Source organism: Brevibacillus sp. FW301-21C12A (genome assembly GCF_058788915.1).
The window spans coordinates 1-57064 of record NZ_JBYTBG010000024.1 but is presented as its reverse complement, the minus strand read 5'-3'; the positions used below and the strand labels follow the sequence as shown (position 1 = coordinate 57064).

General features: G+C 54.0%; 51 protein-coding genes, 2 pseudogenes and 2 riboswitches (1 of these 55 cut by a window edge). Of the genes and pseudogenes, 38 read left to right on the top strand and 15 right to left on the bottom strand.

What is annotated here, in order from left to right; all coding sequences use genetic code 11:
- The 3 genes from AC3WQH_RS15555 to AC3WQH_RS15545 form a co-directional block, all read right to left on the bottom strand.
- A protein-coding gene (locus AC3WQH_RS15555) for a glutamate-5-semialdehyde dehydrogenase (protein WP_005826665.1) crosses the window boundary here: on the bottom strand, positions 1-804 show its 5' portion. Its footprint begins 465 nt before the window's first position; only the first 804 of its 1269 coding nucleotides appear in the window; it begins with the start codon at positions 802-804; its stop codon lies off the left edge, out of view.
- Positions 805-836: 32 nt separating this feature from the next.
- Positions 837-1949 (bottom strand): glutamate 5-kinase, encoded by a 1113-nt coding sequence (gene proB, locus AC3WQH_RS15550; protein WP_005826664.1) that lies wholly within the window; start codon positions 1947-1949, stop codon positions 837-839.
- A 374-nt stretch (positions 1950-2323) separates the two neighbouring features.
- The gene (locus AC3WQH_RS15545; RefSeq protein ID WP_005826662.1) at positions 2324-2938 is read right to left on the bottom strand and encodes a hypothetical protein; all 615 of its coding nucleotides are present in this window, start codon (positions 2936-2938) and stop codon (positions 2324-2326) included.
- 196 nt (positions 2939-3134) lie between these two features.
- Here AC3WQH_RS15545 and AC3WQH_RS15540 point away from each other — a divergent pair, with 196 nt between their 5' ends.
- The 7 genes from AC3WQH_RS15540 (at position 3135) to AC3WQH_RS15510 (ending at position 13273) form a co-directional block, all read left to right on the top strand.
- Positions 3135-3551: a hypothetical protein gene (locus tag AC3WQH_RS15540; protein WP_005826661.1), complete on the top strand. Its 417-nt coding sequence runs from the start codon at positions 3135-3137 to the stop codon at positions 3549-3551.
- Between the two features lie 171 nt (positions 3552-3722).
- Positions 3723-4448 (top strand): ABC transporter ATP-binding protein, encoded by a 726-nt coding sequence (locus tag AC3WQH_RS15535; RefSeq protein ID WP_005826659.1) that lies wholly within the window; start codon positions 3723-3725, stop codon positions 4446-4448.
- Entirely contained in the window at positions 4441-6108 is a 1668-nt protein-coding gene (locus tag AC3WQH_RS15530) for a putative ABC transporter permease subunit (protein ID WP_007787397.1), read from the top strand. Before AC3WQH_RS15535 ends, AC3WQH_RS15530 begins: the two co-directional genes overlap by 8 nt.
- Positions 6109-6367: 259 nt before the next feature.
- Positions 6368-7483, top strand: coding sequence for an S-layer homology domain-containing protein (locus AC3WQH_RS15525; RefSeq protein WP_492332137.1), 1116 nt, complete (start codon positions 6368-6370; stop codon positions 7481-7483).
- A 368-nt stretch (positions 7484-7851) separates the two neighbouring features.
- Complete coding sequence (locus AC3WQH_RS15520) at positions 7852-10260, top strand: 3-hydroxyacyl-CoA dehydrogenase/enoyl-CoA hydratase family protein (RefSeq protein ID WP_005826655.1); 2409 nt, start codon at positions 7852-7854, stop codon at positions 10258-10260.
- Between the two features lie 19 nt (positions 10261-10279).
- A complete protein-coding gene (locus tag AC3WQH_RS15515) occupies positions 10280-11458 on the top strand; it encodes an acetyl-CoA C-acetyltransferase (RefSeq protein WP_327953775.1) in 1179 nt (392 codons plus the stop codon).
- 36 nt (positions 11459-11494) lie between these two features.
- Positions 11495-13273 carry an acyl-CoA dehydrogenase FadE gene (locus tag AC3WQH_RS15510; RefSeq protein ID WP_005826652.1) on the top strand — a complete coding sequence of 593 codons (1779 nt, stop codon included), beginning with the start codon at positions 11495-11497 and terminating at the stop codon, positions 13271-13273.
- Between the two features lie 84 nt (positions 13274-13357).
- Here the strand turns inward: AC3WQH_RS15510 and AC3WQH_RS15505 are convergent, their stop codons facing one another.
- Both AC3WQH_RS15505 and AC3WQH_RS15500 read right to left on the bottom strand, forming a co-directional pair.
- Positions 13358-14005 (bottom strand): Ger(x)C family spore germination C-terminal domain-containing protein, encoded by a 648-nt coding sequence (locus AC3WQH_RS15505; RefSeq protein ID WP_026558498.1) that lies wholly within the window; start codon positions 14003-14005, stop codon positions 13358-13360.
- A 49-nt stretch (positions 14006-14054) separates the two neighbouring features.
- Complete coding sequence (locus AC3WQH_RS15500) at positions 14055-14501, bottom strand: GerAB/ArcD/ProY family transporter (RefSeq protein WP_448792349.1); 447 nt, start codon at positions 14499-14501, stop codon at positions 14055-14057.
- 456 nt (positions 14502-14957) lie between these two features.
- Here AC3WQH_RS15500 and AC3WQH_RS15495 point away from each other — a divergent pair.
- From AC3WQH_RS15495 to AC3WQH_RS15485, 3 genes and pseudogenes are all read left to right on the top strand, one after another.
- Positions 14958-16491, top strand: a pseudogene (locus AC3WQH_RS15495) (spore germination protein).
- A complete protein-coding gene (locus AC3WQH_RS15490; protein WP_492332136.1) occupies positions 16488-17579 on the top strand; it encodes a GerAB/ArcD/ProY family transporter in 1092 nt (363 codons plus the stop codon). The pseudogene AC3WQH_RS15495 and the gene AC3WQH_RS15490 overlap by 4 nt, the downstream one beginning before the upstream one ends.
- Positions 17576-18700 carry a Ger(x)C family spore germination protein gene (locus tag AC3WQH_RS15485; RefSeq protein WP_005826641.1) on the top strand — a complete coding sequence of 375 codons (1125 nt, stop codon included), beginning with the start codon at positions 17576-17578 and terminating at the stop codon, positions 18698-18700. Before AC3WQH_RS15490 ends, AC3WQH_RS15485 begins: the two co-directional genes overlap by 4 nt.
- Positions 18701-18778: 78 nt before the next feature.
- On the opposite strand, the gene AC3WQH_RS15480 is transcribed toward AC3WQH_RS15485, so the two are convergent.
- From AC3WQH_RS15480 to AC3WQH_RS15465, 4 genes are read right to left on the bottom strand one after another with little or no spacing between them, the layout of a single operon-like run.
- Positions 18779-19291 (bottom strand): 1,2-dihydroxy-3-keto-5-methylthiopentene dioxygenase, encoded by a 513-nt coding sequence (locus AC3WQH_RS15480; RefSeq protein WP_005826638.1) that lies wholly within the window; start codon positions 19289-19291, stop codon positions 18779-18781.
- A 17-nt stretch (positions 19292-19308) separates the two neighbouring features.
- A complete protein-coding gene (locus AC3WQH_RS15475; RefSeq protein ID WP_005826636.1) occupies positions 19309-19962 on the bottom strand; it encodes a methylthioribulose 1-phosphate dehydratase in 654 nt (217 codons plus the stop codon).
- 3 nt (positions 19963-19965) lie between these two features.
- The gene (locus tag AC3WQH_RS15470) at positions 19966-20634 is read right to left on the bottom strand and encodes a 2-hydroxy-3-keto-5-methylthiopentenyl-1-phosphate phosphatase (RefSeq protein WP_025844045.1); all 669 of its coding nucleotides are present in this window, start codon (positions 20632-20634) and stop codon (positions 19966-19968) included.
- A complete protein-coding gene (locus AC3WQH_RS15465; protein ID WP_221842294.1) occupies positions 20631-21845 on the bottom strand; it encodes a 2,3-diketo-5-methylthiopentyl-1-phosphate enolase in 1215 nt (404 codons plus the stop codon). Before AC3WQH_RS15465 ends, AC3WQH_RS15470 begins: the two co-directional genes overlap by 4 nt.
- A gap of 119 nt (positions 21846-21964) precedes the next feature.
- A riboswitch (SAM riboswitch) is annotated at positions 21965-22115 on the bottom strand.
- A 157-nt stretch (positions 22116-22272) separates the two neighbouring features.
- Here AC3WQH_RS15465 and AC3WQH_RS15460 point away from each other — a divergent pair.
- The 9 genes from AC3WQH_RS15460 (at position 22273) to AC3WQH_RS15420 (ending at position 33008) form a co-directional block, all read left to right on the top strand.
- Positions 22273-22791: a sigma-70 family RNA polymerase sigma factor gene (locus tag AC3WQH_RS15460; RefSeq protein ID WP_026558502.1), complete on the top strand. Its 519-nt coding sequence runs from the start codon at positions 22273-22275 to the stop codon at positions 22789-22791.
- Positions 22788-23981: an anti-sigma factor gene (locus tag AC3WQH_RS15455; RefSeq protein ID WP_221842296.1), complete on the top strand. Its 1194-nt coding sequence runs from the start codon at positions 22788-22790 to the stop codon at positions 23979-23981. The genes AC3WQH_RS15460 and AC3WQH_RS15455 overlap by 4 nt, the downstream gene beginning before the upstream one ends.
- A 92-nt stretch (positions 23982-24073) precedes the next feature.
- Positions 24074-24219, top strand: a riboswitch (SAM riboswitch).
- A gap of 180 nt (positions 24220-24399) precedes the next feature.
- Complete coding sequence (gene mtnK, locus AC3WQH_RS15450) at positions 24400-25629, top strand: S-methyl-5-thioribose kinase (RefSeq protein ID WP_005826623.1); 1230 nt, start codon at positions 24400-24402, stop codon at positions 25627-25629.
- A complete protein-coding gene (mtnA, locus tag AC3WQH_RS15445; protein ID WP_005826621.1) occupies positions 25626-26666 on the top strand; it encodes an S-methyl-5-thioribose-1-phosphate isomerase in 1041 nt (346 codons plus the stop codon). The genes mtnK and mtnA overlap by 4 nt, the downstream gene beginning before the upstream one ends.
- Positions 26667-26826: 160 nt before the next feature.
- A complete protein-coding gene (locus AC3WQH_RS15440; RefSeq protein ID WP_007776467.1) occupies positions 26827-27381 on the top strand; it encodes a GNAT family N-acetyltransferase in 555 nt (184 codons plus the stop codon).
- A 227-nt stretch (positions 27382-27608) separates the two neighbouring features.
- Positions 27609-29351: an ABC transporter ATP-binding protein gene (locus AC3WQH_RS15435; RefSeq protein WP_025844048.1), complete on the top strand. Its 1743-nt coding sequence runs from the start codon at positions 27609-27611 to the stop codon at positions 29349-29351.
- 27 nt (positions 29352-29378) lie between these two features.
- Positions 29379-31466 carry an ABC transporter ATP-binding protein gene (locus AC3WQH_RS15430; RefSeq protein ID WP_327945003.1) on the top strand — a complete coding sequence of 696 codons (2088 nt, stop codon included), beginning with the start codon at positions 29379-29381 and terminating at the stop codon, positions 31464-31466.
- Positions 31467-31505: 39 nt separating this feature from the next.
- A complete protein-coding gene (locus AC3WQH_RS15425; RefSeq protein WP_005826616.1) occupies positions 31506-32690 on the top strand; it encodes an MFS transporter in 1185 nt (394 codons plus the stop codon).
- Positions 32691-32867: 177 nt separating this feature from the next.
- The gene (locus AC3WQH_RS15420; protein ID WP_167333240.1) at positions 32868-33008 is read left to right on the top strand and encodes a hypothetical protein; all 141 of its coding nucleotides are present in this window, start codon (positions 32868-32870) and stop codon (positions 33006-33008) included.
- Positions 33009-33103: 95 nt separating this feature from the next.
- Here the strand turns inward: AC3WQH_RS15420 and AC3WQH_RS15415 are convergent, their stop codons facing one another.
- The 3 genes from AC3WQH_RS15415 to sppA all read right to left on the bottom strand — a co-directional run bounded on the left by AC3WQH_RS15415 (position 33104) and on the right by sppA (position 35707).
- Positions 33104-34114, bottom strand: coding sequence for a CAP domain-containing protein (locus AC3WQH_RS15415; RefSeq protein ID WP_005826615.1), 1011 nt, complete (start codon positions 34112-34114; stop codon positions 33104-33106).
- A 132-nt stretch (positions 34115-34246) separates the two neighbouring features.
- Positions 34247-34720, bottom strand: a complete 474-nt coding sequence (locus AC3WQH_RS15410) for an RDD family protein (protein ID WP_007776457.1) — start codon at positions 34718-34720, stop codon at positions 34247-34249.
- Positions 34721-34735: 15 nt separating this feature from the next.
- Entirely contained in the window at positions 34736-35707 is a 972-nt protein-coding gene (sppA, locus tag AC3WQH_RS15405) for a signal peptide peptidase SppA (RefSeq protein WP_005826609.1), read from the bottom strand.
- Between the two features lie 184 nt (positions 35708-35891).
- On the opposite strand from sppA, the gene AC3WQH_RS15400 reads away from it, so the two are divergent.
- Positions 35892-36620, top strand: a complete 729-nt coding sequence (locus AC3WQH_RS15400) for an amino acid ABC transporter ATP-binding protein (RefSeq protein ID WP_492332135.1) — start codon at positions 35892-35894, stop codon at positions 36618-36620.
- 48 nt (positions 36621-36668) lie between these two features.
- Here AC3WQH_RS15400 and AC3WQH_RS15395 read toward each other — a convergent pair whose 3' ends face one another.
- A complete protein-coding gene (locus AC3WQH_RS15395; protein WP_005826604.1) occupies positions 36669-37370 on the bottom strand; it encodes a polysaccharide deacetylase family protein in 702 nt (233 codons plus the stop codon).
- A gap of 141 nt (positions 37371-37511) precedes the next feature.
- On the opposite strand from AC3WQH_RS15395, the gene AC3WQH_RS15390 reads away from it, so the two are divergent.
- From AC3WQH_RS15390 to gcvH, 6 genes are all read left to right on the top strand, one after another.
- The gene (locus tag AC3WQH_RS15390; protein WP_197187480.1) at positions 37512-38324 is read left to right on the top strand and encodes a DUF2797 domain-containing protein; all 813 of its coding nucleotides are present in this window, start codon (positions 37512-37514) and stop codon (positions 38322-38324) included.
- A gap of 58 nt (positions 38325-38382) precedes the next feature.
- Positions 38383-38571: a hypothetical protein gene (locus AC3WQH_RS15385; RefSeq protein ID WP_005826599.1), complete on the top strand. Its 189-nt coding sequence runs from the start codon at positions 38383-38385 to the stop codon at positions 38569-38571.
- 139 nt (positions 38572-38710) lie between these two features.
- Positions 38711-39073, top strand: coding sequence for an arsenate reductase family protein (locus tag AC3WQH_RS15380; protein ID WP_005826597.1), 363 nt, complete (start codon positions 38711-38713; stop codon positions 39071-39073).
- Between the two features lie 3 nt (positions 39074-39076).
- Positions 39077-40264, top strand: a complete 1188-nt coding sequence (locus AC3WQH_RS15375) for an aminotransferase class I/II-fold pyridoxal phosphate-dependent enzyme (protein ID WP_005826594.1) — start codon at positions 39077-39079, stop codon at positions 40262-40264.
- Between the two features lie 56 nt (positions 40265-40320).
- Positions 40321-40584 (top strand): hypothetical protein, encoded by a 264-nt coding sequence (locus tag AC3WQH_RS15370; protein WP_005826592.1) that lies wholly within the window; start codon positions 40321-40323, stop codon positions 40582-40584.
- Between the two features lie 59 nt (positions 40585-40643).
- Complete coding sequence (gcvH, locus tag AC3WQH_RS15365; RefSeq protein WP_005826591.1) at positions 40644-41024, top strand: glycine cleavage system protein GcvH; 381 nt, start codon at positions 40644-40646, stop codon at positions 41022-41024.
- 307 nt (positions 41025-41331) lie between these two features.
- On the opposite strand, the gene AC3WQH_RS15360 is transcribed toward gcvH, so the two are convergent.
- A complete protein-coding gene (locus tag AC3WQH_RS15360) occupies positions 41332-43386 on the bottom strand; it encodes a methyl-accepting chemotaxis protein (protein WP_007780223.1) in 2055 nt (684 codons plus the stop codon).
- A 304-nt stretch (positions 43387-43690) separates the two neighbouring features.
- On the opposite strand from AC3WQH_RS15360, the gene AC3WQH_RS15355 reads away from it, so the two are divergent.
- The 11 genes from AC3WQH_RS15355 to sufB all read left to right on the top strand — a co-directional run bounded on the left by AC3WQH_RS15355 (position 43691) and on the right by sufB (position 54979).
- Positions 43691-44125: a hypothetical protein gene (locus AC3WQH_RS15355; RefSeq protein WP_005826586.1), complete on the top strand. Its 435-nt coding sequence runs from the start codon at positions 43691-43693 to the stop codon at positions 44123-44125.
- Between the two features lie 28 nt (positions 44126-44153).
- Positions 44154-44546 (top strand): VOC family protein, encoded by a 393-nt coding sequence (locus AC3WQH_RS15350; protein ID WP_005826584.1) that lies wholly within the window; start codon positions 44154-44156, stop codon positions 44544-44546.
- Positions 44547-44731: 185 nt separating this feature from the next.
- On the top strand, positions 44732-45073 hold the full coding sequence (locus AC3WQH_RS15345) for a hypothetical protein (protein ID WP_005826582.1): 342 nt from the start codon (positions 44732-44734) through the stop codon (positions 45071-45073).
- 78 nt (positions 45074-45151) lie between these two features.
- Positions 45152-46312 (top strand): M20 peptidase aminoacylase family protein, encoded by a 1161-nt coding sequence (locus tag AC3WQH_RS15340; protein WP_005826580.1) that lies wholly within the window; start codon positions 45152-45154, stop codon positions 46310-46312.
- Between the two features lie 360 nt (positions 46313-46672).
- Positions 46673-48253: a phosphoenolpyruvate carboxykinase (ATP) gene (gene pckA / locus AC3WQH_RS15335; protein ID WP_005826578.1), complete on the top strand. Its 1581-nt coding sequence runs from the start codon at positions 46673-46675 to the stop codon at positions 48251-48253.
- A gap of 545 nt (positions 48254-48798) precedes the next feature.
- The gene (locus AC3WQH_RS15330; protein WP_492332140.1) at positions 48799-49335 is read left to right on the top strand and encodes a cupin domain-containing protein; all 537 of its coding nucleotides are present in this window, start codon (positions 48799-48801) and stop codon (positions 49333-49335) included.
- Between the two features lie 447 nt (positions 49336-49782).
- Complete coding sequence (gene sufC, locus AC3WQH_RS15325; protein WP_005832072.1) at positions 49783-50571, top strand: Fe-S cluster assembly ATPase SufC; 789 nt, start codon at positions 49783-49785, stop codon at positions 50569-50571.
- 21 nt (positions 50572-50592) lie between these two features.
- Positions 50593-51891, top strand: coding sequence for a Fe-S cluster assembly protein SufD (gene sufD, locus AC3WQH_RS15320; RefSeq protein ID WP_290426879.1), 1299 nt, complete (start codon positions 50593-50595; stop codon positions 51889-51891).
- Positions 51891-53117, top strand: coding sequence for a cysteine desulfurase (locus AC3WQH_RS15315; protein WP_007780199.1), 1227 nt, complete (start codon positions 51891-51893; stop codon positions 53115-53117). The genes sufD and AC3WQH_RS15315 overlap by 1 nt, the downstream gene beginning before the upstream one ends.
- Positions 53104-53541, top strand: a complete 438-nt coding sequence (gene sufU, locus AC3WQH_RS15310; protein ID WP_005832076.1) for a Fe-S cluster assembly sulfur transfer protein SufU — start codon at positions 53104-53106, stop codon at positions 53539-53541. The genes AC3WQH_RS15315 and sufU overlap by 14 nt, the downstream gene beginning before the upstream one ends.
- Before the next feature lie 40 nt (positions 53542-53581).
- Positions 53582-54979 carry a Fe-S cluster assembly protein SufB gene (sufB, locus tag AC3WQH_RS15305; protein ID WP_025844056.1) on the top strand — a complete coding sequence of 466 codons (1398 nt, stop codon included), beginning with the start codon at positions 53582-53584 and terminating at the stop codon, positions 54977-54979.
- 285 nt (positions 54980-55264) lie between these two features.
- Here the strand turns inward: sufB and AC3WQH_RS15300 are convergent.
- A pseudogene (locus AC3WQH_RS15300) lies at positions 55265-55426 on the bottom strand (AbrB/MazE/SpoVT family DNA-binding domain-containing protein); the annotation flags it as partial.
- A 392-nt stretch (positions 55427-55818) separates the two neighbouring features.
- Between AC3WQH_RS15300 and AC3WQH_RS15295 the strand changes: the two are divergent.
- Complete coding sequence (locus AC3WQH_RS15295; RefSeq protein WP_007780192.1) at positions 55819-56874, top strand: hypothetical protein; 1056 nt, start codon at positions 55819-55821, stop codon at positions 56872-56874.
- The last annotated feature ends 190 nt before the right edge of the window (positions 56875-57064 follow it).

Below are 57064 nucleotides of genomic sequence, written 5' to 3'. Positions count from 1 at the left end.
GTGGAGGAGCAGCGTTTCGGCTGCGTTGCAGACCGCGGGGCGGCTTGTTTTCGCGTTGACGGCGATTGCTTCTGCCATGTCGTAGCGGGCCGCCTGATCGATATAGATGTGGCAGTTGCCTACTCCCGTTTCCAGCACAGGCACGCTGGACAGTTGCAGCACGCGCTGGATCAGACCTGCTCCGCCGCGCGGGATGATGACGTCGACCAGTCCGTTTGCGGTACATAACAGGTCGACAGAAGCATGCTCGGCAAAAGGCAGGTATTGCACAGCGGCTTCGGGTAGTTCTGTCGCTGCCAGCGCCTCGCGAATCGAGCGGGCCAGCGCGACGTTGCTGTTGACGGCGCTGTGGCTGCCGCGCAGGACGATCGCATTGCCGGTTTTCAGCGCAATCGCCGCCGCATCGACGGTGACATTCGGCCGAGCTTCGTACACCATGCCGATGACGCCAAGCGGGACGCGAATCTGTTCGATGACGAGACCATTCGGCTGCGTCCAGGAATCCATTTTTTGTCCGACAGGATCATCGAGAGCGGCCAAGGAAGCCAGGCTTTCCACGAGATCGTGTACACGCGCAGGTGTCAGGCGCAGGCGGTCGAGGTAAGAGGCGGGCTGTCCGTCAACTTCCGCCTTGGCGATATCCAGCTCGTTTGCCGCCAGGATGGTTTTTTCGTCGGCCAGCAGCTTTTCGCCGATGGCAGCCAATGCCCTGTCTTTTTCTGTACGGGTCAAGAGCGCCATTTGCCGTGAAGCCTGTTTAGCCAGCGAGAGTTGTGCATACACTTTTTCTTTCAAGCTTTCCATTGTCTCCCCATCTCCTTTTCTCTCTTTCGGTTTCAAAACGTTTTCGAGCGTGCCGGGGTCCATTCATCGCGGTGGATTACGGTACCGCTGCGTCGCGTCAAGCCGGAAGGTGAGAGCGAATCCAGGAGCTGGGCAGCGCCGTACCTGCTGACGCCCCGGCCGATCAGAGCGCCTTCGCAATACACCTCGATAACCTCGCCTTCCTCGAACATCCCCGAGACATCGCGTACGCCCGCCAGAAGCAGGCTGCGGCTTTTTTCCAAAATCGCTTCCGCCGCCCCGCTGTCGACCGTGATCGTGCCGCGAACAGGGGAGTGGAGCGCGATCCATTGCTTGCGCGTGGAAACGCCGGCTGTTGCAGGGGATTCGGGACGGTAGCCGACGTAGGTGCCATCGCCGTTGCCCGCAAGCACCTTGATAAGATCAGCCGATTGCGCCAATTTTCCGATAAAGCTCGGGATTCCCAAGCCTTGCGCCGTTTTCGCGGCGATCAGCTTCGAGCGCATTCCGCCCGTGCCGAGCTGTGACGCGCCTCCTGCCAACGCCTCGATTTCCTCTGTCACCTGCTCAAGCGAGCCGATTCGCCGGGCGTCCGGATGGTGGCGCGGGTCTTTGTCGTACAGTCCGTTCGTATCGGTGAGAATCATGTACAAATCAGCGTGGACCAGTCCGGCCACCAGCGCGCCGAGCATGTCGTTGTCGCCAAAGGTCAGCTCCGCCACAGATACCGTGTCATTTTCGTTGATGATCGGCAAAATGTTTTTGTCCAAAAGCAGCGACAACGTTTGAAAAGCGTGCTGGTAGCGCTCGCGATCGGAGAAGTCTCCCCGCGTCAGCAAAATTTGCGCCACGCTGAAGTGATGGGCCGCGAACATTTGCGTGTACGTCTGCATCAGCAGGCTTTGCCCGATGGCTGCGGCGGCCTGCTTGGCAGCGAGAGAGCGGGGGCGCTGCTGGTAGCCAAGACGTTGATAACCGCTCGCGACCGCGCCCGAGGAAACGAGCACGACCTGGTGCCCTGCCTCGCGCAGCTTGCTGACAGCGGAGACGAGCAAGGACATTTTCGCCGGGTCCACGCCACCGCCTGCCGCGGCAATCGAACTGCTGCCCACTTTGACAACCAAACGCATTTTTCCCTTCTTCATACTTTGACCTCCTAGCACTTACTTGTATCCATGTGAAAAAGCAATAAAAAAAGCCCAATCGTCTCTTTGATAAGGACGAAAGGGCATGTTAGCCTTACGCGGTACCACCTTAATTGACGTCTGCCGACAGAAGATACCCGTCAAGTCGCAAACATCCAGCTCTCTTTCTTTGATAACAGGTGAAAGAAACCCGTCCAGGTCTTCCCTGGATGCTCTGGGGTGGGTTCAAACCGATTCATGGACGAAACCTCTCAGCCGTTGGATTTCGCTCTCTGGACCTGAAGGGCGGTTTTACTGTTCCCCGTCATTGCCGCTCGCTATGCGCTTGTTAATTCACTATTATTCGCCGGGCCTATAAGAAATGTCAAGAGGGTTTATTGAAATTGTTCGCTGCCGTACGTGCCCGATCTTGTTTTGATCTCGAACCGCTTCGTCTTCTGATCGCGAACGAGGCGGTAGTGCAGCGTGCGGTCGGAGGCAAAAGACGAGTCGGTCGCGTCCTGGACCGTTACGTTCAGCTCGCCGTTTGCTTTGGCGACCGTCGTATTGCGGACGGAGATCAGGACCGGATAGTCGACGCGCGGAATCGCAATGTACAGCTTTTCCTTGACCAGCTTCGTCGTCAGCTTGTCGTACATCGCCAGCGCGAGCGGCGTGCTCCAGAAACGGCCGAAGTACTTGACGATTTTGTCCTTGCTGTCAAATTGCTTCGGCAGCTCGCGGAACGCCAGCCCGTCCTCGTAGACGGTTTTGCCTTTGGCGTTGTCGAGCGCGGCGAAGTACACTTCCTCCAGCAGATGTTCGGCACGGTTGAGGAACAGGACGACATCCATTTTGTTGTCGCCGAGCTTCTGAATGGCAGACAGCTTCACGGGCTTGCTCTGGGCTTTCGTCTTGCTTTTGCTCTCTTCCTTGGCGGGAAGGGCACAGCCTGTAACGATCAGGGAGAGGGACAGAAAAATCATCCATTTTTTCCAGTTGGTTTTCATTGCGCACCTCACTTGAAAAGCCGTTGTTACCTGTTAGCGTGTGTGGCAAAAGAAATAAATAACCATGTGAAAAGATGCCAGTTGTAAAACAGGGCGGGATCACGGAAAAAGGAAACAGGATAGGGGTTGTCTGACAACGGGATTATGTCTATCATGGAGAGAGTTGTGCAGATCGAACGATTGAGGTGGAAAATACATGTTTGGATTTGGAAAAAAGGCAAAGAAGCTAGACGGCATTGATATTTTGATTATCAAGACCATTGAGGCGAAAAACCGCAACTTTTACCAGGTTGCTTTTCCCAGCGTGGTAGCAAACGATGTGATGTCCATGCTGCAAAAGCTGGAAAAATCGAAAATCAACCAGCAAGAATTTTTGGGCGAGATCGGCGGCTTTCGCATCGTGACTCACCTGGAAGCGCTGACCAGCTACAATGTGCTCGATGACGCGGATATGGAAGCGCAGCCTGTACAAATTGCCGATTTCGCAAACATCCTGCTCCGCCGCCTGGAAGCGCTGGCGGAGAGCGGCAAGCTGGGTGAATCCGAAGAGTTGGCGTTCATCATGGGCGAGCTGACGATGCTGCGCGATGGCAGCTTTGTACCGCAAGAGTAAAGAATACCCGGATGTTGAAGCCGGCCTTACGCTGGGCAGAATACATGATAAGCCGTTGGGAAACCGACGGCTTTTTTCGTATCCGCAACTTTCTCCGGCCATCGGGCGTATAGCATAAAGTGGAATCTGTTGGAAATGGGAAAAGTAAAACAGATAGAAGGAGGGACGGACATGATCGAGCTGGTGAATGTGACGAAAAGCTACAACGGGACAAACAAAGCGGTCGATCAGCTAAATCTGACAGTGCCGAAGGGGGAAATATTCGGCTTCCTCGGCCCCAATGGAGCAGGGAAGACGACGACGATCAAGATGGTGACCGGAGTGATCCGCCCGGACCAGGGCGAAATTACGATTAACGGAAAAAACATCGCTTCCCAGCCGCTTGAAGCCAAGCAGCAGTTTGGCTATGTACCGGACAGCCCGGACCAGTTTTTGCGGCTGAAAGGGCTGGAGTACGTCAGCTTCATGGCCGATATGTACGATGTGCCAAAAGACGTGCGCGGGAAGCGGATTCTGGAACTGGCGAACCGCTTTGAAATGACGAACGCGCTCGGCGACCCGATTCAGAGCTACTCGCACGGGATGCGGCAAAAAATCATGATTATGGGCGTGCTTGTGCACAACCCCGAGGTGTGGATTCTCGACGAGCCGTTGACCGGGCTGGACCCGAAGTCGTCGTTTACGCTGAAAGAGATGATGCGGGAGCATGCCGACAGCGGGCGCACCGTATTTTTTTCGACCCACGTGCTGGAAGTGGCGGAAAAGCTCTGTGACCGTGTCGCGATCATCAACAAAGGGAAAATTTTGTTTTGCGGTACCTTCAAAGAGATGCAGCAGCATTTTCAGTCAGATGTTTCGCTGGAGAGCCTGTTCCTGGAGCTGACGAAGCATGAATAAAGTCCTGCTGTTATCCAAAGTGCTGCTTAAAAATGCGGGCTCGACCTGGGGGGCGAAAAAAGGAAGCGGCTGGAAGAAACTGCTGCTTGTCTTGGCGATTTTGATCGGACTGATTCCGATGATGCTCGGGGCTGTCGTCTTTATTTCCGCGATGTACGACGGGCTGGCGCTGCTCGGACAGGAAGCGGCGTTGCTCGGACTGGGAGTGACGGTGGTTTCGGTGGCGATTTTCGTCTTCGGGATTTTGTACGTCCTGAGCGTGTTTTACTACTCGCAGGATGTCGAGCAACTGTTGCCGTTGCCGCTTCGGCCGATGCACATTCTTGGGGCCAAATTCATTGTCGCGCTCTGCTATGAGTATCTTACGGCACTGGTTTTGTTGGGACCGCTTCTGGTAACATACGGAGTGAAGAGCGGGGGAGGCTTTCTGTACTACCTGTTTGCCGTCCTCATTTTTTTGCTCGTGCCCATCGTTCCGCTTGTGATGGCGGCAGTTGTGGTCATGCTGTTCATGCGCTTTACGAACGTGGGCAAAAGCAAGGAGCGCTTCCGCTTAATCAGCGGCCTGTTTGCGATTTGTCTGGCAGTCGGGTTTCAAATGGTCGTGCAGCGCCAGACGAGCGGCGGGGTAGACAGCATAGAACAACTGCAGGAGCTGATTGCCAGCCAGGAGAACGCGTTGTTGAACCTGGTGACGCAGTTTTTCCCTGCGGGCAGGCTCGCGGCACTCGCCTTGCAAGACAGCGGCACGCTGGAATCGCTCGGCTATCTGGCAGTCTTTTTCCTGGTGGCGGTTGCCAGTCTGATCGTCTTTCTTGTGGTCGGAAACAGCTTGTACTTCGCTGGGGTCATGGGGATCAGCGACGCTGTGGCCAAACGAAAAACGGTCGGAGATGCGGCTTTTCAAAAGCTCGTGAAGCAGCGCTCAAGACTCTTGTCCTACTTCTGGAAGGAATGGAAAATGCTCTGGCGGACGCCTGCCTTTTTCCTGAACTGCACGCTCTCCGGCATTCTCGTGCCGATCCTGGCCTTGCTGCCTTTGCTCGCCCGCCGGGATAGCGGAGAGATGCTAGCGCGCCTGCAAGCGACGCTACAGGGCGAGCACGCCGGAGCCATCAGCCTGGCGATTGCCTTTGCCGCTTTTGTGATGCTGGGTGCTCTCAACAGCACTTCGGTTACGGCGATTTCCAGGGATGGACAAGGGTTCTTTTACAACAAGACATTGCCGATTTTGCCCCAGCACCTTTTGCTGGCAAAAGTCATGCCGGGCATCATCCTCAGCACGATCAGCATGCTGTTGCTGCTGGCCGAAGCTGTCTGGCTTCTGGCGCTGTCCGGGGAGTTCATCGTCTGGGCGATCCTGTGCGGGATTCCGGGCGTGATCTTCATCAACCTGGTCGGCATCATGGTCGACCTGCACCTGCCCAAGCTGGGATGGAGCTCAGAGCAGGAAGCGGTGAAGCAGAATCTCAATCCGCTGTTCTCGCTTCTCGTCGGCCTGGTGGCGGGAGGACTGGTTGTCGTGGCTATTAGTTTTGCGGGGACTTCTCTGTTTGCAACGGCTCTGGGACTTTTCGCTCTTTTTGCCCTTCTGGACTTCGGGATTTACCGATTGCTTGTTGCCAAAGGACCAGGGTGGCTGGAAAAGATCGAAGAGTGAGCATAACGTTTGGCTGCTGAAAAGCCGTTCTCCCCGTGCTGGAGTGCGGCTTTTTTCACATGGTCAACGCCAATTAGGAACATTTTGTGAAAAGAGGGTATAAAGAAGTGCGCGATCCATCCCGATACATGAAAGGGGGATCGTTGTTGTCCGGGACGCTCGTCGAGTCCTGGACCTTTCTGCCACAGAAACGGCAGGGAGAACTACATAGAAAAAGGGGTAAAGATTCTGGCAAAGGAGAAAGGAGTATGCGTATAACATGATGAAGCGTTTTGCTCTCTGTTTTCTCATGGCATTGCTGCTCGTGCAAACTGCATGGACGGGCGGAGCACATGCTGCAGGTGTTTTCGATGACACCGAAGGACACTGGGCAGAGCAACAAATTGAAGAACTGGCGAGCCTGGGGATTGTAAAGCGAAACAGCAGCCACGCGTTTTATCCGAACAAGCCGATTACGCGCGGCGAAGCGCTGGCTCTGCTCAACCGCGTATTTGAGACGGCCTACGGCTCGCTTGAGCTGCCGCAGCGAAAAAGCAACCTGGACTACCGCTTTCTGCTTCGGGGGGAAGTAGAACAACTGTTGGTCAACATGAAAGCGATCTGGCAAGTAGAAACGAATGCGCAGTCCAGCTACGATCCGGGCGACAGAATGCTCTATTACTTGTACCTGGCCGAAAGCGGGCAACTGCTCAAAAAACAGCAAAAAGAAAATCCTGACTGGTGGCTGTCCAGCGAAGCCATGCAGCGGCCGTTGACCCGAGAAGAGGCGAGCCTGCTGTTGTTCCACGTGCTGGCGCCGCAAAAATTCAGAACGGCCAATTTGAAGCCGCAGGACGCGGTGACGTACTTCAACAGCTTTTACGAGTGGAAGCAGGATCGGTTCTACCGCGATACATACTCTCCATACCCGCTGGCTATTCGCGAGTTTCAGTTGTTTTTGACCGAAAAGACGTTTTCACCCGAGAAAATCATGACCCGCGCGGAATATGCCGTCGTCATGAAGCGACTGCTCGATTATTACCGCACCGATATGGCAGCCCAGTTCCGCAGCACGGTGGCGCAGCAGCAAAAAATCGCCCAACTGTACTTGCGCTCCGCGACTCTCGCGCTGGAGAAAAAGCAGCAGGCCCGCTTGGCCGCCGTGTTCGCTCCCGAACCGTTAAAAGCGATGACAATGCTTCCGCAAGTGCCGAAGTACAACGGCCCGGTGACGATTACAAGCAAGACAGACATGAATGACCCGAAAATTCTTTGGCTGGTCGGCCACTATCGCGACCCGGTAAACGGAGACTTCCAGGTCGAATACAAGCTGGAGCAGGATGCGTCGAATGCTTATGGGCGCAAAATCACAGCCGTTCTTTATTCGGAAAAATAGGCAAGCACTATGGGGAGCATCTGTTGCAGGATGCTCCTCTTTGTTTTGAAATGGAAAAGAGGAAGAAACATCGACAAGTGACGATTGCAAATGACAGAATTTTCGATTACAATAAAACTGAACGGTGACTCAGTAGGGGGTCAGCCAAAACATCTCAGGGCGGGTAACATAGCCAACACGTGGGGTGTATTTTTTGGCCCACCAACTGAATGAGCATTCATTCAACAAGAGCATGAGCCTTGGCATACAGGAATATGGTTAAGAATAGTAGAACTTATGGAAATGATCTACTAATCTGAAAAGTTGAGCAAGGATGGCAGCCATTGTGATTATGCCTCGACAGAGGTTCTCTAAAGGAGGATTTGAAGATGGAACGCAAAATTCGCAAAGCGGCGGTTCTCGGCTCTGGCGTCATGGGCGCCGGGATTGCCGCACATCTCGCCAACGTCGGAATCCCTACTTATTTGCTGGACATCGTACCGCGCGAACTGACGGCGGACGAGAGTAAAAAAGGACTGACACTGGCTGATCCAGCAGTGAAAAACCGCATTGCACAGGCGGGCAAAGACAGGCTGCTCAAGGAAAAGCCAGCTCCGCTCTACGATAAAAAGAACATCGAGCTGATAACGGTAGGCAACTTCGAAGACCATTTGCCGCTGCTCGCCGAAGTCGACTGGATCATCGAGGTCGTCGTGGAGAACCTCGAAGTGAAGAAAAGTGTGTTCGCGCAAGTAGAAGCACACCGCAAGCCAGGGACGATCGTCTCTTCCAATACGTCCGGCGTTTCTATCAACGAGATGGCAGAAGGCCGCTCTGACGATTTCCGCAAACATTTTCTCGGCACGCACTTTTTCAACCCGCCGCGCTATTTGAAGCTGCTGGAGCTGATTCCCGGACGCGATACCGACCCGGCTATCGTCGCTTTCATGAAGCAGTTCGGGGAGCATGTGCTCGGAAAAGGAATGGTCGTCTGCAAGGACACGCCAAACTTCATCGCCAACCGCATCGGTACATACGGATTGCAGGTTTCGATCCACGAGATGGTGCGTCTTGGCCTCGGGGTAGATGAAGTCGATGCGCTGACAGGCCCGGTAATCGGCCGTCCGAAGAGCGCGACGTTCCGCACGCTCGATGTCGTCGGGCTGGACACGTATGTGCATGTCGCAGGAAACGTCCGCAACAAGAGCACGGACGAAGCGGAGCGCGCTGTCTTTGAGGTTCCGGATTTCGTTTTGCAAATGGTCGAGAAGCGCTGGATCGGACAAAAGGCAGGGCAAGGCTTTTTCAAACAGGTGAAGTCGGCGCAGGGCAAAGAAATTTTGGCGCTGGACATCAACACATTGGAATACCGCCCGAGCGTGAAGCCGAAGTTCCCGTCGCTGGACGCGGCCAAGACGGCGAAAACATTGCCGGAAAAGCTGCGGGCGCTCGCATACGGCAAGGACAAGGGCAGCGAGTTTGTCTGGAGCGTTTTCAAAAAAGTGCTGCTGTATTCCGCTGAAAAGGCTTACGAGATCGCCGACGACATCGTTGCAGTCGATCAGGCGATGAAGTGGGGCTTCGGCTGGGAGCTGGGGCCGTTCGAGACGTGGGATGCCATCGGCGTGGAAAAATCAGTGGCGCGGATGCGCGAGGAAAACGAGCGGATTCCCGCGCTGGTCGAGGAGCTGCTCGCGAGCGGCAAAACCTCCTTCTACCAAAAGGCAGAAGGCAAGCGCCAGGCGTTTGCGATCGGTGGCGTCTACAAAGGCATCGAGGAAAACAAGGAAAACATCAACCTCGCCGCGCTCAAGGAGCAAGGCAAGTTGATTAAGAAAAACGCGGGCGCTGCCCTGATCGACCTGGGCGATGGCGTCGCGTGTCTGGAGTTCACTTCGCCGCACAACGCGCTCGGACTGGATGTATTGCAGATGGCGAACCAGGCGGCAGAAGAAGTGCAGAAAAACTTCGCCGGACTGGTGATCGGCAACCAGGGCAAAAACTTCTGCGTCGGGATGAACCTTGCGATGGCGCTGATGGAAGCGCAAGATGAAAACTGGCTGGAGCTCGACATGCTCGTCAGCAATTTCCATAAAGCGGCCAGAGCGATTCGCTACATGCACCGCCCGGTCGTGGCGGCACCGTTCGGCATGACGCTGGGCGGCGGCGTCGAGGTCACGTACTTGGCTGACCGTGTACAGGTGGCAGCGGAAACGTACCTTGGACTCGTCGAGGTCGGCGTCGGGCTTTTGCCAGGCGGCGGCGGTACGAAGGAAATGCTGTTCCGCGCCATGGAAAACGTGCCGGAGGGCGGCAGCGTGCCAGTCGACCCGTTCCCGTTTGTCGCCAGAGCTTTTGAAACGATTGCGATGGCAAAAGTTTCGACTAGCGGACAGGAAGCGATCAACCTCGGCTATTTGCGGCCGACTGACCGGATCAGCATCAACTCTGACCATCTGTTGTACGATGCGAAGCAGCTCGTGCTCGCGATGGACAAAGAAGGCTATACGCCGCCCAAGCCGCGCAAAATCCGCGTGATCGGGGAGACGGGCTACGCCAACCTGCGCCAAAACATCTATGCGATGAAGAAGAGCGGGTACATTTCCGAGCACGACGAGCTGATCGCGTCCAAAATCGCCTATGTCATGTCTGGCGGCAACGTGCCGGCGGGTACGGAAGTGACCGAGAGCTACATTTTGGAGCTGGAAAAGCAAGCGTTCCTCTCGCTGATTAAGACGCCTAAGACTCAGCAGCGGATGCAGCACATGCTGACCAAAAACAAGCCTTTGCGCAACTAGGGAGAAGGAGGGTAAAACGATGAGAGAAGCAGTAATTGTCGCAGGGGCCCGGACTGCGGTCGGCCGAGCGAAAAAAGGAAGTCTCAAAGACGTACATCCCGTCGACATGGGGGCAGCCGTCGTAGCGGATTTGCTCCGCCGCGTTCCGCAACTGGACCCGGCGGATATCGAGGACGTCATCATGGGGACGGCGGTGCCGGAAGCAGAGCAGGGCATGAATATGGCGCGGCTGATCGGGCTGCGCGCCGGACTGCCGACAAATGTCGCGGGCATTACGATCAACCGTTTTTGCTCCTCCGGCTTGCAGACGATTGCCTATGCCGCGCAACAGATTATGGTCGGCAGCTCGGACGTGGTCGTGGCAGGCGGAGTGGAGAGCATGAGCCTCGTGCCGATGCTCGGCCACAAGGTCGCGCTCAATCCGACACTGGTGGAGACGAAGCCTGAGGCGTACATGAGCATGGGGCACACGGCAGAGGAAGTGGCGCGGCGCTACCATGTGACCCGCGAAGACCAGGACGCGTTTGCGCTCCGCAGCCATCAGCGCGCGGTTGCGGCGATCAGCTCGGGCAAGTTCCAGGACGAAATCGTTCCGCTGACGGTGAAGCAGTACACGGTAGACGAAGCCGGAAAGGTGCATATCCGCGAGCGCATTTTTGACAAGGACGAAGGCGCGCGCCCAGATACGACGCTGGAGGCGCTCGCCAAGCTGAAGCCGGTCTTCAACGTGCAGGGCAGCGTAACGGCCGGGAACTCCTCGCAAACGAGCGATGGCGCGGCAGCGGTGATCGTCATGTCAGCCGACAAAGCGGCAGAGCTGGGCGTTTCGCCTATCGCGAAGTTCCGCTCCTTTACCGTTGGCGGGGTGGACCCGGATGTCATGGGGATCGGTCCGGTCGTCGCGATCCCGAAAGCGTTGAAGCTGGCGGGGATCAGCCTGGACGACGTCGATTTGTTCGAGCTGAACGAAGCGTTCGCGTCCCAGTCGATTGCGGTCATTCGCGAGCTCGGCCTGGACCCGGAAAAAGTAAACGTCAACGGCGGCGCCATCGCCCTGGGCCATCCGCTCGGCTGCAGCGGCGCGAAGCTGACCGTCTCGCTGTTGAATGAAATGAAGCGCAGAGGCGGCAAGTACGGCGTCGTGACGATGTGTATCGGTGGAGGCATGGGAGCCGCAGGCGTTTTTGAAATGATCTAGCACGTACGTCCATTTTCATAAAAGGAGAGGGATAGCATGGCAGATACGAAAGAATTGATCCGTGGTGGAAGCTTTTTGATTGACGCAGGTTCGGCAGACGACGTGTTCGTGCCGGAGGAGTACAGCGAAGAGCAAAAAATGATCGCGAAAACGACGGAGGACTTTGTCGTCAACGAAGTTCGTCCGCATCTGGAAGAATTGGAGCAGCACAACTTCGACATTTCCGTCCGTCTGCTGAAGGAAGCAGGGGAGCTTGGCCTGTTGGCTGGCGATGTGCCGGAGAAGTACGAAGGACTTGGCCTGGATAAAGTCAGCACGGCTTTGGTCACGGAAAAGTTTTCGCTTGCGCGCGGCTTCGCGCTGAGCTATGGCGCACATGTGGGCATCGGCTCTCTGCCGATCGTGTACTTTGGAAACGAAGATCAGAAGCAGCGCTATCTGCCTGATCTGGCGTCCGGAAAACGGATCGCGGCCTATTGCCTGACAGAGCCAGGCTCCGGCTCCGACGCGCTGGGAGCCAAAACGACAGCGACTCTCTCTGCTGACGGCAAGCATTACATCCTCAACGGAGAGAAGCAATGGATCACCAACGCAGGCTTTGCTGACGTGTTTATCGTCTATGCGAAAATCGACGGGGAAAAATTCACGGCCTTCATCGTCGAGCGCACCTTCCCTGGCGTATCGTTTGGACCGGAAGAGAAGAAAATGGGCATCAAGTGCTCCTCGACTCGCACCGTCATTTTGCAGGATGTGCCCGTGCCTGTGGAAAACTTGTTGGGCGAGCCGGGCAGAGGCCACGTCATCGCCTTCAACATCCTGAACGTAGGCCGTTACAAGCTGGCAGTCGGCGCAGTCGGCTCCGCGAAAAAAGCGCTGGAGCTGGCGACGAACTACGCGAAGGAGCGGAAGCAGTTTAAAACGCCAATCGCCAATTTCACTTTGATTAAAAACAAACTGGCGAACATGGCGATCAAAGCGTACGCCGCAGAAAGCTCCGTCTACCGGACAGTCGGCCTGTTCGACACCGCGCTCGGCCGCCTGGGCGAAAAAGCGGATGACGGCGCAGAAGTCGCGAAGGCGATTGCCGACTACGCCATCGAATGCTCGATCAACAAAGTGTTTGCTACGGAAGTTTTGGACTACTGCGTGGACGAAGGCGTGCAAATCCACGGCGGATACGGCTTCATGTCCGAGTACGAGATCGAAAACATGTACCGCGACTCGCGGATCAACCGGATTTTTGAAGGCACGAACGAGATCAACCGACTGCTCATCCCGGACACGTTGGTGAAAAAGGCGATGAAGGGCGAGCTGCCGCTTCTGCAAGCAGCGACGAGCCTGCAAGCCGAGCTGATGAGCTATTACCCGGAGGAGATCGAGGAAGCGCCGCTTGCGGTGGAGAAGCACCTGCTCAGCATGACGCGCAAAATCATCCTGATGGTGGCAGGCTCCGCGCTGATGAAGTACCAGCAAGCGATTTCCAAGGAGCAGGAGCTGCTGGCGTTCGCTGCCGACATGCTGATCGAGCTGTACGCAATGGACAGCATCGTGAAGCGCACGGAAAAAGCGATTGCGGCCAACGGACTGGAAGCGGAGCAGCAAAAGCTGGAGTTGACAGCGGTCTATGTGCATGAAGCGTTTGATCGCATCGAAGCGTGGGCGAAGGAAGCGCTCGCTGCCATGGAAGAAGGAGATGAGCTGCGCCTGCGCCTCTCGATCCTGAAAAAGCTGACACGCCGTACGCCGATCAATACGGTTGCGCTGAAACGGTCGATTGCCGATCGCGTCATCGAAGCAGGCGGATACGTGGTGTAAACCGCACAGACACGCATACAGAAAAAAGGAGCGAAGAGTCATTCTTTGCTCCTTTTTCTTTTGCCCGCAGCCAAAAAGCTTGGCTCAAGGCTTTTGCTTCACTTTGGAAATACCGCCGTCGTTGATGTGCACCTGCACGTTTACCGACTCCAGCATGTCGGGGCGAAGCGGGAGCGCGCTATTTTTTTGCAGTCTGTGCCACTCATGCGGGTGCTTGCGATAGAGCGTGTGCCCGAGCTGGAGAGTGTCTGCGCCCAGCTTCAGCCCTTTTTCAAACAGTCCGCGAATCTCTTCCTCGATTTTTTTGGCTGCTTCCGTTTCGATTTCGATTTCCCGCACAGGGCCTTTGCGGAAAAGCTGGGTAATAAAGCCAGAGATGTCGACATCCACCTGAAAAACGACGTTCTCGCCGCGGAGCACCGGACGTATGGCTGCTTTTGGCTTTTCGAGCACGAGCATGGCGAGCGTCTGTTTGTCTTTTTTACCTCCAAAAGCGTACGGACTACATGCTTGTCCATCCAGCGCAAGCCGAGCAGCTCGGAGCGCGGCCAGCAAGCTGTAAAACTGGATGGCGCTGAGCGGCAGGAGCGAGAGCGTCGACGAAAGGAAAAAGAGTCCGGTCAGCCACCAGATCCGTTTTCGCCCGCCAGGTATCATCCAGATTTCCACGATCAGCAGATGGGCGAGCGCGATTCGGGTGAAAGCCCCGCTGAACCATTGGTAAATGCTCAAAAAATCGAGATGCTCGATATAAATGCCGATATTGGCGAGCCGCCACTCTTCATAGGCCGGGTAGCGCAGCTTGGCGGCTTCCGCCGGGCCAAATTCGACGATCGCGCCAATCGTTCGGCCCCAAGGTCAAGTCAATCAGCGACATCGCCAGCGAGAAAAACTGATAGTAAGGCACTTTGCTTTTCAGATGATGCTTCAGAAACAAAAACAGGAGCAGTTCCACAAAGCCGCTTCCCGCGTACATCATGCCTTTGAGCACCGGGGCCATCCCGTCTTCCATGATCGGCAGAAGCAGGCGGTAGTCTTTGTTCTGAAAATTCGTGGACATCACGAAAAACTCTACGACGACTGGCAACAACACCGTCGACGTCATTGCAATGGAGCGTATCCCGAACAGAGCGTTGACGAGACACAAAGCGGCGAAGAGGACAGTGTGAACCGTCAGCGGAGTCTGGGGAGCAAAAGACAGGTTGATCCAGGTGACCGTGTCTGTCATGGTCATCTTCCCGATAATAAAGCAATAGAGAGGTCAGTAGCGCCAACAGGCGGGAAACGAAGAAGCCGTATCGGTTCTGCAACCGAACAAAAAGGTGTTCGCGCCCGGTTCTCAGATAGATAAAGTAAAGAAAGCACGTCCAGATCAGGTAGAGAGCCCCGGCAAAAAGGACGGAAATCCACGAATCTCTCTTGGCGGAGTCGAGCATCATGGGGATGACGATGACATGGTTCATCAAGCCGTTGGCCAGCATCAGTATTGTTACGATTTGAGTAAAAGCTAGTCCGTTTTTCATGGTTCTCCCGCCAGACTGTTCCAGTTCTCTTGTCAGTATTTGCAGGTCGTCTCGATTTATGCGACAGGACAGGCGTGCCTTCGAAGGTTGCATGCATATTTTTGGAAGCTGCCACGAAAGCTAAGAGAACATACTGAGCAGAGGATGGGGAACGGTTCGAGATGACGATGAGAGGATGGCTGAGAAGGAAACGGGTGTCGGCAAAAGACAGAATTCAGCCGTCCCATGCCCACCCGATAAGCGACAGCCTGGGCGAAAATATTAGCGAACTGGAGCGCATATTCACGCTGACACCTGACCTGGTGATTCGCACGTTTGAAAGCAGTATGCTCGAAGGTTCGGCAGCGATCGTGTATTTAACTGGGCTTGTGGACAAAAACTCCATCAACAACAATGTGCTGCGGCCGATGCTGGCTCAGCGGGATCGGGGAAAAGCGGGAATTCTCGACCTGCTGTCGGTAGGAGATGTCTCGATTGCCCGCGATTTTCGCACCGTTGAAAAGGAGATTTTCGACGGCAGCTGTGTCATGTTTGTAGAAGGGCGCAACGAGGCGTTCGTTCTCGATACGCACGGCTGGCCGCAGCGGGCGATTGAGGACCCGCAACTGGAAGCGTCTTTGAAGGGCGCCCACCAGGGGTTTGTGGAGACAGGGATGCAAAATATCGCCCTGATTCGCCGCTACTTGCCTAATCGGGAGTTGAAAATCAAGGAATTTTGGATAGGGGACAGGGGAGCTACCCGGGTGTCGATCCTATTTTTGCAAGATGTCGCACATCCGGAGGTTTTGCAAGAAATGGAGGACCGGATCAAGCAGATCAAGATCGACTCGATTCTCAATACAGGCGAGCTGGCAGAGTTGATTGAGGACAATCCGTTTTCCCCTTTTCCGCAGTTGATGATGACGGAGCGGCCCGATTCGGTGGCCTCGCACATTTTGCAAGGCAAGATCGCCGTCGTGGTAGACCGTTCTCCCAGCGTCTTGATTGGCCCTGCCACCTTTTCCTCCTTTTTTCAAAACGGGGACGATTACAGCACGCGCTGGCTTGTTTCGTCGTTTATTCGTCTGTTGCGGGGGCTGGCTTTTATCATCGCGACCTTTCTTCCGGCTCTCTACATCGCCCTGATCTCGTTTAACTACGAGGTGATTCCGCTCGACTTGATTTTATCGGTCGGAGAGTCGAGAGAGAGTGCCTTTTCCGCCTTTACTCGAAGCGATGCTTATGGAGCTGACTATGGAAATGCTGCGGGAAGCAGGGGTCAGGCTGCCAACGCCCATCGGACAGACGGTAGGCATCGTGGGGGGGATCGTCATTGGACAGGCAGTAGTTCAGGCGGGGATTGTCAGCAACATCATGGTGATTGTGGTCGCGTTTACAGCGATCTCCTCCTTTATCATCCCGAATTACGATATGGGGTCTGCGGTTAGACTGCTCCGGTTTCTCATGATGGTGCTGGCTGCTTTGTTCGGTATCGTCGGGATTATCGTCGGGCTGATGGGCCTCATTGCCCATCTGATCCAGTTGGAATCGCTTGGCGTTCCCTACGGAAGTCCGCTCGCGCCCGCTCGTTTCAGCGACTGGAAAGATTTCTTTGTCCGCTTGCCGTTTTGGACGATGCGGGATCGGCCAGTCAGTACGAGGGCCATTCAAGCGAGAAGGCAGGGAGATAATCGTCCAAGGGGAGATGGCGAATGAAAAAATATGCCTTCAATGAACTGACGGTCTTCCAGTACATTTATTTGATTCACGGTGCGCAGGTAGGGATCGGGGTGTTGTCCATGCCGCGAGAGCTGGCCGAGGTGGCAGGGACGGACGGATGGCTCTCAATTTTGATTGGTTGGTTCGCGGCTATGGCGGTCAGCCTGGTCATCATCGGCATCATGAAGCGCTATCCCGGCAAAACGATTGTGGATCTGCAGCCGTTGTTTTTGGGTAAATGGCTGGGGAAAGTCTGTGTTGCAGGAATCGCCGTCTATTGCGGTTTTGCCTCTTTCACTGTCATGGCCAACACTGCGGCCATCGTCAATACGTGGATTCTTAGTCAGACACCGATTTACATGGTAGTTATTTTGCTGGCCATTCCGGCTTATATGGTTCTCCAAGGCGGCTTGCGGGTGCTTGGACGGTATGCCGAGCTGATCTTTTATCTGACGCTGTGGATGCCGATCGTCTTGGTCACTGTCTTGCCGAAAACGAACTGGCTTTATTTGCTCCCTATTTTCAAGGAAGGGTGGTGGCCGATTCTGGTGGCAACAAAATCAACGGTTCTGTCTTTTTTAGGATTTGAACTGGCTTTTTTTCTCTATCCTTTTTTGCAGAAAAAGCAGTATGCAGTCCTTGGTATCGTTGTGGCCAATACGTTGTCCATGCTGATTTTTATGAATATCACCTTGTTCAGTTTCGTGTTTTTCAACCCCGATGAAATTCTACAATATACGTGGCCAACATTGAATTTATGGAAGGTGATTGAGTATCGATTTTTGGAACGAATGGATATTATCTTTCTCGCTTTCTATTTATTTTACTTGTCTACAACCAGCTTCCCTTATCTGTATTTTTCAGTCTTCTCGTCAAGTCAATTGTTCGGTGCAGCAGATCATCGCAAGCATTTAGGCATCGCTTTGCTGTTGGTTATTTTACTGCTTTGGCTGTATACGCCTACGTTCATGGATTTACTCAAATGGAAGCAGTGGTGGAGCACTGGCGGTTTGCTATTCGGATACGCGCTGCCCGTTCTGGCTTTTGTGCCGATCTGGCTGCTGCGTAGGTCAGTGAAGGAGTGAAGGTTATAAAAAGATACGTACACGTTCTATTGATTTTGTGTGTAGTCTCCCTGCTGACGGGGTGTGTGGATCGGATTGATCTGGAAGACGCGACGATCACCCTGATGACAGGGATAGATCTGAATGAAAAAGATCAGCTTCTCGTCTATTTATCGAGTCCGGTGTTCAGCAAGGAAGCCAAGGATAAGGAAGAGGAGTACGGAGTCAAGATAGAATCGCTCCGTCAGGCAAGAGGACGGTTTGACGGGCTGGTGACGGGCCTTTCGTTATCAGGCAAAATACAGGTGTTCGTTATCGGGAAAAAACTGTTGGAACATCCCGATTGGTTTCCCATTATGGATGTGATGTTTCGCGATGCGCGATTTACGGTGAATGCGCGAGTGATCGTTTGCGACGGGCCGGTCAAGGAGCTGTTCAATTTTAATCCGACGGATAAGCCGCGGCTTCCGCTTCACCTAACCAGGCTGCTCGATAAGGCAAGCCAAAGGAATTTGACAGTAACAACAAGGTTACAGGAATTTCATCGACAAATGTTTGAAAAAGGAGGCACACCGTTACTCGCTGAAATCAACTCAGGACGCTCTGTTAAAGTATTGGGGACGGCACTGCTAAACAAGGGCGGCAAGTACGCTGCGCTGCTCGAGCCAAGAGATACGATGCTGTTGCAGATGCTCCGTAATCAAAAGCAGGGAGAGACATCCTTGACGCTTCCGCTTCCCGTAAACGGTGGCAGCAATCACATAGCGAGGGATCGGCTCAGTTTTTTGGTGAATGGCGTCAATCGCTCCGTGAAAACAAGCTACCGTAACAATCGGTTTCAATTCGACGTAAAAATGAAAATTCGCATTTCCATCACCGAAAGGCTGTTTTTGTTCGACATGGAACAAGACTACAGGAAAATGGAGCAAATGATTAGCGAGGAACTGCGCAAAGAGTTCGCAAATCTGGTCACAAAGTGCCAGGAGAGTGGAACAGACCCGTTTGGCTTTGGCGTGTACGCCCGTGCCTATGAGTACGAGGAGTGGAAAAAGGTACAGGAAGATTGGCCGGCGGCATTTGCCAGAGCCGATGTCCGTATTGTGCCGGAGGTGTCGATTATAGGCGATGGCGTCATTAAGTGAGTAAATAGCAGGAAAAAGGAAAAGCACCTTGTCGCCAAGGCTATGGTCCAAGGTGCTTGTTTGTTTTTGCGATACGTATCAGTAGATAGCCTCCCAGCCTGCAGGAGTGACGAACAGGCGGATTGCCTTGATTTTGCGGTCGTCCATCAAGGTGAAGTAGTGGCGGAAGTTCGGCGGTACGGAGATCAGGTCGCCTGGCTCAAGCTCGACGTCGAAGTAGCGCCCGTCTTTGCCCTTGATCGCGAAAATGCCGTGGCCGTCTACGCAGAAGCGGCACTCGTCGTCGGTGTGATGATGCTCGTTCTTGAATTTCACGAGCAGCTCATCGAGGTTAGGGGTTTTGTCAGAGAGGACGATGATGTCGGCAGTCAGGTAGCCGCGGCGCTCGCTGATCGCGTCGATCTCCGGCTTGAAGGCGGCGAGAATCTCCTGTTTTTCTTCCTCTGTCGGGCTGTAGTTGTCGCGGTGCTTGGGATCGAGGCGGTCTACGCCCCATTTTTCGTAAATGATCTCTTGGCTGTCCAGGAAGGAAATGACTTCCTCCGGTGCGGAAATGTACTCGTTAGTGTCGTGGAAACGAATTTGTGCCATCTTGTTTGCCTCCTTGGTTAATTGGTTGTAGTGGACACGACGGCTTGGCGCAGTTGCAGCCAGCGGGCGTGGTACTCGAACAGAAATTCAAATGCTTCCAGGTGGCGCTTCGCTTCAAAGTCGTTGCCGCCCCAGGCGTAAATGCCGTGGTTGCGGATGAGCACGCCCGGAATTTCCGGGGTGATGACTTTTTCAATCGCGGCGGCCAGGGTCGGAATATCGGCAAAGTTCTCAACAATCGGAACAGTGATACGCGCGTTTTCCTCCCAAATGCCCAAGCCTTTAATCAGCTCTTGCCCCTGGATGGAGAAGGCGCGCTGGCCGAAGTACAGCTCGGAGATGAGGTTGTTCCAAACGGTATGGACGTGGAAGCAGGCACCTGCCTGCGGGAACTTTTGATAGACGACGGCGTGGATCAACGTCTCTGCGGACGGCTTGAGCGAAGTCGCGTCTACAGGGCGGGAATCTCGATCGACTACGAGGTAGTCTTCCGGCGACAGCTTGGTCTTGTCTTTGCCGCTTGCGGTTACGGCAAATTGCAGCGGCTCGTTCTGGATTTTGATCGAGAGATTGCCGCTGGTACCGGGAAACCAGTCCCGGCGGGCAAATGTCAGCTTGGCGTCGTCCAGACGGCGAAAAGCGTCCAGACGTTGTTCGAGTGTTGCGGTCATGGATTAGACAACCTCCTGTTTCAGTTCGGTCAGCGTGCCAATCACGTCGTGGAAGGTCGCGAATGTGCTGTGCGGCAGCGCAAGCTCCTGTGCCTTCTCGGCGAGGAAGGAGCGGGCGATGACGTAGTCGGCGATCTTTGCGCCAGCCAGGTCCGTGATCGAATCGCCAATGACGACGCGATAGTGAGTGGCAGGGTCGTAGCGGCGAATGATGGTCGTCTTGCACATGCCGCAGCCGTTTGTGCAGTGCTCGTCGCAGGAGTGCGGCCACGTGATCGTGATGTTCTCGCCGGAGAAGTCGCTGCCGTTGCAGTAGATCGGGACACCGCTAAGGTCAAACGGAGCGAGAATCGGCTGGACGAAAAAGTCGATGCCGCCGCTCGTAATCAAAAGCTCGATGCCTTCCTCGCGGCAAAAGCGGACGAAGTCAGCGAAGCCGGGGCGAATCGTAGCCTCCTGGACGATGTAGTCTACAATATCCTGGCGCAAGGAAGAAGGGAGCAACTGAAACAGCTTGCCGACGCCTTCCTGTACGCTTATTTGTTGCGAAAGAATTTGTTTGGTGAGTGCTTCCCATTCGGGGGGAGCGAACTTTTTCACAATCGCGACGATGTTGTCTTTTTCCGTAATCGTTCCGTCGAAATCGCAGAACAGCACGAGCTTTTTGCTCATCGTGCGCCACCCCACTTTTCCAGGGCGATGGCAAGCTCAGGCGATCCGGCAGCGGCTTCTTCCAGGCTGCGCCCGGCAGTGACGGCAGCGATTGCGTCGACAAAAGCTTTCGCTCCGGCCGTCGCGCCGCCGGGGTGGCCGTGAATGCCGCCGCCCGCGTTGACGATTTGGTCGAGACCGAAGTCCTGATACAACTGCGGCACGAGTCCGGGATGAATGCCTGCGGACGGAACCGGGAACGAGCGGCGCACGCCCTCCAGCGGCGTCGTCAAGTTGTGGGCGAGTTGCAGCGCTTCTGTCTTGTCCAGCGCCACGTTGCCGTACGGAGACGGGAACAGCACCAGGTCTGCTCCGGCGATCCGCATCAAGGTGCCGAGCAGAAGCGGCGTGGCGATGCCGTAGTCAGGCGACGGATAGTACGCGCCTGCGAGCGCCGGGTGCGCCATGATCGGGACGTTGACATCCGGATCGGCTGCCAGGCGGTGCAGGGCATCGAAGCCGAAGGCCAGCACGTTGAACAGCAGGCAGTCGGCGCCCGCTTCGACCGCGCGTTTTGCCTTTTCGTTCAGCTCGTTGATCGGCCCGGTCAGGTTGGCGGCGTAGAGGACAGGCTTGCCTGTCTCGGCTTCGGTCTCCAGGGCGATCTGTTTGAACGCCTGGATGCGCTCAAAAAACGGTGCGCGGTCGTCCGCGAAGAAAATTTCGTCATCTTTGACCAAATCGACGCCGCCCTGCGCCTGTGCTTTAAATTGCGTTTTCAGATCGTCGAACGGCAGGCCGAGGCAAGATTTGAAAATGCTCATCAGGAGCGGACGGTTTTGGGCGTCCAGTCGTCCGCGCAGTCCGTCTATGCCGAACTTCGGTCCGGGAAAAGCCTGGAGGAACGAGTCGGGAAAAGCGATGTCGACCAGCTTGATTTTTCCGTCCATCGAGAGCTTTCCGAAAATTCCGGTCAAGAGCGAAGGAATGTCGCTGGTGAAGTTGCGGGTCGGGTAGCTGACGGTAATCAGCCCGCGCACATCCCCGTTTTCCAATGTTTCCAGCGGAGTGGCGCTGACGGCTTCGCCTAGGTACGGCGCCAGCTCCGCTTGCTTGGCAGCGGGCAAGTCCGTCCAGGAGCCGACCGTCATGCCGACTGCGATGGCAGCGGCTTTTTTGTTCAAGTCTTTGGCTTGTGTCAAATAGGTGACGAGGATGCGTTGCTCACTCATGCTAGTCCTCCTTGGCAGCTTGAAAAGCTGTCGTGGTCGTTTCGAAACATGTAATCATGCAAAAAAGCCTCCCCACTTGAGCGGGGAGGCGGTTGTCGACTATGAAAACGTCTCGTCTCCTCTCATCTCTCGGGTCAGTAGCCGGAACAAACAGCTCCGACTCTTATCCGTTGGAATTAGCACCGTTTCGCTATTTTTGTCGAACGCAAAAAAATAGCGCCGGTTGCCGGGCATCATAGGGCCAGTCCCTCAGCCAGCTCGCGATAAGAGTTTATGTGGTTCACACGCCATCTATCCGTGTGCGATACACCCATGATATGCCTTCTCGTTCCGCTAGTCAATCTTTGTTTTTCCGAGAATGTGCATCTGCTCACAGGGAAAAGGAGGCAGCAAGTGAAACTTTTTTACTCAGCGTGCGTGGTATCGGATGAAAGGGTGTGGAGGCATTGGGAAAGTAGGCTTGGAGGACGTGTACCAGTTGCACGTAAACGATATATACCGCTATCTTTTCCGGCTCACACGCGATCGGAGGCAGGCGGAAGACTTGACGCAGGAGACTTTTTTTCGCGCGTATGCCTCCCTGGATGACTATCGCGGGGAAAAAGTGCGGCCGTGGCTGTTCAAGGTGGCCTACCACGCCTTCGTGGACTGGCATCGCAAACAGAAGCGGCGGCCAGTCGATTACGTCGGGAGCGTGCCGGAACGACTGGATGCTTCCGCCGTCGATCCCGCTGACCAGCTCGTGAACCAGGAGTTGTGGGAGGCTGCATCCGCCTGTTTGGAGCGGCTGCCGGAAAAGCAGCGACAGGTGATTTTGCTGTCGGCGATGCAGTTTTCCTACGCGGAAATGGCGGAGGTGCTGGGAATCGAACTGGCGGATGTCAAGCGCTCCCTGTTTCGGGGACGGCAAAAGATGCGGCAACTGTGGAAGGAGGAAGGGCTATGACGAACCAAAACGGGGATGACCGCGAGCAAAAACTGCTTGCTTACCTGAGAGGGGATTTGACGGGAGAGGAAGCGAAACGGCTGGGCGAGGAACTGGCAGACGACGAAGAGTACGGGAAGCGGCTGGAACGGCTATTGCTCGGGGAAGAACAAGGGACAGACGGCAAGCAGGAGGCTGCGCCAGGGCTTTCGGAAGCAAGACAACGGGCGATCGTCCGCCGGGGAAAGTGGAAAAACAGGCTGACGACCTCCTTCTATGCCTTCGCGATTCCTTGCCTCGCGGGTGTGCTCTTGCTGTTCGTAAACGGCTGGGTGGGGACGCTGATGCATGACGATTTGTTCCGGGTGGCACGGGACATGGTCAATTTTACCCAGCCTGGCGTGAGCGTGGGCAGCAGCGGCTCGCAGGTGGGGCTGTTGTACGGCAGCATCGACATGGAGCTGCGAGAGCAGGTTGGCAACGAGGCCAAAAGCGCTGGCCGCTTTCGGAGCACGAATGTGCTGTGGAACGTGAGCGCCAGACCGGAGTGGACAGGGGGCGTCAGGGAGCAAAAGCTGTTTTTCCGCTATCCGCTATCGGCCGGAGAACCGGAAGAAGACACGTCCTTTTTGCGCACGCCTGCCTGGACGACGCTGGAAAAGCTGCCGGAAGGAACGGTTTCCCAACTGGCGATCTCGTTTGACAGCTTCCTGACGTATGAGCAGTATGTCGAGCTGGTTTCCCGCCATGTCAGCAGCTACAACCAGGAGACGGTCTGGTTTGCCGTCGACACTGGCGTGGAGGTGAAACAAGTTGACGGGGAAGCCGGCAATCTGCTACTCGGCCCGGGGGAGGTCTGGGGCTTTGCCGAGCGGGAGCTGGATTACGGAACCGCGCCGATTCAGGTGAACGGAGAAGGCGAGCGGCGAATGGCCGCCTTCATGGGCGAGATGAAGTATTTGACCGAGCAAAAAAGCTTGGCGCGCGATATGGGCTACGCGCTGCTTTCGGGCGGCAATCCGCAACTCGAGGAGCGCTATCGCTATTTGCAGGAAAAAGGCGTGCGCATCTACGGCGCCGTCCTGACCGGGCCGACGAAGGAGCTGCTCAGGCTCAAGGAGGAAAAGTCGATTACCGCCGCGTTTGTCGGCAAAATCGACTGGTGGAACTGGGAGCGCCCCGCCGCCTCGGGGACGCAGAATAGCTGGTAGAAGGCGAGCCGTTTTTGCAAAAAAAGAGTGTTGACATCGTGGAACCGCAGGTTGTATGATTCAAACTAAATCAAAACCGCATACGTTTGGATACCTTATCCAGAGAAGGTGGAGGGACTGGCCCGATGATACCCGGCAACCGACACGACGCGATTTCAACGCGAGCAGCGATTGAAGCAAAAAGCGACGTGCACGGTGCTAATTCCTGCAGAAACAAAAGTGGTCTGGAAGATAAGGGGGACATGACACGTTATTTGTACGTGACGACAGCGACCTCTTTTCTTCGGAAAAGAGGTCTTTTTGTATGTCACAGCACGAACGCCGATGGCCGCATGACACCGTTTGACCGCAAGGCTGGGGGATATGACCAGTCCGCTACAGATAGAGAGAAACTACTTAACGAGGGGAGTAATCAATCATGGCATACCGCGCATTGACTGAACAGGAAGCAGTAGAGTACGTAAAAGGCTTGCCGGGTCTGTTTACAGAGGGGGCCGAGTTGACCAGCCGAGAAATCGGGGACGGGAACCTGAATCTGGTGTTCGATATTCAGGAGTCGGCTACCGGAAAAAAAGTGATCGTGAAGCAGGCGCTGCCGTTTGCGAGAGTCGTGGGCGAGTCGTGGCCGCTGACCATCGACCGCGCCCGGATCGAGAGCGAAGCGCTTCGCATCCAGCACAAATACGTACCGGACCTGGTGCCGGAAGTGTACCACTTCGATCAGGAGCTGGCCCTGACGGTGATGGAAAACGTAGGCGACCACATCATCATGCGCAAAGGCTTGATTGAGGGCAAGCGCTATCCGCTTTTTCCGAAGCAGATCGGCCGTTTTCTCGCGCACACCTTGTTCTACACATCGGATTTGGGCGCGCATCCGTACGACAAAAAAGCGCTCGTCGGAACATTCATAAATCCGGAATTGTGCAAAATCACAGAAGATCTCGTCTTTACCGATCCGTACGAAAATGCGCCGACCAACGACTTCAACCCGCTGATTCGCCGGGAAGTGGAAGCGATCTGGAACAACAAGCCGCTCAAGCTGGAGATCGCCAAGCTGAAATACGACTTCCTCACGCGCGCAGAAGCGCTGCTGCACGGCGACTTGCACACGGGCAGCATTTTCATCACCGAGACGAGCCTGAAAGCGATCGACCCGGAATTTGCCTACTACGGGCCAATCGGCTTTGACATCGGCGCGGTCATCGCCAACCTGCTGCTCAACTACGCAGGTCAACACGGATTGCAAGAAGACCCAGGAGAACGCGACTCGTATCGCGAATACTTACTGGAAACGGTGGAAGATGTCTGGAACGAATTCGTTTCCCAGTTCGTTCAGCTCTGGCACAAACAGGCAAAAGAGCGCAGCGCTCACGTCGAAGGCTTGTGGCAAAGCTACGTGAAGCGACTGATTCAGGACACGGCGGGCTATGCCGGCTGCAAAATTTTGCGCCGCGTGATCGGGCTTGCGGGAGTGGCTGATCTGAACACCATCGCAGACGATGAAAAACGGGCAGAAGCCGAGCGACTGGCGCTGGCGATCGGAGAAGCGCTGATTCTCGGCCGCAGCAACGTCGACGAATCGACAGACATCACGGACATCGTCCGCCAGGTAACCGCACGCTACTATCAGGAGGCAACGACAGTATGACAACCAGTACACAAACAACGCCAGTCAAGTGGGAAGACGACGCGCTCGTCTTGCTTGACCAGACGCGTTTGCCAGTAGAGACGATTTACTTGCGGCTGACGACCGCAGAAGAAGTATGGGGCTCCATTCGCCGCCTGGAAGTGCGCGGCGCGCCGGCAATCGGCATGGCCGCAGCATATGGATTGTACCTGGGGATTCGCGGCAGCGAGGCACAGACGTACGAAGCGTTTTGGCAGGAGTTGAACCGCCAGGCAGACTACCTGGGCACATCCCGCCCTACCGCTGTCAACCTGTTCTGGGCGCTCGACCGGATCAAGGCGCGCGTGAAAAAAGACGCTGCCCTGCCAATCGCAGAGCTGAAAGCCGCTGTGCTTGACGAAGCGCTGGCGATTCAAAAGGAAGACGCCGAGGTGTGCCGGACGATCGGAGAGCATCTGCTCACGCTGCTGCAAGACGGCATGGGCGTTCTCACGCACTGTAATCCGGGGGCGCTGGCGACGGCAGCGTACGGAACGGCTACGGCTCCCTTTTATTTGGCCAAGGAACGCGGCTGGAATCTGAAAGTATATGCAGACGAGACGCGTCCCGTCTTGCAAGGCGCTCGCCTGACCGCGTATGAATTGCAGCAGGCGGGCATCGACGTCACGCTGATCTGCGACAACATGGCGGCGATGGTGATGTCGCAGGGCAAAGTGCAGGCGGTCGTCGTCGGAACGGACCGCGTGGCGGCCAACGGCGATGTCGCCAACAAGATCGGCACCTACGGGGTAGCGGTTTTGGCAAAGGCGCACGGCATTCCTTTTTACGTGGCAGCTCCCCTGTCCTCAGTCGACCTGGCAACACCGACAGGCGCGGACATTCCGATTGAGGAGCGTCCGGCCGAGGAGATCACGCACGGCCTGGGCAAACAGGTAGCACCTGACGACATCAAAGTGTACAATCCGGCGTTCGATGTGACGCCTGCCCAATACATTACGGCGATTGTCACCGAGACGGGCATTTTCAAACCGGAAGAGATTGCGAAAAGCAAACAATAATCACGCTCATGAGCGTCTGCCAGTTCGCTGGCGGGCGCTTTTTGCGCAAGAAGCGTCCCTGCCGCTTGCCAAACAATGGCTCCGGTCGCATAATCGAGCGTAAGCAGTCGTTTGCCAGTCTTTAGTCGCTGCATCTACATAATATAAGGAGGGCTTTTGCATGAGAAGGATACCGATTAATGAGGAGACGTTTCTCAAACAGCTTGAGCTGTCCGATGCCGCCGAAATGTTCTGGCTCACGGACACCAACAGACCCTACCTGAAGGAATGGCTGCCTTGGCTGAATTTTACGAAGCGTGTCGAGGATACGAGCCATTTTATCCAGCGAACGATCCAGCAGCATAACGACAATCAGGGCATTCACTACGGAATCTGGCACAACGGACGGCTGGCCGGAACGCTGGGCGTGCACAATATTGACTGGATCAACAAGAAAACGGCGATCGGCTATTGGCTCGGCGCCCAGTTCCAGGGCAAGGGACTGATGACCGGGGCAGTGGCGGCGTACATGGACCAGCTTATTTTCGGCTCGTGGGGGCTGGAAAAGGTCACGATTCAGGCGGCGACGGAAAATTACAGGAGCAGAGCGATCCCGGAGCGGCTGGGCTTTCAACTGGAAGGAATCCTGCGCCGCAACGAGTTTCTGTACGACCATTTTGTCGACCATGCCGTGTACAGCATGTTGAAGGAAGAATGGCTGGCAAGACGTAGCTGAAAAAGTTGGATTGACAAAGAAAATTCAGTAAATTACGATGAAGGAAGCAAGAAGGGGTGCGTGATGCGCGCGCCTTTTTTATATATTAGTACAATTACGGTTTCGCCCATGGTTTGGTTTGGCGCAGCCGGGTTTGTCCATTCGCTGGAAAGGTGCAGTTGCCCAGGAGAAAAGCGCTGGCTGCAATTGAGTTCCATACAAGGCTACATCATGGGAGGGGGATCTGCTTGCATACACTCAAGGAGCTATCGTGGTTTTTTCGCGCGTACTGGAAACGGTACACAATCGGTATCTTGTTTTTATTTCTCATCGACGTCCTGATGCTTTGGCCGCCTCGTCTGATCGGAGAGACGGTCGATGCGATGCGCAACAGCTCTTTGACGACGCAGGATTTGACCAGGACGGTTGCGATCCTGCTCTCGCTTGGTGTCGGGCTGTACGCGATGCGTTTTGCCTGGCGACACTTGCTCAACGGCGGTGCGCTGATTTTGGAGCGGACTTTGCGCGAGCGTCTGTTTGCGCACCTGACGCGGATGACGCCGTCGTTTTACCATCGCAAGCGCAGCGGCGATCTGATGGCTGTCGCGACCAACGACATTCCGGCGATCGAGCAAACGGCGAGTACAGGCGTGCTCACGCTGGTCGATTCGCTGTTCATGACGCTGTTGACGCTCGGGGTCATGGTGACGGTCATCGATTGGAAGCTGACGTTGGCGGCGCTGATCCCGATGCCTTTTTTGGCCTGGTCGACCGCCTACTACGGCAGACTGCTGCACGAGCGCTTTTATCTCGCCCAGGAAGCGTTTGGCGAGATGAACGACCACGTGCAGCAATCGGTTTCCGGCGTGCGTGTGCTGCGTGCGTTTGTGCAGGAAAAGGAAGACATTGAAGCCTATCGCCGGGTCAGTGAAAAAACGCTGGAGCGCAACGTGAGCGTATCGCGGATCGACGCGCTGTTCGAGCCGACGATTGCGATCATTATCGGCTTCAGCTTCCTGATCGGGCTTGGCTATGGAACATACCTCGTCTTTACGAGCGCGATTTCTTTGGGCGATCTGGTCGCTTTTAACCTGTACCTCGGGCTTTTGATCTGGCCGATGTTCGCCTTTGGCTGGCTGGTCAACGTGCTGCAGCGCGGCGGAGCGTCCCACAAGCGCCTCTCCGAGCTTTTGGTGGAACAGCCGGATGTGAAGGAAGTCGCCCACCCGGTGACGGCCGAGACGCCGAATACGGTAGAAGCTCGCCAGTTTTCTTTTGCCTACCCGGGCAGTGAAAAGCCTGCGCTCACTGACATCACCTTTTCGCTCGGGGCAGGCGAGACGCTGGGCATTGTCGGGCGGACGGGGAGCGGGAAGTCGACGCTGTGCCGCGCCCTGTTGCATCAATACGAGTTGAAGGAGCAGTCGCTGTTTGTCGGCGGAGTGCCGATTGAAAAACTGTCATTTGCAGCGCTGCGGGAAAAAATCGCCTATGTGCCGCAGGAGCATTTGCTGTTCTCGCGGACGATTGCGGAAAATGTAGCGTTTGGCCGGCCGCAAGCGACAGAGGCGGAGGTACTGCACGCGCTCAAGCTGGCGGAAATGGGCAATGATCTGGCCCAGTTCCGCGATGGCCTGCAAACGATGGTGGGCGAAAAGGGCGTGACCCTCTCCGGCGGGCAAAAGCAGCGGATTTCGATTGCCAGGGCTTTGCTGCTCGATGCAGGCATCCTCATTCTCGACGATTCGTTGTCGGCGGTCGACGCCCGGACGGAAGAGGCGATTTTGCGTCATTTGCGCGAGGAGCGCGCCGCCAAAACGACGATTATTACCGCTCACCGCCTGTCTGCCGTGCAACACGCCGAGCTGATTCTCGTGCTGGACGAAGGCCGGATTGTCGAGCGGGGAACACATGATGAGCTGATGCAGCAAAACGGCTGGTATGCGGAGCAGTATCGCAGACAGCAAATGGAGCGGGATGTTGCCGGCTAAGCCGTGAAGAGGGAGGGAGAGCGTTTCGTGGGGAAAGAACACGTATGGAAGCGGCTGGCCGCATTTGCGCGGCCGTTTCAAAAGCAAATAGGGGGAGCGCTGATCCTGCTTCTGCTCGGGACGAGTGCGGAGCTGGCGGGACCATTTCTGGCCAAGGCGATGATCGACAATCACATCCTCGCCATCCAGAAGCCCTGGTACGAGTTTGAACAAAAGCCGCAGGTGCCCGAGGACCTGGTGGTTGCGATAAACGATCGCTACTATATACGGGAGGATGCGCTGGCCGATGCGGGCTTGACACCCGGCAGCATCCAGGCGAGCGAAGCGACCGTAGTTGCGGAAGGCACGACGTATTACTTGATCGAGGGAAAAATCGAGCAAAACGGCGAGAAGCAGTTCACGCCCATCGAGCCGGAAAATGGCCGGGAGCGCTTTGCGGTGACGGCGGGCGATGCGGCGGGGACGAGTGCGGCTCCGACAGGAATCCGGCTGACGGGCGAAGAAGTTTTGGCGATGTACCAAAACGACGTGCAGCCGATCATCTGGCTGTCGTTAGGGTACGGAGCGCTGATTTTGCTGTCGGCGTGCTTCAACTACATTCAGATTTTGTGGCTGCAAACGATCGCCCAGCGCATCATTCAACAGATGCGGATGAAGCTGTTCGTGCATTTGCAGAAGCTCCCGGTCTCCTTTTTTGACAAGACGCCGGTTGGCTCGCTCGTCTCCCGCGTGAGCAACGACACCGAGGCGATTCGCGAGCTGTACGTGAGCGTGCTTGCCACGTTTGTGCAAAACGGCATTTATTTGCTCGGAATCTTGATCGCGCTGTTCGTGCTCCAGCCGCAACTGGCCCTGTTCTGCTGTCTGACTGTGCCGCTGCTCGCGCTCTTGGTCTACGTCTATCAAAAGTACAGCTCCCGCTACTACGCGGTGATTCGGGCGAAGCTCGGCGACATGAACGCGACGATCAACGAGATGATTCAAAACATGGCGATTGTCCAGGCGTTTCGCCGCGAGGAAGGCGTGCAAAAAGAGTTTGCGCAGGTGAACGAAAGCTACTTCAAGGTGCGGATGAAGGAAATCAACCTGGAGTCGCTCCTGCTGCGGCCCGCTGTCGACCTGATCTGGAAAATCGCCCTGACCTTGATTATCTGGTACTACGGCTCCGCGTCGTTTCACAGCGTCATTTCGTTCGGGGCGCTGTTTGCCTTCGTAGACTACATGGGTCGCTTTTTCGAGCCGATCAACATGATTATGAACCGCCTGTCGCAAATGCAGCAGGCGACGATCTCGGCCACACGCGTCTTCGATATTTTGGACACGGCGGCCGAATCGCAAACAGCGGGGACGCCAATCGCGCGGCCGCGCGGGGAAGTGGTGTTCGACCAGGTGTCGTTTGCTTACAACGAAGATGAGTACGTGCTGAAAAACGTTTCGTTCACCGCGAAGCCGGGCCAGACGATCGCGCTCGTCGGCCATACCGGATCAGGGAAAAGCTCGCTGATGAACCTCTTGCTCGGCTTTTATCCGGTGACAAAAGGGCGCATCCTGATCGACGGCAAGAACATGCGCAAGATCGACACGCAATCGCTGCGCAGTCATATCGGGCTGGTGCTGCAAGACCCGTTTTTGTTTACGGGCAGCATCGGCTTCAACATTCGCATGTACAACGACGCGATTTCCGATGAAAAAGTCGTGCAGGCCGCCAAGGCAGTGCGGGCCGACGAATTTATTACGCGCCTGCCGCAAGGGTACGACGAGCCGGTTGTCGAGCGCGGCATGACGTTGTCTGCGGGACAGCGGCAGCTCATTTCGTTTGCCCGGGCGCTTGTGGCCGATCCGGCGATTTTGATTCTCGACGAAGCGACGGCGAGCATCGACAGCGAAACCGAGCTGGCGATCCAGGAAGCGCTGCACGTCCTGTCGCGCGGGCGGACGACGTTTATCATTGCCCATCGGCTGTCGACGATCCAGCACGCGGACCAGATTCTCGTATTGTCCCGCGGGGAAATCGTGGAGCGGGGAACGCATGACGAGCTGATGGCACAGGATGGACTGTATCAAAAAATGTACCAGCTTCAACAAGGGAGTCTTTCTGTTAAAGTGAATGGATAGAGGTTTACAGAGGATTTAGGGGAAAGGAGCTTCAACACCATGTCTTCGTCGAGATACACCTTCTGGGTGTTGATCCTGGTGGTAGCCATCTCGGGCTTGAGCCAAGGCTTGAGCATTCCGCTTTTGGCTGTGCTGTTGGAAAAGCAGGGCGTGTCGTCGGTCATGAACGGGCTGAACGCCGCCGCTCTGTACGTGGGGATGGTGCTCGTCTCGCCTTTGCTGGAAATTCCGCTGAGGCGGATCGGCTACCGTTCCACGATTTTGTGGGGAATGCTGCTGCTCACGATTGCGACTGCCCTCATCCCGCTGTTCAGCCACCTGGCTGTCTGGTTTGTGTTGCGCATGCTGATGGGGATTGGCGATTCCAGCCTGCACTACTCCAGCCAGATGTGGGTGACGAAAATCGCCGCGCCGCAAACGCGGGGACGCGACCTGTCCCTGTACGGGCTGGCGTATGGCGTCGGCTTCAGCATCGGGCCGCTTGGCTTGAATTTGTTGCCGCTCGGGCTGTGGGTGCCGTTTGGCGTCTTGCTTTTTTTGTACGCCGTAGCTTTTGTGCTTTTGTCGCGGATTAAAAACGAATATCCCGAACAGCTCAAGCAAACGGAAAAGAAACAAAACAAATACGCCACCGTGCTGCGCATCGGCTGGCTGTCGCTGATTCCTTCCTTTTTATACGGGTTCATGGAGACGTCTTTGAACGGCAGCTTTCCGGTCTACGCGTTGCGCACAGGCTTGTCGCTGGAGTGGGTTTCCCTGATTTTGCCGTCGTTTGTAGTCGGCAGCATTATTTTGCAAATGCCGCTCGGGACGCTGAGCGACCGGATCGGGCGCAGGCAAGTGATGCTCGCCTGTGCGCTTGTCGGGGGGATTGCCTTTTTCCTGTTCCCGCTGGCCGGGGAAAACGTCTGGCTGATGATGCTGCTGCTCGCGCTTGCCGGGGCGGCAGTCGGATCGTTTTACTCGCTCGGTCTGGCCTATTCGGCCGATATTTTGCCTGCCGCCATGGTGCCGACTGCGGGAATTATTGCGGGCATCAACTTCGGGATCGCGAGCATTCTCGCGCCAAACGTCAACGGCGTGCTCATGGAGCTGTGGGAGCCGTGGACGATGTTTTGGCTGATGGGGGCGCTTCTCGTGGTCTTCGCCGCCGCCTGCCTGTTTGCCCGAAACAGCAAGTCCCAGGCAGAGGGCTATCCGCTGCCATTGCAAAAACAAGGCTGATGGATGCCAAAAACGAAGCCATTCTCTGCATGTGTGGAGGATGGCTTTTTGTGCTGCCGGGGTTTCCCAACCATTTTTGCTGAACTGTAAGTTTTCTTCGTAAAAAAGCATAAACGGGCGCAGGGGAGGGAAGCGTATTACTATAGAAGAATTGTTTTTTTGGAAGGGGTTGACCCGATGCTGACTCCGTGCATATTCAAGCGGGGGATCGTCTGGATTTTGTTTTTCGTTCTCAGTCTGGTCATCATCCCGTTTTTTTCCGAAGAGGGGCAGGTTCCGCCGCCAACTCCTGCTACGAATGCGGCTGCGCAGCAGTAACTTCGACTCTGTCCGTGGATGAGGCAAGAAGTCTTCGTTAGAGCAACAAAAGACACGCCAAGCGATTGTGCTGGCGTGTCTTTTTTTCCGAGCGCTTACTTCGAGACGAAGTTTTGCGTGTAGAACGGGCGGCCGTCTTTGATGACGACACCGACGCCCAACTGTTTGAAGTTTTGATTCAAAAGATTTTGCCGATGGCCGGAGGAGTTCATCCAGCCCATGTGGACTTCAATGCCGTCCAGTTGGCCGTAGGCGATGTTTTCGCCCGCGTAGCTGTAGCGGATGCCTGCTTTTTTCAGGCGGTCAAACGGGCTTCCCGTCGTCGGCGAGGTGTGGCTGAAGTAGTTGTGCTGCGCCATGTCGTTGCTGTGCGCCCTGGCGACAGCCGCGACCTGCTCGTCCCAGGTCAGGACAGGCAATTTGGCGCGCAGCCGAGCGACGTTCAGCAAGTCGAAATTTTCTTTCTCATAAGCGATGGCGGCTTGCTTGATCTGGGCGTCTGTCAGCTTCGGCTGCGCCGGCAACTGTGTATAGACAATCGGGTACATCAGGCCCATGGCGATCGTGGCGAAGTGCTCTGGCGTGGAGATGCGGACACCTGCGACTTTGTTGCCGCCCAGTTGATCGATGGAAAAGGTGATGACCTGATTGTTTTGAAGATAAGTCGGATGTTTGAGCGTATTGTCCTGGATGCGCAGCGATGGAGTAATAGCCAGAGTGTTCTGTGGCGCTCCCCATGCCTCCTGCAACGCTTTGGTGGTGGAACCGATCGTGATTCCCCCGATATTGATCTTCGCTCCGTTCGTAAACAGCGTGACGACTTTGCTGTTTTGGATGCCCACCTGTATGTAGTTGTTCAAATCTTTGTTGTAGATCCACCATTCTACTCCGGTGTGGCTCGGGTCTTTGCGTGCGGGCTTGCCCAGCTTTTGCTCGACCTGAGCGGCGCTCATTCCGAGCTGGATGCCGTACGTGGACACCGATTTGACTGCTTGCTCTGCGGCTGCGACAGGAGCGGCGGACACACCAAAAACGGGTGACAACTGGCCGAGCAGAGCCAGTGAAAGACCTAAGGCGAGGATGCTGATTGCTTTTTTCTTGTGCATATGTCTACCTCCTCGAAGTGGAATTGCCTTGGTTGTTACCAGTATCAGTGCAAAGACGGGCCAAAAACAGAGTCAAAGGAAGCAAATCTGTTACGAAAAAAGGAAAAACCTCCGAATAGACGATCGGAGGTTTCACGTTTTGCGGTCGTAGACGACGTATGTTTTCGCGAGCAAGTCATGCCAGCCTTGCTTTTGCGGATTCCATGCCACCCACAAATAGCCGAGCCCAAAAGGCAGCGTGGACAAAAACTTGCCAATCACTTCGCGCAGGATGACCTGGCCGCCCGACAGGTTGCCCCGGGACTGTCTGGCACTAATGACCCGGATTCCGGTAATCAGCTTGCCCAACGTCTGTCCCGTCCACCAGGTCAGAAGGATCATGTACAACAGTCCGAACAGCGCCTCCATCAGATCGATCAACGAAAAAAAGTCGCCGGATACGCCCATGGCGCGCCGCAGCGGATTGAACACGAGCAGGCTGACGCCGACCAGAAACAGGGAGTCCAGCAGGGAGGCCGCTACGCGTATCCAAAAGCCTGCGAAGTGGTGCTCGCGAGGCGGCTCCTGCCAGCCGTCCGGCTCTTGCCTTGCCATGAGGTCGCTCATTCCTCTCACTCCTTTTTAAAACGACGGGATGAATTGGTACAGGAGCCGCGGCGAGCTTTGGCGCTGCACGAGCTGCGCAAGCCCGAGCGGATCAGGGTTGGACCAGTGCTGCTTCAGGCTGAACAACAGCTTGCTGATGGAGAGCTGGTCATTGTAGCGCACGACCATCGCTTCCTGCTCGCCAGAGAGCGAGAGTGCATGCCGGGTCGCTTCTTCCAGATCGCCAAATTCGTCGATCAGTCCGAGCAGCTTGGCTTGCTCGCCGGAGTAGACGCGGCCATCGGCAATTTCTAAGACGCGCTGGCGGGAGAGATTGCGGCCTTTGACGATTACATCGACGAATTTTCGGTAGCTCTCGTTGACCAGCGACTGGAAAATTTGCCGCTCGGGATCGGTCAAAGGGCGCGCCGGGCTGCCGATGTCTTTGTAGCGCCCGCTTTTGATCGCGTACTGTTTGACGCCCAGCTTGGCTGCGGCCTCGTTGTAATTAAACAGTTGAAAAATGACGCCGAGACTCCCGGTCAATGTATTCGGATTGGCAAAAATCGCATCGCCAGCCGTTGCCAGGTAGTAGCCACCCGACGCAGCGGTCGAGCCCATGCTGACGACGATCGGGATGTCGCGCAACTGCTTGAGCCGCATCAGCCGGGTATGCAACTCATCCGTAGCGACGACCTCGCCGCCAGGGCTGTCGATCCGGAGCACGAGCGCCTTGACCATGTCGTCTTCCTCGACCCGCCGCAGTTGCTCGGCGAGCAGTTCTGCCATCGAAGGCATCCCGGAAGCGTTCGGCTCCCCGGAAATGACGCCGTTTACGAACAACTGCACAATTTTGTTGCTGCCTGACCCGTACACGACGTTTTCCTCCCAGGAGAATCCGGGGGTGTCGGCCAGCTCCTTGTAGCTTCCGGCCAAGCCTTCTACCGTTATTCCCGCGACAAAGACGACCAGCACGATCAGGAGCGCCACCCATTTTTTTCGTTGCATGAAAACCACCTCCCCCTTAGCATGAGCCGCGAGGGGAAGAGTTACGCATCGGGCCGGGCTTGGAAAAACAGGGAGTGCAAAAACTGGGCGAGAGACTATTTGTGCAATTTTCAAACTATTGCGGTACAATAATATAGTTACATAGATTAAAGCAAACGCATTTACCGCAATTAGGGGGATGACCATGATTATTCAAGTGACCGATTTGACGAAAAGCTACGGAGAGTTTCAGGTGTTAAAAGGAATTACGACACAGGTGGCGGAAAAGGAAGTCGTGTGTGTCATCGGGCCGTCGGGCTCGGGCAAAAGTACTTTTTTGCGCTGTCTGAACCAACTGGAGCAAATGACGGGCGGGAGGATCGTCATTAACGGGCATGACTTGTCAGACCCCAAGACAGATATCAACAAGGTCAGGGAAGAAGTCGGGATGGTGTTCCAGCGCTTCAACCTGTTTCCGCATAAAACGGTTCTGGAAAACGTCATGCTGGCGCCGATCAAGGTCAAAAAGCTCGCGCAAGAAGAAGCGCGCAAGCAGGGTCTGGCGCTTCTGAAAAAGGTCGGGCTGGAAGACAAGGCCGACGTGTACCCGGAGCGGTTGTCCGGGGGCCAGATGCAGCGGGTGGCGATTGCCCGCGCGCTGGCGATGAACCCGAAAGTCATGCTGTTCGACGAGCCGACCTCCGCCCTCGACCCGGAGCTGGTGGGTGAGGTGCTGACCGTCATCAAAAACTTGGCCAAGGAAGGGATGACGATGGTCGTGGTCACGCACGAGATGGGATTTGCGCGGGAAGTCGGCGACCGCATCATTTTCATGGATCAGGGCGTGATTATGGCAGAAGGAAGCCCCGAGGAACTTTTTGACAACACCAGCCACGAGCGGCTGCGTTCTTTCCTCGGAAAAGTTCTGGCCTAAAAGGCAAGGCACCAGTTGCTTCGCGAAAGAGCGAGGCGTTGGTGCCTATTACTTGGCCTCATCGAGCAGTTGCGATACGGTGACAAAGCGGTAGCCTTGCGAGCGCAGGTCACTGATTAGCTCCTGCAGGGCGGCCACGGTTTGCTTCTGGTTCAGGCCGCCATCGTGAAACAAAATGATGTCGCCGGACGACACGTTGCTTTTCACGGTTTTCGCAATGACAGACGCCGTTCTCGCCAGCGACCAGTCTCGCGGATCGACCGACCAGTGAATGATGTCGTACCCGCTCGCCTGGACGGCGTTCATGACGTCGTGGGTCATGACACCCCCGGCGGGACGGTAGTATTGGGCGAGAATGCCCGTCGTCCTCAGGATGGAGCGCTCTGCTTGCTTGATGTCCTCGTACACCTCGTGCTCTGTCAGCTTGTTTAAGTCAAAATGGTGGTAGCCGTGATTGCCGATCTCGTGTCCGGCCTTGTAAATCCATTGCAGCACCTTTGGATGCTTGTCCACCTGGGAGCCGAGCACGAAAAAGGTGGCGGGCACCCGGTTTTTATGGAGCACCTCCAAAATTTTCGGGGTGTAGGTGGCATCCGGACCGTCGTCAAAGGTCAGGGCGACTACCTTTTTGTTCGTGTCGATCCGGTGAATCGGTTCGTAAGAGGGGAGCAGTTCCCGGGCGGTAACAGGAGATATCCCGTAGCCGAGCAGGCAGGCAAGCAACAAAGCATACAGCACGACGCGGCTCATGACGGACGCCCTCCTTTTGATTGAGATAGTTTAGGTTCACCCTCCGCTCTGGAAAACATGCTGCCAAAAGAAAACAGCGCCCGGTGCGCACAGGCGATATGTTAAAATGAAAGGACTGTACATGGGAGAGGAGAGAATGAAGTGGAACTCCGCGGTATTTTGCACGGTCTGAGCCACGATTATCACGGGAGAGAAAAGCCGGTCGACTACTATTTGAACATCGGCGAAGACCGTCTGCCTTTAAATGAATGGCTCGGCAGCGAACTGACCATTTCCTATCTGGGCCAAAAAAATTGCATCGCCTGCGGGCGCAAAACGAACAAAACGTTCAACAGCGGGTACTGCTACCCCTGTTTTACCAAACTGCCGGAAAATGACTTGTGCATCGTCAAGCCGCACGAATGTCATTTTGACCAAGGGACGTGCCGGGACGAGAGCTTCGGCGAGCAATACTGCATGATCCCGCACTACGTCTATCTGGCAGTTTCCAGCGACATCAAGGTCGGACTGACGCGCAAGCACAACCAGCTCAAACGCTGGGTCGATCAGGGGGCGATTCGCGCGATCCCGATTGCGGAAGTGCCGACGCGCCGGATGGCGGGAGAACTGGAGTACCATCTTAGCCAGTTTTTGCCGGACAAGACCAACTGGCGCAAAATGCTCAAGGGCGACGTCAAGGAAATCGACCTGATTGCTATGCGCGACGAGGTGTACAGCCATTTTCCCGAACCGTTCAAACCTTTCCAATACAGGGAAGACGAATGGGTGGATATTACATATCCGATTTTGGAGTCGCTGGACAAGATCAACTCGAAAACGTTGGACAAAGAGGAGCAGCTCGGCGGGCGGCTGATCGGCGTCAAGGCGCAGTACCTGATTTTTGAGAACGGCGTTTTCCAGGTGCGAAAGCACGCCGGCTACCAGGTAGAGATCACGGCAAGCCACTCTGCATAAGTTCAGGCAAACTCCCCACACTTAAAAAAGCAGGCCAAGCTGAAGGGGGAGCTTTTTCGTGGATGGAGAAATCGAGTACACCCAGCCGTTGACGGGGACTTTGGCGGAAGCGGTAGAAGCGCAAAACGACAAGCAGCTAGGGGTGCCTTATTCGCCGCTTGCCCAGATGTGGCAGGTGAACCCCGGGGCCGAAGCCGTCGAGACGGAAGGCGCAAAAGCCGATCCGTCCAAAAGCCCGGGCCACTAACAGCAAAGCAAAACGCGAAAAACGGCAGCCGTTGAAGTGGGGCTGTCGTTTTTTTCAAGCAGGCAAACATTGTCCAGGACGGTGTGGTATTCTTTTACAAGAGAGAATGACTACATAACGAAAAGCGAGGGAATCGACCATGACCATGAAAGCGTATTTGTACAGCAAATGCGATACATGCCGCAAAGCGAAAAAATGGCTGACAGACCACAAGGTGAGCTTCGAGGAAGTGCCGATTGTCGATGCGCCGCCTTCCAAGGAAGAGCTTCGTCGGATTTGGCAGACGAGCGGGCTTGACCTGCGCAAGTTTTTCAATGTCAGCGGCGTGCAATACCGCGAGCTTGGGTTAAAGGACAAGCTGCCGACGATGACAGACGAGGAAATGCTTGACTTGCTCGCTTCCAACGGAAAGCTCATCAAGCGCCCTCTCTTGGCGAGCGATGATACAGTGACGCTGGGCTTCAAGGAAGACGAGCTGGAAAAAGCGTGGGGAGGCAAGTAGGGGATGCGCCAACCGTCCAAAAGACTGCAAAACTTGTCTGCCGCGATTTTTTCCGAGATGGCTGCGCGAAAAAAAGAAGTCGCGAAGAAAAGGACCGTGTACGACTTGAGTATCGGCAGCCCGGACCAACCGCCTGAAGACCAGTTGCTCGAAACATTGCTCGCTGCTGCCAGACAGCCGGGCGCATTTGGCTACGCCTTGAGCGAGGGTACCGGAGCTTTTCGCGAAGAAGTGGCGCGCTGGTATCAATACCGCTTTGGCGTGGAGCTTGCGCCAGACGGCGAGGTTCATTCCTTGATGGGCTCGCAGGATGGACTCGCGCACTTTGCTTTGGCCTGGACCGATCCGGGCGACATCGTGCTCGTGCCTGACCCCGGCTACCCGATTTACGAGGGGAGCGTGCATCTGGCCGGGGCGATGCCTTACCGGATGCCGCTGCGCGCGGAAAACGGCTTTTTGCCCAGGCTCGCAGACATCCCGGACGAGATCGCGGCTCGTGCGAAGTTCATGATTCTGAACTATCCGAACAATCCTGTATCGGCTGTGGCCACCGTCGACTTTTTTGCAGAGGTCGTCGCATTCGCCAAGCGTCACGACATCATCGTCGTGCACGACCTCGCTTATTCGGAGATGGCTTTTGACGGCTATCGCCCGCCCAGCTTCCTGCAAGCGCCGGGAGCCAAAGAGGTCGGGATCGAGTTCAATTCGTTTTCCAAGAGCTTTAACATGGCAGGCTGCCGCATTGCGTATGTAGTCGGCAACAGCGAGATCATAAAGCCGCTGGCCATCGTCAAGTCGAATGTCGACTACGGCGTCTTTTTGCCTGTCCAGCAGATGGCGGTCGCGGCTTTGCGCATGGACCGGGAAGCAGGCGGCAAGAGCAGCGTCGGCCCTGTCTATCAGGAGCGCCGCGACGTCTTGCTGGCAGCACTGGCCGAGGCGGGCTGGGACATTGTGCCGCCGAAAGCGACGATGTTCGTCTGGGCACCCGTGCCAACTGGCTGGACGTCCCGCGAGTTTGCCATTGCGCTATTGGAGGAGGCAGGGGTGGTCGTCATTCCTGGTAGCGCCTTTGGCGACGAAGGGGAAGGCTACGTCCGGATTGCGCTCGTGCAAAGCCCGGAAGTATTGCGCCAGGCCGCTCGCTCGATTGCGGAGTCAGGCATTTTGGCGAGAAAAACAGGGGCATAGGCGCAGGCTGGCCGGCAAATGAGGGACGGTGTGGCAAATCGGCGTCGGCGAATGGTTTGAAAGTTACACGTATTCCTGTGCCGGATTTGGAAAAAGCTACAGATATTGAAGTGAGGAAACAGGCGATTGCGGAGCATGGCCTGAGGTATTCGCTTGCGGTCGTCGACGAAAAGGTCGATGCGCTGCCGGATGGACATGTCTCTGTTTTTGGCCTGTTTGACGAGAGGCTCCAGCGCGCCATTTTCTGGCAGGCGAAAAGGGTTTCAAGCTGGTCCCCAAAACGTCTGTTCAGAATTTTGTGGAGCGAAGAGGAATCCTAGAATGTTCGTCTAATTATGTATGTGTAATGGATTGTACCCGATAGGAGGATATGTAAGCGATGGAATTCCCGAAAAATCTACGTTACAGTGAAGAGCATGAGTGGGTGCGAGTAGAAGGCAACAAAGCGTATATCGGAATCACCGCTTTTGCTCAATCAGAGCTGGGTGACATCGTGTTTGTCGAGTTGCCAGAGGTAGGCTCGACAATTCAACAGGATGAGCCATTTGGCAGTGTGGAATCGGTAAAGACCGTTTCCGAGCTGTACGCTCCTGTATCTGGCAAAGTAGTGGAAGTAAACGGCGAACTGGAAGACGCACCAGAACTGGTGAACTCTTCGCCTTATGAGCAGGCCTGGATGATCGCTGTCGAGCTGTCCGACACAGCCGAGCTGGACAAGCTGCTGGATGCCGACAAGTACGAGGCAATGGTAAAAGAATAGTTTGCAGACACACAAAAAGCCGGGGCATTGTTGCTCTGGCTTTTTTAGCTTTTTGGCAAAAGCCAGTCGACCGTTGCCGCAGTGGAGGGAGGAAACAGGAGAAAACGCTACAGGTACTTGGGCCTCTAGCGAGGAAGCGGAGACTGGCCGCCTGCGGGGAAAAAGGAAAACCGCGTCCAAAGTGGAGGATTCAGGGAAGCGGGTTCAAGGTGGACGCTTAAAGGCAGATACAAAAGAAAAAAGGCTTCGCCGAGCCGCTAAAGCTTGGCGAAGCCTTTCTATGATAAAACGTCAAAACCTCAAACCACTACCTAAGCTTAAACGAGCGCACCGTATCGTTCAGCTCTTCTGCCATCTTCGCGAGCATGGTCACGGCTGCGGAAATTTCTTCCATCGACGCGTTTTGCTCTTCTGCTGCCGCTGCGACGGTTTGCGAATTGCCGGCGGACTGGATGGCGATTTGCGAAATATGGTCGATCGCTGCGACGATCGTTTGCATTTCCTGGCTGATTTTTTTCATTTCCGCCGACACTTCGTCTGTGCGGGTAAGCAAGTGGGCGGTAGAGTCGGAAATTTGCTCGAAGGCGGTTCCGGTCGCGGTGACCAGCGTCATGCCTTCCCCGAGGATGATGGAGCCGTGGCTCATGGCGGAGATGGCCGATTCGGTATCGCGCTGAATGTCCGTGACGAGGCTGCTCACCTGTTCGGCGGCCGAGCTGGACTGTTCCGCCAACTTGCGCACTTCGTCAGCGACAACGGCAAAGCCTCGTCCTTGCTCCCCGGCTCTGGCGGCTTCGATCGCTGCGTTTAAGGCAAGCAGGTTGGTCTGGCTGGCAATCGAGGTAATCAGCGCGATCATTTGGCCGATTTCCTGGGAGCGCTGTCCAAGTGCGTTGACCACCGCTGCGGTTTGCTCCATTTGTCCGTGAATTACCGTCATGTGCTCCACTGTCTTCGCGGCCATCTGGTTTCCTTCTGCAGCCTGGCGATTGGCATCGCGAGTAGAGGAGCTGACTTCCTCGATGCCTTTTTCCATCAACGAAATATGCTGGGCGATTTCGTTGATGACATCGCTGCCCTGATTGGTCGCGTCCACCTGCTGCTCTGTTCCGTAGGCGATCTCCTGCACAGACTGGGCAATTTGCTCCGTCGCTTTGCTCGTCTGCTCTGCGCTCGCCATCAGTTGTTCGGAAGTAGCGGCGACTTGCTGGGCGCTGTAGCTGACCTGGCTGAGCGTTTCGCGCAAGGTGGCGGTCATCGTATTGAAGCGGCTTGCCATGACGCCCATTTCATCGGCTGTCTTGACGTCCATCGTAGCGGTGAAATCGCCGGAGGAGAGAGCTTGAGAAAGCTGGTTGGCCTTGTTGATTTGTCCGGTCAAATACTTGCTGAAAAAATAAATGACGGCAATCAGGATCAACAGCCCAAGCAGACTGACAGCGAGAAGCCGGTAAGCCAGAGCGTTCAGAGGCTTGGCAAATTCATTTTCCGGCATGACGAGCGCGATAGTCCAATTTGTGTCAGGGATTTTTTGGAAATAGACGCGATTGACGCCATTGTCATCGGAAAAAGTTGTCATGCCTTCATTTTCAGCGAGAAGAGCGGGGCCGATCTCTGCGAGCGACGCGTTGCTGTCGGTTTGCACGGATTGGACCATCAGCTTGTCCGACTGGGGATGGGACAAGTACTTGCCGTTCTGATCCAGCAAAAAGGCCCAGCCCGTCTCGCCTACTTTTGTACCCGAGACCATCGCTTGAATATCCGTGAGCGTGATGTCGTCTGTCGCTACACCCAAAAGCTTTTTGTCTGGGGAGTAAAACGGAGCTACGACTGTCGTCATGGAGACTTTGGAAATCTCGTCATAGTACGGCGGTGAGTAATTTGTCGGTTTTTGGGTCGACGCACCGATCTTGTACCACTCTTGCTCAGGATAGTTATAGGACGATGTACTGTACTCGTACGTAATGCTCACCTTGCCGTCTTTTTTGGCAGCGTAAGTAGCAACGAACTGCTTGCTCGGATCAAAAGCGTAAGGCTCCATGAAAATTCCCATGCCAACAGACGTTTCGTTGACGAGAACTGTTTTGCTCAGCAGGGAATCCAACTGCTCCAGCGAATAAGTAATGGGGCTCATTTCGATGACGCGCGCCATGTTCAGCGTCACCTTGCTGTGTGCTTCCAGTTCTTTCTCCACTTTGCTGCCGAGCACGTCCAACTGGTAGTTCATCTTCTCCGTCAGTTCCTTGTTCAACTGGGCGTGGGAAAACATGAAGGCCATGCTCATCAGAAGTACTAAGGTAAGGACAATGACTGGAAGGGTAATCGCAAGTGTCCGGGCGCGAAGACTTTTAAAACGAAACATAAAACCGCTCTCCTTTTATTGTGACTAGCTGACTAACTATTCTCTTTATCGGCGTGATTCAAACTTCTTTGCACGATTTTTAGGCATGTACCGACAAAAACTTCAAACTAATCAGAAAACGGTGTTCAAACGCAGGCAAATCGAGTACAATGGTATGACAATTTGTTTTGCCATAAACCGATTGGTATCTTTTTGCGGTAGAGCAGCAGAGGGATTACGGGTTACAATGCGGATACAGACAGAGAGTTTCGACCAGACGCTTCTAACGCTTTCGCTGTTTGGCGAAGAAGGAGGGAGACTATTTATGAGTTTTTGTTGCGGTGCAGGAATGGTAGGTTCCGTAGGCTCAGTCCGTCATTATAAAACGCTTGTACACAATGTCCCCATCATGTTTTGTCCTGTTTGTGACAGAATTGAGGTTCATCCCGGTATTGAGGGAGAGTACGAAATTTTAGTAGAATATGCTCAAGGGGATCAGGCGCCCGAAGTCGATTTCGCCGATTTTGTGAGTGTTGACAATACATCGGAGTTGTTTGAGAATTGTACCATGACGGATGAAGCAGCCAGCTTCGCCGATGTTTTGAAGCAGCAGATTGATATCTCCTTGGATTTGCTCGGTATTGCCAAGGAGTTAAAGGATGAAGAGTGGCGCGAAGCACTCATGATTCGTTTAAAACGGTTAAGCGAGCGACTGAAGCAGTACAATAAACGCAAGCAGGTGTCGCAAAAAAGCGCATGACCTTTAGTTGACGTGGGAGGCAGTGTGAATGTTTCATTTGAAAGGCGTTCACCACATCGCATTGAATTGCAGCGATGTCGTGAAGGTAGCTCGGTTTTTTAAGGACATTTTGGAAGTCCCCATCCCGGAAGAGAATATGGTGGAAGGAGCGCCTGTCTACTTTCAAATCGGCACATACACACGGATCGGTCTCCATCCGCACGACGGGGCGGAAGGCAAAGGCGGCGTAGGGCAGGTCGATCACCTCGCTTTCTCGGTAACGAGCCGCGCTGAGCTCGACTATCTGGTCGACAAGCTCGAGGCGGAAAACATTTGCTACCGTGGCCCGATCACGCAGCCTACGAGCTACAATTTGTATTTTGAGACACCGGATGGTCACCATCTGGAAGTCCGACTGGATAAAGACGAATTTGATGAATAACGGATGGATCAGAAGAGCATCTGCGGCCGCGGGTGCTCTTTTCGTTTTTGCGCAACAGATGAAAAAGCCTGTCGAGAAAAAGTCGGCCGCCCTGACAAGACCCGACAGTGGTTCTCATCCCTCGCCAAAGGATTCGACTGAGCGAGCCACGAACCCAATGGGAGAAGAGAGGGGGACGGATTTTTATGATCGGAATTGGCAGACTGCTTTACGAGGTAGGCGAGCGCCTACAAAAGAAAACGCATTTGCACTATATGACAGCAGGCTGGGAAAAGCGGATCGGGATCGTCGTCGACGACACGCAGTCGCGCTGGCAACTCACGATATCAAAAGGCAGCATTTCGGCAGGCGTCTGGGAGGAGGAGCAGTCCGCCGATCTGATCGTCAGGGGCGGCGAGCGGCAGATGGAGATGCTGTTTGGCGGAGACGAGCTGGTCTACACCTTGGCCAAGCAGCAGGTGAAAATAGCAGGGACATTGCGCGACCAGTTGAAGCTGGATGCGATTTTGCGCTTGACGTGCAAATAAAAGCTGGCTGATCCCGTTTCCAAATAAAGGCGCCCGCATGTGCTATAATGAGGAAGAAACGATGGGGGAGGCGCAAATATGTCTGATAGCTTGGCGTTGAAAGAAACAGTCGCTGCACGTGCGCGAAACATTGACGAAACATTCAGTCACTTGCACGCGAATCCGGAAATTAGCTGGCAGGAAGTCGAGACGACGAAGTACTTGGCCGAGAGAATGCAAGCACTGGGGCTTGCAGTCACTACTTTTGCAGATTGTACAGGGCTTGTCGCGGAGTGGGGAGAAGGGAAGCCTGTCGTCGGGCTGCGCACCGATATCGACGCGCTGTGGCAGGAAGTAGACGGAGAGTGGCGCGCCAATCATTCCTGCGGGCATGACGCGCACATGACCATGATTGTCGAAACGGTAGAGGCGTTGATCGCTTCCGGGTACAAGCCTCCGGGCACGCTGAAAGTTTTGTTCCAGCCCGCTGAGGAAAAAGGAACAGGCGCCTTGAAGCTCGTGGAAAAAGGCGTCGTGGACGACATCGACTATTTGTACGGCGTCCATCTGCGCCCGATTCAGGAAATGGCGAACGGGACGGCGGGGCCAGCCATCTACAACGGCGCCGCGATGTTTTTGTACGGAGAAATTACAGGCGTATCTGCACACGGAGCAAGGCCGCACCTCGGAATCAACGCGATTGAAGTCGCGGGTGCGATCATTTCCGGGATCGGACAAATTCACATCAATCCGATGGTTCCGGCGACAGTGAAAATGACCATGCTGCAAGCCGGAGGAGAGAGCTACAACATCATTCCGGACAAAGCGAGATTCGCCCTTGACTTGCGGGCGCAAACCAACCAGGCGATGGATGAGCTAGTCGGGCGCGTCCGCCAGATGATCGAAGGGATCGCGACATCCTACCAGGCGTCGATCGAACTTACGGCCGGATCGCGAATGGTGGCGGCGGAAGTCGATGAGGAAGCGAAGGAGCTGATGGAGCAAGCGATTGTCGACGTGCTCGGGGTGGACAACCTCAAGGCGGCGCCTGTCAGCCCGGGAGCGGAAGACTTTCATTATTACACTGTAGAGCGTCCGCACATCAAGGCGACGATGCTGGCTCTCGGCTGCGATTTGCAGCCTGGACTGCACCACCCGCAGATGAAGTTCGAACGGTCGGCACTCCGCGACGGCGTCCAGATTCTCAGCCGTGTCATCGTGCGCACGTTTGACAAGCTCGGAGAAAATGCCTCCCGCTAAGCGAATGCGCTGGAAGACCCGCTCATGCAGCGGGTTTTTTGTGTAAGCCATGGCGCAGGCACCATCCAGGGCTGGCGGATCAAGGCGGGCCGCTGTCCAGGCACTTTGTCGCGCCAACTGGTCAGACCAGCGAATTTTCAAAATATCCATTCATTTACGAAAGGGTGGACATAGAGTCGAAGAACTGAAATACTGTAGGGTGGGGAAAACTACTGGGGAGGCTATTCACACATTCTCCACAAGAGATTATAAAATTATGTGGCTTATTTGATTGAATGTGATATACTAATTACAAATCGAACGACATTGAGAAAAGTTACTTTACTTGGATATACATTTTGGGAAGGAGATCGTTCACACATGGAAACCAATACGGTTCACAAGCTTTCTGACATTCTGGGAGCTACACAGGTTTACCGCAACCTGCCTGTAGCTGGGCTCGTTGAGATGGCAGTAAAGCGTGGCGAAGGGATTTTGACCGACAAGGGGGCGCTCAATGCGCTGACAGGCAAGTTTACCGGCCGTTCGCCAAAGGACAAATTTGTGGTGGACGAAGCTTCCGTACACGATAAGATCAACTGGGGTCCGGTGAATCAGCCGATTTCTCCGGAGAAGTTCCAGGCACTCCAGCAGGACGTGCTGCAATACTTGCAAGGCAAAAGCGAGCTGTTTGTATTTGACGGTTTTGCTGGTGCAGACACAACCTACCGTCTGCCAATCCGGGTCGTAACCGAATACGCTTGGCACAGCCTGTTTGCGCGCCAGTTGTTCATCCGTCCATCTGCAGAGGAGCTGGCGACACACGAGGCTGAGTTCACCGTGCTTTACGCACCTGGCTTCAAAGCCAATCCATCTGTACACGGAACCAACTCCGAGACTTTCATCGTTCTGAGCTTCGAGCAAAAGACCGTTTTGATCGGTGGCACCGAGTACGCGGGCGAGATGAAAAAGTCGATCTTCAGCGTCATGAACATGCTGTTGCCTGAGCGCAACGTTTTGTCCATGCACTGCTCGGCCAACGTGGGCAAAGACGGGGATGTCGCCCTGTTCTTCGGGCTGTCCGGTACAGGCAAAACAACGCTGTCCGCTGACCCGAACCGCTTCCTGATCGGGGACGACGAGCACGGCTGGTCTGACAATGGCGTATTCAACATCGAGGGCGGCTGCTATGCAAAATGCGTCAAGCTGTCCGAAGAGGGCGAACCGCAAATCTGGAACGCGATCCAGTTCGGTACCGTACTTGAAAACGTCGATGTAGACCCGGCTACCCATGTCGCCGACTACGACAGCACGAAGTACACAGAAAATACGCGCGCAGCCTATCCGGTAGACGCAATCTCCGGCGCTGTGATTCCAGGTGTAGGCGGTCAGCCAAACGTCATCATCTTCCTGACAGCCGATTCGTTCGGCGTGCTGCCTCCAATCTCCAAACTGAACAAAGAGCAGGCGATGTACCACTTCCTGTCCGGCTACACGAGCAAAATGGCTGGTACAGAGCGCGGCGTAACGGCTCCGCAAACCGAGTTCTCCACGTGCTTCGGCTCTCCTTTCCTGCCGCTGCACCCGGTTGTGTACGCAGAAATGCTCGGCAAAAAAATTGACGAGCGCGATGTGCAAGTATATCTCGTAAACACAGGCTGGACGGGTGGCCCTGTCGGTGTTGGACAGCGCATGAAGCTCTCCTACACGCGTGCGATGGTAACGGCAGCGCTGAACGGCGATCTGGAAAAGGTAGAGTACGTGGAAGACCCAACGTTTGGCGTACAAGTGCCGACCACTTGCCCGAACGTACCGGCAGAAGTGCTTCAGCCGCGCAACACATGGGCAAACAAGGAAGACTACGACAAGCAAGCTGCCGAACTGGCTGCACGCTTCATCGAGAACTTCCAGAAGAAGTTCCCGGATGCAACAGACATTGCGAAAGCAGGTCCAAAAGCGTAAGCAACGGCTATATATATGGAGGAAACGGCTGGACAATAGCGTCTAGCCGTTTTGTTTTGTCCAAGGCGAGAGCGGCCAGGCAACGCTGCCAATCAGCAGGCTGTGGACAGGGCCGCTATCACAGCTTTTCCATTTGACTCGCGCAAAAGGGTCAGGTAAGCTTCCATAGGAGGCTTTTTCAGCGAATGGAAACGAGCGGATTGGATACATAACCAACACGAGGCAAGCTGCTGAACTGGCTGTACGCACCTGTGCCTTTTTTTGTGGCGCTCGGGAGGCGAATCGGGAGAAAAGTTCCTGGAAAATGCCAGGCGATGTATTGGAAAAAGTTGCATGGGAGTGTTCATTGAAAATAAAGTGTTAGACTGAAAAATAAAGTGTTAGACCGTGAAAATAAAGTTGTAGTCTGATCGCGAGCAAAGCTAACGGGCAGAACCCTTCAACAGCACCCTTCCGATAGCTTTCTATATAATGCTGAATCTAGGTACATTCCCTAAGTATATTTCATAAGATAATTTGAAAAATGCGTGAAGGGAATGAAAAAAATGTACAATGTTCCTTATATGTATCCATATCCATATCCATATCATGTAAATGTACCAATGTATAACTATGGAGGACAGAATGTTTACAGGACTATGCCTCCTGATACATGGCATGATAATCGATTGGTTTCTCAGTTGAAAGATTATGGACCTGAACCGTTTGTAGTTAATATCAATCAGGCTTCGAAGCAAAACAGTACGTATCGTACCGCTTTATGGACAGGAAATCATTTGCAAGTTACATTGATGAGTATTAACGTTGGCGAAGATATCGGGTTGGAAATTCACCCTAACGTTGACCAATTCCTTCGTATTGAACAAGGTCAAGGGATTGTTCAAATGGGCAAGAGTAAAAATAATTTAAGCTTTGTAAGAAAAGTCTCTGATGACTTTGCCATTGTGGTACCCGCTGGAACATGGCACAATGTAACTAATACAGGCAATATCCCGCTAAAACTTTATTCGATATATGCACCTCCACACCATCCACATGGTACTGTACATGTAACTAAAGCTGATGCTATGGCAGCCGAATAATAATTACTGTGAGTAATAAATTATAATTTTTTACACCCAAGGAATGAACAACATATCCTTGTTGTTGCTGAACTAACGGGATACGTTAGTTGAACAAAGACAGCGGCAGTCTAAGACTTTATTTTTCAAGTCTTGGTCCGCCGCTGTTTCATTTTTATTGTCAGTCTAATACTTATTTTTGGAAGTCTGGCGATTTTTAATCTCATAAAACGCGTTAAATCGCGCCTCTGAGTCTAAAACTTTATTTTCACGGGACAGGGAGAAAATGCTTACGTGGCCGTTGTATTTGGGAAGGTTTTTGGAAGCAAAAACGGACTTTCTAAATATAATGATATAAAAAATACAGATATGTTTCATTCCTTGATTTATAATTATTCTTATTATAAGATAGTTATTGAGAATGGATTGAGAATTACCAACTCACTTTTGTGTATGGAGGGAATTCAGATGACAGCAGTACCGCATTTGCAAATAAAAAACCTTCGCGCCAAGATCGAGGACAAAGAGATCCTCAAAGGTTTGAACCTGGAAATCAAGGGCGGCGAAGTGCACGCGATCATGGGACCGAATGGTACCGGTAAATCGACACTGGCATCTACGCTGATGGGCCACCCGAAATACGAGGTAACCGATGGCGAAGTGCTTATCAACGGCGACGACCTTCTGGAAATGGAAGTAGACGAGCGCGCACGCGCAGGTCTGTTCCTGGCGATGCAATACCCATCCGAAATTAGCGGCGTAACCAACTCCGACTTCCTGCGTTCCGCGATCAACGCGCGCCGTGGCGAAGGCAACGAAATCTCCCTGATGAAATTCATCCGCGAGATGGACAAAAAGATGAGCACGCTGGAAATGGACGATTCTTTTGCGCACCGCTACCTGAACGAAGGCTTCTCCGGCGGGGAGAAAAAGCGCAACGAGATTTTGCAAATGATGCTCCTGGAGCCAAGCATCTGTATCCTGGACGAAATCGACTCCGGTCTCGACATCGACGCGCTGAAAATCGTAGCCAACGGTGTAAACGAAATGCGTTCTGCTGACCGCGGTTTCCTGATTATCACGCACTACCAGCGTTTGCTGAACTATGTGAAGCCTGACTTCGTACACGTCATGATGCAAGGTCGTATCGTGAAGTCCGGTGGTCCTGAGCTGGCTGAACGCCTGGAGGCAGAAGGCTACGACTGGATCAAGGAAGAGCTCGGCATCGAGGACGAAACCGTTAACGCCAACGTGTAGGAAGAAGGAGGCAGCAGTGAAATGAGTGTGGATGTACAGCTCCGCTTCGGTTCCGAAGCGATCACCGAGTACTCCAAAGCTAATCAGGAGCCTGCTTGGTTCCTTGAAAAGCGCCTCGCTGGACTGAAGGCGGCGGGAGAGCTTCCGCTTCCCGCTTTGGAGAAAACGAAGATTGATAAATGGAATACTGCCGGGTTCGACCCGTTTCAAACCACTGCCAAGATCGCGTCGGCCAATGAGCTGAGCGAACTGGTAAAAGGGCAAATCGACGTGGACAGCGTGAAAAACCTGGTGGTGCAAAAGAATGCTTCCGCCGTTTTTCATGCCGTGACAGATGAGCTGAAGGCACAAGGCGTCGTTTTCACTACGCTCGCTGACGCGCTGCAAAACCATAGCGAGCTTGTACAAAAGTACATGTATCAAGTAGTGGCGCCAGACGAGCACAAGCTGAGTGCGCTGCATGCGGCAGTGGTGAACGGCGGCGTTTTCCTCTACGTTCCGAAAAACGTGGAAGTGGATGTACCGTTGCAGGCTGTTTACGAAATCGCTGGCGACCATGCGCTTCTTTGCCCGCATGTGCTGATCGTGGCAGAAACGAACAGCAAAGTGACCTACGTGGATACATACGTATCTGGCGAAGGCAAAAGCATGGTAGCCAACAGCATTGTCGAAGTGTTCGTAGGGGCAGGCGCATCCGTGCAGGTAGCTTCTGTGCGTTCCTTGTCCGCAGAGGTTCACGACTACAGCTTCCGTCGCGCAACGGTTGACCGCGATGGCAAAATGGAATGGATTTTGGGCGAGATGAACGACGGCAACACCGTTGCCAACAACACAACCATCCTCAAAGGAACTGGTTCGAATGCACTGACCAAATCCATTTCGGTAGGGACAGGTTCCCAGCGTCAAAACTTGACTTCCCAGGTTCAACATATCGGCACCCACTCCGAGTCGGACATGGTGAGCAAGGCCGTTATGACAGGGGAAGCAGTCAGCATTTTGAATGGGATCACCAAAATCGAAAAAGGCGCTGAAAAAGCAAACGGTGTGCAGGCGGAAAACATCCTGATGCTGAGTGACAAAGCTCGCGGCGACGCCAACCCGATCCTGTTGATCGACGAGGATGACGTTAAAGCGGGGCACGCTGCTTCGGTAGGACGCTTCAGCGAAGAGTCCATCTACTACCTGATGTCGCGTGGAATTACCCGTCAGGGCGCAGAACGTCTGATTATTCTCGGCTTCCTCGATCCGGTTGTGTCCGAAATCCCGGTGGAAGAAGTGAGAAACAAACTCCGTCAGGCGCTTGAAAGGAAGTTAGGCTAATGGACGCCAAGGAGCTTCGGAAATATTTTCCCATCCTTCACCAAGAGGTAAACGGGCACCCGCTCGTCTATCTAGACAATGGAGCAACCTCTCAAAAGCCGCTTCCGGTAATTGAGGCGATGGATAAATACTACAAGGAGTTCAACTCCAACGTGCACCGTGGCGTGCACACCTTGGGCAACCGAGCGACTGACGGCTACGAGGGCGCGAGAGAGAAGGTTCGCGCCTTCATCAACGCCCGCGAGACAGCGGAAATCGTGTTCACGCGCGGCACGACCTCCGCGATCAACACGATTGCTTACGGCTACGCTCGGTTGGTTCTGAAGCCTGGGGATGAGATTGTCACAACGCTGGTAGAGCACCATGCCAATTTCATTCCGTGGCAGCAGGCAGCCAAGGCAACCGGAGCGACCTTCAAGTTCATCCCGCTGGCAGAGGACGGGACCGTCACTCTGGACGCGGTAAAAGAAACGGTTACGGACAATACCAAGATCGTAGCGATTCACCATATTTCCAACGTACTTGGGGATACTACTCCGATCAAGGAAATTGCCCAGATCGCGCATCAGCACGGCGCTCTTCTGTTTGTGGACGGGGCCCAGGGCGCTCCGCACAAAAAAATCGACGTCCAGGATTTGGATTGCGATTTTTACGCGTTTTCTGCGCACAAGATGGCAGGCCCGACAGGCATCGGTGTCCTGTACGGCAAGCGCGAGGTGCTGGAGCAGGTCGAGCCGATGGAATTTGGCGGCGAAATGATCGACTACGTGGATAAGTACGACTCTACGTGGAAGGAGCTGCCGTGGAAATTCGAAGGCGGCACGCCGATCATCGCAGGCGCGATCGGACTCGGGGCAGCGATTGACTTTTTGCAGGAAATCGGTCTGGAAAACATCGAGCGCCATGAAAAGCATCTGGTGAAATACGCCATGGAGCAAATGCGCGAGATCGAAGGACTGACGATTTACGGCCCGCAGCAGGACCGCAGCAGTTTAATTACATTCAATCTGGATACGGTACATCCGCATGATCTGGCGACTGTGCTGGACAGCTACGGAATCGCAGTTCGTGCGGGCCATCACTGCGCCCAGCCGCTTATGCGCTGGCTGAATGTGACGGCTACCGCTCGGGCAAGCTTCTACCTGTACAACACAGAAGAAGAAGTAGATGTGCTGATAGCGGGATTGAAGAAGACGAAGGAGTATTTCGGCAATGTCTTCTCTTGATGATTTATACCGCCGCGTCATTATGGACCACTACCAGAAGCCGCGCAATCGCGGCAAGCTGGAAGAATCCGACGGACTCATTGTGAATTTGAATAACCCGACTTGTGGCGACAGCATCTCGCTCTCCTTGAAGGTTGAGGAGGGCAAGGTGGTGGACGCGAAGTTTCTAGGCGAAGGCTGTTCGATCAGCATGTCATCCGCTTCGATGATGACGGATGCGGTCAAGGGCCTGCCAGTGGAAAAGGCACTTGAGCTGGCGCACAAGTTTTCCGATATGATGCAGGGCAAAGAGATCGACGATTCCATTGATCTGGGTGACATCGAAGCTTTGTCTGGCGTAGCCAAGTTCCCGGCGCGCATCAAGTGCGCCACTCTGGCCTGGAAGGCGCTGGAGCAAGGCATCAAGCAGGCAGAGCAGAAATAGCAGTCAGGTATGGACATGAATGAAGAAGGAGTGAGCAACGATGGCTAAAAAAGCCCCTGAGATACAGGATTACCAGTACGGCTTTCACGACAAGGACGTCTCTGTATTCCGGACGAAAAAGGGTCTGACCCGCGAAATCGTCGAGGAAATTTCCAAGATCAAGGATGAGCCGGCGTGGATGCTGGAATTCCGCTTGAAAGCCCTGGACATTTTCAACAGCATGCCGATGCCGAAATGGGGTGGCGACCTGGACGACCTCGATTTCAATAGCATCACGTACTACGTAAAGCCTTCGGAAAAGCAAGGCCGTAGCTGGGATGAGGTGCCGGAAGAAATCAAGGCGACTTTTGACAAGCTGGGGATTCCGGAAGCAGAGCAAAAATTCCTCGCGGGTGTATCCGCTCAATACGAATCCGAGGTCGTTTACCACAACATGCAGGAGGACCTGGAAAAACTGGGCGTTCTGTTCTGCGACATGGATTCGGCAGTGAAGCTGTACCCGGATATCGTGAAGGAATACTTCGCGACCGTCATCCCGCCAGCAGACAACAAGTTTGCGGCGCTGAACTCGGCTGTATGGTCCGGCGGCTCCTTCATTTACGTGCCAAAAGGCGTAAAAGTGGAAACTCCGCTGCAAGCGTACTTCCGCATCAACTCGGAAAACATGGGCCAATTCGAGCGCACGCTGATTATCGCTGACGAAGATTCGTTCGTGCACTATGTAGAGGGCTGTACAGCTCCGATCTACAGCACGGATTCCCTGCACTCCGCCGTTGTAGAAATCATCGTGAAAGAGCGCGCACGCTGCCGCTACACCACGATCCAAAACTGGTCGAACAACGTTTACAACCTCGTGACCAAACGCGCGGTTGCTTACGCAGACGCGAACATGGAATGGATCGACGGCAACATCGGCTCCAAGCTGACCATGAAATACCCTGCAGTTATCATGAAAGGCCCACGCGCCAAAGGTACTGTCCTGTCCATCGCGGTAGCAGGCAAAGGCCAGCACCAGGACGCAGGTGCGAAAATGATTCACTTGGCACCGGATTGCACATCGACCATCATTTCCAAATCGATCTCCCGCGACGGCGGAAAAGTAACCTACCGCGGTCTGGCCCAGTTTGGGCGCAAGTCGGAAGGCTCCAAGTCCAACATCAAGTGCGACACGCTGATTCTGGATAAACTGTCCACGTCCGACACGATCCCGTACAACGAGATCATGAACGACAACATCACGCTGGAGCACGAAGCGACTGTCTCCAAAGTGTCCGAAGACCAGCTCTTCTACCTGATGAGCCGCGGCCTGACAGAAGCCGAAGCGACCGAAATGATCGTCATGGGCTTCATCGAGCCATTCACGAAGGAACTGCCGATGGAGTATGCGGTGGAGATGAACAGATTGATTAAGTTCGAGATGGAAGGCAGTATTGGGTAGGAAACGATAAAACGTTGTTGCCCCAGCATTTTATAAGTGGCATACGTGTTTTAAAAAATAATCGTGCCGATTCAAAATGTTCCTTTGGTGTAGAAGGCGAACTTTTATGTTCGTCTTCTTCCATTTTTTCGGCGATGGACCAGGAGCGAGAGAAGCAGCTCACTGCGCTGCGAACGCTTTGCGTGACGCGGGGTATCCTGAAATATGACGAAGCCCTCCTTCAGAATTCTAGTCTGGAGAGGGCTTCCCTTGTTTATTCTGATTCATGTTGCTTCACTAGCACAGGAATACACATGCCAGTTCATACTTCTTCAATATGTTACATTCATCAACAACGTAAATCTCCAATGGATCTTTGAGGATAATATCAAAAATGGCTCGTAGCTCCTTTGGAAGCACAATGCGTCCAAACTCATCGACTTTTCTAACAACCCCGGTTGCATTCATCGTTTATTACTCGAAACTGAATAAAAATTGAGCAAAAAAGTGGAAATAAATCTAAAATTACGCTAAATTTTAAATAGGGGTATATGGGTAATATTGTAAAATTAGGGTGATGGTTAATTTTTTGAGAGATAATTGAAAAGCCAAAAAAAGAAGATTATTGATGTTGGAAATACAATGATAAAAATTATTAGTGTCTCTTTTGGATTCTTAATCGAATCACGAATAAAATTAGAGAAACCAAGTGTAAAGAAAAACGTGATATTTTCAAAAGCTTTGTCTGCAAGGCTTTTGTTTTGATCATCATTGTTTTTCAAAGTAAACACCTCTTTTGGGTTTATTACACAATATTACCATTTATTTCCCTGTTAATAAATAGTAAAGGGTCATGAATAATGAAGAAAATTACAAGCACACTGTTAGCTTTATCGGTTGTAGGAATGTCTATATTTTCGAATTTTGCTGTAGTACCTACAACTTTCGCGAAAAGTAGCAAGGCTTATGAAAAAATTCCTCAGCCTAAATTTGATTCTTATAAGATTGAGTTAAATGATGGATATAAAATTGTTTCCGAAAGTGTTGAAATAAACAAAAATGATGATTTCATCGAGACATCAGTTTATTCAAGAGAGGATTTTTTTGATAATGACGGTAAATATCAAAATACTGTCCTTGAGATTTCTTCTTTCCACAATGATTTCGAGACTGGAGAGGCAAAGAATAAATTCCTAACTAAAACGGTTCATGATGAAAAAGGAAGAAAGACGTTGTCAAGTAAAAAAACTGTCTCTTTTGAGATTACTGATTTTGAAGCAGAGATTGAAAGTTATTTTGAAGATGAAGAGGGGGCATTTGATAAAATCGAGGGGTATACTCTAGAAGACGTTAAAGAAGAGAAGGAAACAATAAATAAAGAAATTGAAAAGAATAATAATTCCATTGGTTTAAAGGCTGTTTTAGCCAGAGGAGCTTTTGACAATTATTACAACCATGATAATAAATCGGGAGACTTTGAAATTCAGGCTTTGAGTGCCTCAGCACATGAATATATTAGGATTACAGGTAATGAAGATGATGGGGATAACTCTGACTCTTTGTCGAATTTCAAGAGCTATATAAAAGCTTATGAAGATGCAGTTATTACAAAAATGGATCGAGAAGAGTTTAGAGATGAGGTAAATGCTTGGGCTAGCGGTATTTCTTCCTTCCTTACTATTGGCCAATACGGAGGAGAATATTTAAAAGGACCAGCGGGATGGGTTAAAGGAGTTAAGTACCTTGGAAAAGCGTTCATGGTTGCTAAGTTAGCCCTTTGGACAACACAAGCCTATGCTTCAGGGGCGGTCTTGGGTTACTCAAATATTGCAGCAGAAAATCTAGATAACGCTAGAAAAGAATTGAATTACAAAAACTGGACGAATGTAAGAATGAAGATTGTTAGCGGATACTAAGAGTGTGGAGGGTATTTATTAGACTCTCAAATTATTACTCATGCGAGTTTAAGACAATGTAGGCGTAGCTTCCCTCCCTAATCTAATCGATGTAGGGAGGGGTGTTTTTATTTGAGCCTTTTGCAGATTTCTGAGCCCTTTCGTATCAAGCACTTGAAAAGCATAAAAAAGGACTTCACCCCAAGAAGGA

Excerpts from the sequence above, each read along its gene's own strand:
- proB (WP_005826664.1), bottom strand. The coding sequence starts at position 1,949 with ATGAAGAAGGGAAAAATGCGTTTGGTTGTCAAAGTGGGCAGCAGTTCG.
- AC3WQH_RS15545 (WP_005826662.1), bottom strand. The coding sequence starts at position 2,938 with ATGAAAACCAACTGGAAAAAATGGATGATTTTTCTGTCCCTCTCCCTG.
- AC3WQH_RS15540 (WP_005826661.1), top strand. The coding sequence starts at position 3,135 with ATGTTTGGATTTGGAAAAAAGGCAAAGAAGCTAGACGGCATTGATATT.
- AC3WQH_RS15535 (WP_005826659.1), top strand. The coding sequence starts at position 3,723 with ATGATCGAGCTGGTGAATGTGACGAAAAGCTACAACGGGACAAACAAA.
- AC3WQH_RS15530 (WP_007787397.1), top strand. The coding sequence starts at position 4,441 with ATGAATAAAGTCCTGCTGTTATCCAAAGTGCTGCTTAAAAATGCGGGC.
- AC3WQH_RS15525 (WP_492332137.1), top strand. The coding sequence starts at position 6,368 with ATGATGAAGCGTTTTGCTCTCTGTTTTCTCATGGCATTGCTGCTCGTG.
- AC3WQH_RS15520 (WP_005826655.1), top strand. The coding sequence starts at position 7,852 with ATGGAACGCAAAATTCGCAAAGCGGCGGTTCTCGGCTCTGGCGTCATG.
- AC3WQH_RS15515 (WP_327953775.1), top strand. The coding sequence starts at position 10,280 with ATGAGAGAAGCAGTAATTGTCGCAGGGGCCCGGACTGCGGTCGGCCGA.
- AC3WQH_RS15510 (WP_005826652.1), top strand. The coding sequence starts at position 11,495 with ATGGCAGATACGAAAGAATTGATCCGTGGTGGAAGCTTTTTGATTGAC.
- AC3WQH_RS15500 (WP_448792349.1), bottom strand. The coding sequence starts at position 14,501 with ATGACAGACACGGTCACCTGGATCAACCTGTCTTTTGCTCCCCAGACT.
- AC3WQH_RS15490 (WP_492332136.1), top strand. The coding sequence starts at position 16,488 with ATGAAAAAATATGCCTTCAATGAACTGACGGTCTTCCAGTACATTTAT.
- AC3WQH_RS15480 (WP_005826638.1), bottom strand. The coding sequence starts at position 19,291 with ATGGCACAAATTCGTTTCCACGACACTAACGAGTACATTTCCGCACCG.
- AC3WQH_RS15475 (WP_005826636.1), bottom strand. The coding sequence starts at position 19,962 with ATGACCGCAACACTCGAACAACGTCTGGACGCTTTTCGCCGTCTGGAC.
- AC3WQH_RS15470 (WP_025844045.1), bottom strand. The coding sequence starts at position 20,634 with ATGAGCAAAAAGCTCGTGCTGTTCTGCGATTTCGACGGAACGATTACG.
- AC3WQH_RS15465 (WP_221842294.1), bottom strand. The coding sequence starts at position 21,845 with ATGAGTGAGCAACGCATCCTCGTCACCTATTTGACACAAGCCAAAGAC.
- AC3WQH_RS15460 (WP_026558502.1), top strand. The coding sequence starts at position 22,273 with ATGAAAGGGTGTGGAGGCATTGGGAAAGTAGGCTTGGAGGACGTGTAC.
- AC3WQH_RS15455 (WP_221842296.1), top strand. The coding sequence starts at position 22,788 with ATGACGAACCAAAACGGGGATGACCGCGAGCAAAAACTGCTTGCTTAC.
- mtnK (WP_005826623.1), top strand. The coding sequence starts at position 24,400 with ATGGCATACCGCGCATTGACTGAACAGGAAGCAGTAGAGTACGTAAAA.
- mtnA (WP_005826621.1), top strand. The coding sequence starts at position 25,626 with ATGACAACCAGTACACAAACAACGCCAGTCAAGTGGGAAGACGACGCG.
- AC3WQH_RS15440 (WP_007776467.1), top strand. The coding sequence starts at position 26,827 with ATGAGAAGGATACCGATTAATGAGGAGACGTTTCTCAAACAGCTTGAG.
- AC3WQH_RS15425 (WP_005826616.1), top strand. The coding sequence starts at position 31,506 with ATGTCTTCGTCGAGATACACCTTCTGGGTGTTGATCCTGGTGGTAGCC.
- AC3WQH_RS15420 (WP_167333240.1), top strand. The coding sequence starts at position 32,868 with ATGCTGACTCCGTGCATATTCAAGCGGGGGATCGTCTGGATTTTGTTT.
- AC3WQH_RS15415 (WP_005826615.1), bottom strand. The coding sequence starts at position 34,114 with ATGCACAAGAAAAAAGCAATCAGCATCCTCGCCTTAGGTCTTTCACTG.
- AC3WQH_RS15410 (WP_007776457.1), bottom strand. The coding sequence starts at position 34,720 with ATGAGCGACCTCATGGCAAGGCAAGAGCCGGACGGCTGGCAGGAGCCG.
- sppA (WP_005826609.1), bottom strand. The coding sequence starts at position 35,707 with ATGCAACGAAAAAAATGGGTGGCGCTCCTGATCGTGCTGGTCGTCTTT.
- AC3WQH_RS15400 (WP_492332135.1), top strand. The coding sequence starts at position 35,892 with ATGATTATTCAAGTGACCGATTTGACGAAAAGCTACGGAGAGTTTCAG.
- AC3WQH_RS15395 (WP_005826604.1), bottom strand. The coding sequence starts at position 37,370 with ATGAGCCGCGTCGTGCTGTATGCTTTGTTGCTTGCCTGCCTGCTCGGC.
- AC3WQH_RS15380 (WP_005826597.1), top strand. The coding sequence starts at position 38,711 with ATGACCATGAAAGCGTATTTGTACAGCAAATGCGATACATGCCGCAAA.
- AC3WQH_RS15375 (WP_005826594.1), top strand. The coding sequence starts at position 39,077 with ATGCGCCAACCGTCCAAAAGACTGCAAAACTTGTCTGCCGCGATTTTT.
- gcvH (WP_005826591.1), top strand. The coding sequence starts at position 40,644 with ATGGAATTCCCGAAAAATCTACGTTACAGTGAAGAGCATGAGTGGGTG.
- AC3WQH_RS15360 (WP_007780223.1), bottom strand. The coding sequence starts at position 43,386 with ATGTTTCGTTTTAAAAGTCTTCGCGCCCGGACACTTGCGATTACCCTT.
- AC3WQH_RS15355 (WP_005826586.1), top strand. The coding sequence starts at position 43,691 with ATGAGTTTTTGTTGCGGTGCAGGAATGGTAGGTTCCGTAGGCTCAGTC.
- AC3WQH_RS15350 (WP_005826584.1), top strand. The coding sequence starts at position 44,154 with ATGTTTCATTTGAAAGGCGTTCACCACATCGCATTGAATTGCAGCGAT.
- AC3WQH_RS15345 (WP_005826582.1), top strand. The coding sequence starts at position 44,732 with ATGATCGGAATTGGCAGACTGCTTTACGAGGTAGGCGAGCGCCTACAA.
- AC3WQH_RS15340 (WP_005826580.1), top strand. The coding sequence starts at position 45,152 with ATGTCTGATAGCTTGGCGTTGAAAGAAACAGTCGCTGCACGTGCGCGA.
- pckA (WP_005826578.1), top strand. The coding sequence starts at position 46,673 with ATGGAAACCAATACGGTTCACAAGCTTTCTGACATTCTGGGAGCTACA.
- AC3WQH_RS15330 (WP_492332140.1), top strand. The coding sequence starts at position 48,799 with ATGTACAATGTTCCTTATATGTATCCATATCCATATCCATATCATGTA.
- sufC (WP_005832072.1), top strand. The coding sequence starts at position 49,783 with ATGACAGCAGTACCGCATTTGCAAATAAAAAACCTTCGCGCCAAGATC.
- sufD (WP_290426879.1), top strand. The coding sequence starts at position 50,593 with ATGAGTGTGGATGTACAGCTCCGCTTCGGTTCCGAAGCGATCACCGAG.
- AC3WQH_RS15315 (WP_007780199.1), top strand. The coding sequence starts at position 51,891 with ATGGACGCCAAGGAGCTTCGGAAATATTTTCCCATCCTTCACCAAGAG.
- sufU (WP_005832076.1), top strand. The coding sequence starts at position 53,104 with ATGTCTTCTCTTGATGATTTATACCGCCGCGTCATTATGGACCACTAC.
- sufB (WP_025844056.1), top strand. The coding sequence starts at position 53,582 with ATGGCTAAAAAAGCCCCTGAGATACAGGATTACCAGTACGGCTTTCAC.
- AC3WQH_RS15295 (WP_007780192.1), top strand. The coding sequence starts at position 55,819 with ATGAAGAAAATTACAAGCACACTGTTAGCTTTATCGGTTGTAGGAATG.